Raw genomic sequence first — 57,477 nt, 5'->3', positions numbered from 1 at the left:
ACCCCCACCGCGGAACTCGGCTCGACGCTCGCTCTCCGGGTGCGGGTGGGCCTCGGCGACCTCGGGCCGGACGACGTCGAGGTCCAGGCGGTCTCGGGCCGCGTCGACTCCGAGGACCGCATCGCGGACGCGTCGACGGTGCCGCTGAAGTCGCTCGGCGGCCCGGACGCGGAGGGGCGCTGGCTGTACGAGGGGCCGCTGTCCCTGGACCGCACGGGGCCGTACGGCTATACGGTCCGGATCCTTCCGGCGCACCGGTTGCTGGCGTCCGGCGCGGAGCTGGGGTTGGTGGCGGTGCCTTCGGAGGGGACGGGGGAAGGGGCCGGGGTGCTGCTGCGGTGACACATCGGGGAGGGCCGGGGTGCCGCTCAGCTCTCCCCGCACTCGCGCTCGCACAGCTGCCGCAGCACGGTGCCGCACCGCCGCGCATACGCGTGCTGCAACCCCCGGGTGGCCGCCCCGCCCGCCCGCGCGTACCACTTGGCCCCCCGGCTGAAGGCCCGCACGGTCAGCCAGACGGTGCCGTCCCCCGTGCGCTCCACGAGGAACGCCTCCTCGCCGCACTCGGGGTGGCCGGAAAGCGTCCCGTACGCCCAGCCGATGCGGCGGTGCTCCTGCGCCGTCCAGACCACCCGGCACGGTGCCTTGATCAGGCCGGCGAGGGTGACCGTGACGTCGACCTCGGGGGCCGCGCGGTCGGCCGAGGCGTCGATGCCGACGCCCATCGCGCGGTGCATCTCCCAGGTCATGACCGCTTCGGCGGCTCTGCGGAAGACCTCCTCGCCCTCGCCTATGCGGGTGCGCACGTGCAGGGGGTGGAAGCCGGGCGGGCAGAATCCGGTCTCCCGGGTCGCGCCGACGTGGTCGTACGTGAAGGACATGGGTCCCAAGCGTAAGGCGGCACTCGGAGATGCCTTCGTCCCGGGTGCCGCCCCTGTCAACTACGCCTGCTTCAGCTGACGTTGACCGCCGACCAGGCCGACGCCACCGCGTTGTACTCCGTGCTGCCGGAGCCGTACAGGGCGGACGCCGCGCTCAGGGTCGCCGTGCGGGCGGCCTTGTAGTTGGTCGTCGACGTCATGTACTCGGTCAGGGCCTTGTACCAGATCTGGGCGGCCTTGGCGCGGCCGATCCCGGTGACCGTGGCGCCGTTGGACGTGGGGGAGTTGTAGCTCACCCCGTTGATCGTCTTCGCGCCGCTGCCCTCCGAGAGGAGGTAGAAGAAGTGGTTCGCGGGGCCCGAGGAGTAGTGGACGTCGAGGCCGCCCAGCGAGGACGACCAGTAGTCGGCCGAGTTGCCGTCCTTGCTCGGCTTGTCCATGTAGCGCAGCGGGGTGCCGTCGCCGTTGATGTCGATCTTCTCGCCGATGAGGTAGTCACCGGGGTCGGACGAGTTCGCCGCGTAGAACTCCACCGCCGTGCCGAAGATGTCGGAGGTCGCCTCGTTGAGGCCGCCCGACTCGCCCGAGTAGTTCAGGCCCGCCGTGTTCGACGTGACGCCGTGGGTCATCTCGTGGCCGGCCACGTCGAGCGACGTCAGGGGCTTCACGTTGCCCTCGCCGTCGCCGTACGTCATGCAGAAGCAGCTGTCGGACCAGAAGGCGTTGACGTACGCGTTGCCGTAGTGGACGCGGGAGTACGCCGCCACGCCGTTGTTCTTGATGCCGTTGCGGCCGAAGGTGTTCTTGTAGTAGTCCCAGGTCGTCTGGGCGCCGTAGGCCGCGTCGACGGCCGCGCTCTGGTCGCTGGAGGAGCTCGACGCGGCTCCGGTGCCCCACGTGTCGTCCGCGTCGGTGAACAGCGTGCCCGCGGAGCTGCTGGTGGTGCGGGCCTTGTTGTAGGTCTTGTGGCCGCCGCGCGTCGCGTCGTACAGCTGGTACGTCGAACCCGACAGGGTCGTGCCGAGGGTGACCGTGCCGGAGTACACGCTCTTGCCGGTGCCGGTCTCGATGCCCTGGTACTCGTACAGCTTCTTGCCGGTGGCGGCGTCGGTGATGACGTGCAGCTCGTTCGGGGTGCCGTCCTCCTGGAGGCCGCCGACGACCGTCTCGTAGGCGAGGGTCGGCTTGCCGTTCGCGGCCCAGATCACCTTGCGGGGCGCGTCGTCCGCCTCGGTCTTCTTCGACCCGGCGGCCTTGGCCAGCTTCACGGCCTGGCCCTCGGCCTTGGCCGCGGTGATGGCCGGCTTGAGCGAGGCGACCTTGATGGTGGCCTTCGTCGCCTTGGTGACGCCCTTGTTCGCGCCGGACGCCGACTCGTGGACGACCAGGTCGCCGCCGAGGACGGGCAGGCCCGCGTAGGTGCGCTCGTAGCGGGTGTGGAGCGTGCCGTCGGCGTCCTTGACGACGTCCTTGACGACCAGTCTCTCCTGGGCGCCGAGGCCTATCGCGTCGGCGGTCTCGGGCGCCTCGGCCTGCTGGTCCTTGATGAGTGCGGTGCGTGCCCCGGGAGCCAGCGCGACCGGGACGGCGAGCGGGGCCGCCTTGGTGCCGGCTTCCACGGGAGCGGCGGCCGAAGTGCCGGTGGTCAGACCGGTGGAGAGGAGGGCTCCGGCCGCCACGGCGGTGGCGATGGCCAGAGTGGTGCGCTTGTGACGCGCGTAGAGGGGGGTCACACGAGCTCCTTATGTGGGGGAGGTGCAGGGGGTGCTTGTGCGGCGGGTGCACGAAGAGTGGCACCTGGGGCGCGTACATGTCAGGAGGGTGTGGTGATGTTGGCCAAAACTCGACTGTCCGGTAAATGTTTCTGAAATGTGAACGGGCGCCGCCCCGACGGGAGTTGAACCCACCGGGACGGCGCCCTGCCCTGGGCAGCCCGCGCACGGGCCTACGGGAAGGTGAGCTTCCAGCTGTTGATGTAACCGGTGTCGACGGCCGCGTTGTCCTGGACCCTCAACTGCCAGACCCCGTTGGCGACTTCGGAGGAGGCGTTCACCGTGTAGGTGGTGTTGAGGTTGTCCGAGCTGCCGCCGGCGCCGTAGCCCTTCAGCGTGTACGCCGTGCCATCGGGGGCGACCAGGTCCACCTTGAGGTCACCGACGTAGGTGTGGACGATGTCCACGGCGACCGCGAGGTTGGACGGCGCGTTGCCGGTCCGGCCGGAGACGGTGATCGGGGACGTCACGGCCGCCCCGTTGTCCGGAATCGAGACGTCGGTCCCGCTCTCGAAGGACGTACCGCCACCGCCGCCCCCGTCGGGGCGTGCACCCACGTTGACGCCCGCCCACGCGTGCTGCACCGCCTTGTACTCGGCGCTCGTGGTGCCGTACAGCTCACCGGCCGCGGCGAGGGTGCCGGTGCGGGCGCCCGAGTAGTTCGTCGTGGACGTGAACTTGGTGGTCAGCGCGCGGAACCAGATCTTCTCCGCCTTGTCCCGGCCGATGCCGGTGACCGGAAGACCGTCCGAGGTGGGGGAGTTGTAGGTGACACCGTTGATGGTCTTGGTGCCGCTGCCCTCGCTCAGCAGGTAGAAGAAGTGGTTGGCGGGGCCCGACGAGTAGTGCACGTCGATCGAGCCGATGCCCGAGTACCAGGCGTCCTTCGACGAGCCGTCCTTGCTGGGCTTGTCCATGTAGCGCAGCGGGGTGCCGTCGCCGTTGATGTTGATCTCCTCGCCGATGAGGTAGTCACCGACGTCGGAGGAGTTGTTGGCGTAGAACTCGACCGTCGCGCCGAAGATGTCGGAGGTCGCCTCGTTCAGGCCGCCGGACTCGCCGCTGTAGTTCAGGCCCGCGGTGTTGGAGGTGAGTCCATGGGTCATCTCGTGTGCGGCCACGTCGATCGACGTCAGCGGGTTGGCGTTGCCCGAGCCGTCGCCGTACGTCATGCAGAAGCAGCTGTCGGACCAGAACGCGTTGACGTAGTTGTTGCCGTAGTGGACACGGGAGTACGCGCCGACGCCGTCGCCGCGGATGCCGCTGCGCCCGTGCACGTTCTTGTAGTAGTCCCAGGTCAGCGCGGCGCCGTAGTGCGCGTCGGCGGCCGCGGACTCCAGGTTGGACGGGCTGCCGTTGCCCCAGACGTCGTCGGAGCCGGAGAAGAGGGTGCCGGTGCCGGACGTGCCGCGGTTGAGGTTGTACGTCTTGTGGTTGCCGCGCGCGCCGTCGGTGAGGTTGTACGTCGACCCGGACTGCGTGGTGGTCAGGTTGACCGTGCCGGAGTACACCGTGTTGCCGGTGCCGGTCTCGATCGCCTCCCACTCGTACAGCTTCTCGCCGGTGGTGGCGTCGGTGATGACGTGCAGTTCCTGCGGGGTGCCGTCGTGCTGGAAGCCGCCGACGACCGTCTCGTACGCCACCGTCGGCGTGCCGTTCGCGGCCCAGATCACCTTGCGGGGCGCCCGGTTGACGTCGGGGCTCTTGGCGTCCTCGGCCTTCGCGGCGGCCAGCGCCTGCTTCTCCGCCTTCGCGGCGGATACGGCTGCCTTGGTGGTGGCCGGCTTGATGGCGGTGCGGGTGGCCTTGACGACGGCCTCGGTCGCGCCGGACTTGGCGGTCTCGACGACCAGGTCGCCGCCGAGGACGGGCAGGCCGTCGTAGGTGCGCTCGTAGCGGGTGTGGACCGTGCCGTTGCCGTCCTTCAGGACGTCACGGACGACCAGCTTCTCCTTGGCGCCCAGGCCCAGGTCCTTGGCGGTGTCCGCCTTGGTGGCGTTGGCCTCGCGTATCAGCGCGGCGCGCTGGGCGGGGGAGAGCTTGACGGACTCGGCGCCCGGTATGACCTTGCCCGCAGCCGACGGTGCCTTCTCCGGTGCTGCGGTGGCGGCGCCCGACTGGACGGCCGCGGCGATCAGGGCGGAGACGCCGACGAGGGCGACGGCGGCGGCCCGGCGGTGCGTGGTGTGACGACGCGTCGTGTGGGAGGTGCGTCTGTGGGAGGAACTGTCTCTCAACACTGACTCCTTCTGCGCGGCCGCGGATCACGCGGCCAGGGGAGACCGGCCGGCGGGTGGGCCGTCCGGGCGGAGCGGGGTGGTACGCAGAACGACGTGCGTGTGCGGAAAGCGATGTGCGCGTGCGTAAGACGACGTGCGCGTGCGGGAGTTCAGCCGCGGGTACCGCCGTGTGACGGTGCTGTGGGGTTGCTGTGTCGCGCGGCCGTGGGAAGAGTGCCAGGAGAGTGCGGTTTCTGTCAGGACCGCGTCAGGAAGTTGGCCGGAAATCGTTCGTTGTCCGGATGTTCATGTTCGGTATACGGACCGGACGTGAACATCCGGACGGCGGGTGCGGGGGCCGTCAGCCGCCCAGCACGTCGAAGCGGTCGAGATCCCGCAGCCACGCGTGCGCCGTACCGTCGGACGGTGCCCGCCAGTCGCCGCGCGGGGAGAGCGAACCGCCCGCCGAGACCTTCGGCCCGTTCGGCATCGCCGAGCGCTTGAACTGCGCGAACGCGAAGAAGCGACGGCAGAAGACCTCCAGCCAGCGCCGGATCTCGGCCAGGTCGTACGCCACCCGCTTGGCCTCGGGGAAGCCGGGCGGCCAGGCGCCGGCCTCCGGGTCGTGCCACGCGTGCCAGGCCAGGAAGGCGATCTTCGACGGCCGGAAGCCGTACCGCAGGACGTGGAAGAGCGTGAAGTCGTGCAGCGCGTACGGGCCGATCTTCGACTCGGTGGACTGCATCTCCTCGCCCGGCACCAGCTCCGGGCTGATCTCCGTGTCGAGGATCGCGGCCAGCGTCCCGCCGGTCTCCTCGTCGAACTGCCCGCTGGTGATGACCCAGCGGATCAGATGCTGGATCAGCGTCTTCGGCACCCCGCCGTTGACGTTGTAGTGGCTCATCTGGTCGCCCACGCCATACGTGGACCAGCCGAGCGCCAGCTCCGACAGGTCGCCGGTGCCGAGCACGATGCCGCCGCGCTGGTTCGCGAGGCGGAACAGGTAGTCGGTGCGCAGCCCGGCCTGCACGTTCTCGAAGGTGACGTCGTACACCGGCTCGCCGGACGCGAACGGGTGGCCCATCTCCTCGAGCATCAGCCGTGCGGTCGGCGTGATGTCCAGCTCGGCCGCGGTGACGCCGAGCGAGTTCATCAGCTTGTGGGCGTTGTCCTTGGTGTGGTCGCTGGTGGCGAAGCCGGGCAGGGTGAAGGCCAGGATGTCGCTGCGCGGGCGCCCGGCGCGGTCCATCGCCCGGGCGGCGACGATCAGCGCGTGCGTGGAGTCCAGGCCGCCGGACACCCCGATGACCACCTTCGGGCCACCGATCGAGGCCAGCCGCTGCTGGAGGCCCGCGACCTGGATGTTGTACGCCTCGTAGCAGTCCAGGGCGAGCCGCTCGGCGTCCGCGGGCACGAACGGGAAGCGCTCGACCCGGCGCTTCAGCCCCAGGTCCGCCGACGGCGGGTCGAGCCGGAACCGCACCCGCCTGAAGTCCCCGGTCCGGGTGGCGTGGGCGCGGCGGTTGTCGTCGAACGTGCCCATCCGGTGCCGCTCCTGCCGCAGCAGGTCCAGGTCGACGTCGGCCACGGAGTACTGGTCGTCGAGCGGGAAGCGGTCCGATTCGGCCAGCAGCACGCCGTTCTCGTAGATCATGGTCTGCCCGTCCCAGGACAGGTCCGTGGTCGACTCGCCCAGACCCGCCGCCGAGTAGACGTACGCGGCCAGACAGCGCGAGGACGCCGCCCGGCACAGCAGCCGCCGGTCCTCGGCCCGGCCCACCGTGATCGGGCTGCCCGAGAGGTTGGCGAGCACGGTCGCCCCGGCCAGCGCCGCCTCCGCGCTCGGCGGCACCGGCACCCACATGTCCTCGCAGATCTCCGCGTGCAGGACCAGCCCGGCGACGTCCTCCGCCTCGAAGAGCAGGTCCACGCCGAACGGCACCTCCTCGCCGCCGATCCGGATCGTCCCGCCGCGCTCGTCCTCGCCCGAGGCGATCTGGCGCCGCTCGTAGAACTCCCGGTAGTTCGGCGGGTACGACTTCGGCGCCACGCCCAGGATCCGGCCGCGGTGCACGATCACCGCGCAGTTGTAGATCCGGTGGCGATGACGCAGCGGGGCGCCCACGACCAGCACCGGCAGCAGCTCCGCCGACCCGGCGACCACGGCCTGGAGCGCCTGCTCCACCTCGTCGAGCACCGCGTCCTGGAGCAGCAGGTCCTCGATCGAGTAGCCGGTCAGGCCCAGCTCGGGGAAGACGGCGACGGCGACCCCCTCCCGCGCGCACCGGCGCGCTTGCCGCAGCACCGCCTCGGCGTTGGCCCGCGGGTCGGCGATGACGGTGTGGCCGGTGCACGCGGCGACCCGCGCGAAGCCGTGCTCGTAGATCGACCAGAAGTTCAACGGACTTCCCCAGGAGAGGCGGACAGTGCTGGCACCGAGCATAGATCGCCTGATCAGCCCTACGCCGTTCCGGGCCGGGCGGGCCGCTCCCCGTGCCACGACCGCCACAGCGACGCGTACGCCCCGCCCGCCGCGACCAGGTCGTCGTGCGTGCCGAGCTCGGTGAGGCGCCCGTTCTCCATCACGGCCACGCGGTCCGCGTCGTGCGCGGTGTGCAGGCGGTGCGCGATGGCGATGACCGTGCGGCCTTCGAGTACGGCGGCCAGGGCGCGCTCGGTGTGGCGGGCGGTCGTCGGGTCGAGCAGGGCCGTCGCCTCGTCGAGGATCAGGGTGTGCGGGTCGGCCAGCACCACACGGGCGAGGGCGAGCTGCTGGGCCTGCGAGCCGTCCGTACGGCAGCCTCCGTCGCCCAGCGCCGTGTCGAGGCCGTCGGGCAGCTCCCGCACCCAGGCGTCGGCGCCGACCGCGGTGAGGGCGGCCCACAACTCCTCGTCCGTGGCGGACGGTTCGGCGATACGGAGGTTGTCGCGGACCGTGCCGAGGAAGACGTGGTGCTCCTGGGTGACCAGGACGACCTGGCGGCGCAGCTGCTCCGGGCCGAGGGCGACGACCGGGACGCCGCCGACCGTGACCGAGCCGGCGGTCGGGGCGTCGACGCCGGCCAGGAGTCGGCTGAGGGTCGTCTTCCCGGCGCCCGAGGGGCCGACGACGGCGAGGCGCTCACCCGGCCTCACCGTCAGGTCGACGTCGCTGAGGACCTCGCCGCCGCGGTCGTAGGCGTAGCGCACGCCGGTCACGTCGATCCGGTCGTCCGCGGGGGCGGGCGAGTCGGTCTCCGTCGCCCGCGGGGCTCGGGCCAGGCCCTCCACGCGGGCGAACGAGGCGCCGCTGCTCTGCAGTTGCTCGACCCGCATCAGGATCTCGTCCAGCGGCTCGCTCAGCCGCTGCAGATACAGGGCGGCCGCCACGACCGAGCCCAGGCTCAGCGCGCCGCGCTCCAACAGCACGCCGCCGAGCAGCAGGACCGTCACCACGGGGACGACGTACGACACCTCGACGGCCGGGAAGAAGACGGTGCGCAGGAACAGCGTGTGGAACCGGGTGCGGCGGGAGGTCTCCAGCGCGTCCCGGCTCGCCGCCACACGTCGCCGTTCCAGGCGCAGCGCCTCCACCGTGCGGGCGCCGGTCGCGGTCGCCGCGAGGATCTCCGCGACCTGGGAGGTGGCGGCGCCCTCGGCGAGGTAGCCGTCGCGGGCGCGGCGCAGGTACCAGCGCGTGGCCCACCAGATGCCGCCGAAGCCGAGTACTCCGCAGAGACCGAGCAAGGGATCCAGGCTGATGACCGCGGCCAGCAGGAACAGTGCTTGGACGGAGTTGATCAGCAGCTCGGGGCCGACGTCGCGCAAGGTCGTGCCGACGAGGGCGACGTCTGTGGTGCCGCGGGCGGTGAGGTCGCCGGCGCCGGCTCGTTCCACGACGGATGCGGGGAGGGCGAGGGTGCGGTCCACGAATTCCTCGCGGACCCTGGCGAGGGTGCGTTCGCCGAAGCGGTGGGCTACGTAGCGAGCCCAGCGGGACAGCAACAGCTGGGCTGTTGCCGCTATCAGGATCGCCAGGGCCAGTTTGTCGACGGCCGTTGCGCCGTGGCCGGCGCGGACGTCGTCGATGATGCGGCCCACCAGCCAGGGGCTTGCCAGGCCGGCGATGGCTGCGAGGGAGTTCAGGGCGAGGGTGGCTGTGAAGGCTTTGGGGTCGGCTCGGATCAGGCGGAGGGTGGCTTGGCGGACGTCTCGGGGCTCGGCGATGGGGAGGGTTTGGCGGGCGAGAGCTCGGGAATTGGGGTGGTTTGCCGGGTGCGGGTTCGATGTGGCTTGTCGCGCCCCGCGGCGGAGCCGCTCATCGATACAGTCCCGCGCCCCTTCAGGGCGTTGCTCGTCCGTCACCTGATGGCCTCCTCGGCGTCCTCGTCCCGTGCCACCAAAGCTCGGTATCCCGGCTCCCCGTCCAGCAGCTCGCGGTGTGTGCCCGTCGCCGTCACCTTGCCGTCGACCAAGAAATGGACGACGTCCGCACGGTCCAGGAGCAGCGGGGACGTCGTCGTCACCACCGTCGTACGGCCCTGCCGCTCCGCGTCCAGGCGTTCCGCGACCCTCGCCTCGGTGTGGGCGTCCAGCGCGGACGTCGGCTCGATCGCCAGGAGTACCTCGGGGTCGGCCAGCAGCGCGCGGACCAGGCGGACGCGTTGGCGTTGGCCGCCGGAGAGGTTGCGGCCCTGGGCGTCGATCGGGGTGTCGAGGCCGTCGGGCAGGCCCCGGACGATGTCCTCGGCGACCGCCGTGCGCACCGCCCGCGCGATCGCCGCCTCGTCCGGGCCGTCCGGGTCCGCGTGGCCGGCGATCAGCTCCCGCAGCGTGCCCGCGAACAGGTCGGCCTCGTGGTCGGCGACCAGGATGCGTGCCCGAAGCTGCGGCAACGCGATCTCGCTGAGGGGTACGTCGCCCCAGGTCGCCGCTGACGGCTCGTAGCGGCCGAGGCGGTCCACCACGGCTGTGGCGTCGGCCGGCAGTGCGGCGGCCAGGGCGGTCAGGCGGCCCGGCAGCACCCGTACTCCGGACTGGGGGTCGTGCAGTGCCGCCGGCTCCGCGGGCGCGTCGCGGGTGCCGGTGTCGGGCATCGGCTCCAGGCGCAGGAACCGTACGACCCGCCGTGCCGCCACCATGCCGCGCGCGACCTGGTAGACCATCTCGACGACGAAGGCCATCGGGCGGACCAGGACCGCCACATAGCCGTAGACCGACACCAACTCGCCCACCGTGATGGCTCCTTGGGCGGCCAGCCGGGCCGCCAGCCATGTCACCACCGCCAGGAACAGCGTCGGCAGCCCCATCCCGAGCGCCTGCACCCAGCTGGTCACCGACCCGACCCGGTACCCCTGTGCGCGCAGCCGCTGCGAGTCGCGGTGGAAGGCGTCGGCGACCAGGTCCTTGCCGCCGAGGCCGTTGAGGACGCGCAGGCCGCCCGCGAGGTCGGCGATGCGTGCGGTCAGTACGCCCTGCCGCTCCCGGTACTCGGTCTCGGTGCCCTGCAGCCGGCCGAGCAGGGGGCCGACGAGCACGGCGATCGCCGGCATCCCGAGCAGCACCACGACCGCGATCGGCACCGATACCGACACCAGCAGCACGGCGACGGCGAGATAGGCGACGATCGCGCCGAAACCGGGGCCGATGACGGTCAGGCTGCTGCTGATCGTGTGGACGTCACCCACTCCGATGGTGACGACCTCTCCGGTCCCGATCCGGCGCGGCAGCGCGGCGCCCAGCCGGACCGACTGCCCGACGAGGACCTTGCTGGTGCGGAAGAGGGCGTCCATCCGCACCCGGGTCATCGTGCGGTGCCGCATGATGCTCAGCCAGGCGTTGAACACATGCACCCCGGCCAGCACACCGGTCCAGGCGACCAGCGCCGCGTGGTCACCGGGCGCCAGGCCCTCGTCCACGGCGCGCGAGAGCAGATACGGTGTCGCCGCCAGCAGCACCATCCAGACGGCGGAGATCAGCGCCCCGAGCGCGGACCGCCCCGCCTGCTGGGTGACCAGCCACCACAGATACCGGGCGCCGCCGCGACAGTCGGGCTCGCCCGGATCCTCGTACGCGTCGATCATCGTGCCCCCGTGCCTCGTTCCGTGCTCGTGCCGTTCGGCTACGCCAGACTGTCCCGCCACGCCCGGTGCAGATCCGCGAACCTGCCCGTCCCCGCGACGAGTTCGGCCGGTGAGCCGTCCTCGACGATCTTCCCGTGCTCCATGACCAGCACGCGGTCCGCGATCTCGACCGTGGACAGCCGATGCGCGATGACGACGGCCGTACGCCCGTGCAGGACCGTCGACATCGCGCGCTGCACGGCCCGCTCGCCCGGGATGTCGAGCGAGCTGGTCGCCTCGTCGAGGATCAGCACCGCCGGGTCGGCGAGCAACGCCCGTGCGAACGCGACCAGTTGACGCTGGCCCGCCGAGATACGGCCGCCCCGCTTGCGTACGTCGGTGTCGTAGCCGTCGGGCAGCGAGCTGATGAAGTCGTGCGCGCCGATGGCTTTCGCCGCCTGCTCGATCTCCTCGCGGGTGGCGTCGGGCCGGCCGATGGCGATGTTCTCGGCGACCGTCCCGGAGAACAGGAACGCCTCCTGCGTCACCATCACCACCCCCCGCCGCAGTTCGGGCACGGCCAGCTCGCGCAGGTCGACCCCGTCCAGCAGGACCCGGCCCTCGGAGGGGTCGTAGAACCGGGCGAGCAGCTTGGCCAGCGTCGACTTGCCCGCGCCGGTCGAGCCGACGACCGCGACCGTCTGCCCGGCCGGGATCGTCAGGTCGAAGCGGGGCAGCACCTCGCCGCCGGTGCGATAGCCGAACCGGACGCCGTCGAAGACGACGTCGCGGCCCGGGTGCTCGCTCTCCGGCGCGGGAAGCTGCCTGGGCGCCGACGGCTCGGGCACGGACGGCGTCTGGGCCAGCAGCCCGGCGATCTTCTCCAGGGAGGCGGCGGCGGACTGGTAGGAGTTGAGGAACATGCCGAGGCGGTCGATCGGGTCGTACAGCCGCCGCAGATACAGCACGGCCGCCGCCAGCACACCGAGCGCCAGCGAGCCGCCCGCGACCCGGTAGGCGCCCCACAGCACGATCCCCGCGACGGCCGTGTTGGCGACCAGGCGTGAGCCGATGACGTAACGGGCCATCTCCAGCGTCGCGTCGCCGTTGGTCCGCTCGTGCCGCTTGTTGAGTACGGCGAAGTCGGCGTCGTTGGCGGCCTCGCGGCGGAAGGCGCGCACGGGGCGGATGCCGTTCATGGTCTCGACGAACTTGACGATCACGGCGGCGATCGCGGTGGACCGCAGCCGGTACACCCGCTTGGCGCGCCGCTGGTACAGCCGCACGAGCCCGTACAACGGCACGAACGACGCGACCGCGACCGCGCCGAGGCCCACGTCCAGCCAGAGCAGCATCGCCGAGATGTAGACGAAGGACAGGATGACGGTGACGAGTTCCTGCAGGCCCTCGCTGAGCAGTTCGCGCAGGGACTCCACGTCCGTGGTGGAGCGGGAGATGAGCCGTCCCGAGGTGTAGCGCTCGTGGAAGTCGACGCTCAGGGCCTGGGCATGGCGGAAGATACGGCCGCGCAGGTCGAGCAGCACGTCCTGGTTGACGCGGGCGGAGGCGAGGATGAACGCGTACTGCAGGGCTCCGGAGGCCGCGGCGCACAGCAGGTAGCCCACGGCGACGGCGACGACCGGCCCGTGGTCGGCGCGCCGGAACGCGGGTACGGCCTCGTCGATGGCGTACGCGACGAGCAGCGGGCCCGCCTGGACGGCCGCCTGCTGGAGCAGCAGGAGCAGCGTGGTGAAGGCGACGCGGGCCTTCATCGGGGCGAGCAGGGAGCGCAGGAGGGCGGCGGTGGCACCCGGGGGAGTGGGCAGGACGTCGCGGTCGAAGGGGTCGTCCGGCGTGCGGGGCTCCTCGGCCGACCGGTCGTTGCCCGGTGCGGTGGCGGTGGTCGCCGTCATCGGTCGGCCTCCTCGGTCCCGGCCATGAGGTGGGCGTACTCGGCGTTGCTGCGCAGTAGTTCGTGATGGGTGCCGACGGCGGTGATACGGCCGCCGGAGAGCAGGGCGACGCGGTCCGCGAGGAGCACGGTGGAGGGTCTGTGGGCCACGATCAGGGCGGTCGTCTCCGCGAGCACGACCCGCAGGGCGGCCTCCACGGCGGCCTCGGTGTGCACGTCGAGGGCGGACAGGGGGTCGTCGAGGACGAGGAACCTGGGCCGGCCCACGACCGCCCGCGCGAGCGCGAGGCGCTGGCGCTGGCCGCCGGAGAGGCTGAGGCCCTGTTCGCCCACCTGTGTCTCGGTGCCGTGGGGGAGGGCGTGCGCGAAGTCGGCCTGCGCGACCGCCAGCGCCCGCTCCAACTCCGCAGTTCCGGCCCCGTCGGCCGCCCCCATGAGAACGTTGTCCGCGACGCTGGCCGAGAAGAGGGTGGGCTCCTCGAAGGCGACGGCGACGAGTTCGCGCAGCGATTCCCTGGGCAGGGCGGAGATGTCCTGACCGTCGAGGGTGATGCGGCCGGACGTCAGCTCGTACAGACGGGGGACCAGGGCGGTGAGGGTGGTCTTGCCGCTGCCTGTCGCGCCGACGAGGGCCATGGATTCGCCCGGGCGGATGTGGAGGTCGATACGGTCGAGCACGGGCGGGGAGCCGGCGGGGGCGTCGGGATAGCGGAACCGGACGCTGTGGAAGCGAAGTCCGAGGTCCGTACGGTCCTCCTTCGCGGCCGAGATCTCCTGCCCCTCCGGCGCCACGTCCATCACCTCGAAGTACCGCTCCGTGGCCGTCGCCGCCTCCTGGCTCATCGCCAGCAGGAACCCGATCGACTCCACGGGCCACCGCAGCGCGAGAGCCGTCGACAAAAACGCCACCAACGTGCCGGCCGACAGCACTCCGTCGGCGACCTGCACCGTCCCCACCACCAGCGCCGCCCCGATGGCGACCTCCGGCAGCGTCATGATGACCGCCCAGATGACGGCCAGCAGCCGGGCCTTGCGCAACTCCGTGCCCCGCAGGGTCCGCGACAGCTCACGGAACGCGCGCGCCTGACTGCGATGCCGCCCGAACCCCTTGACGATCCGGATCCCGAGCACGCTCTCCTCGACGACCGTCGTCAGGTCGCCGACCTGGTCCTGCGCGCGCCGCGCCACGGCGGCGTACCGCTTCTCGAAGACGAAGCACATCGCCATCATCGGCACGGCGGGAGCGAGGATCACCAGCCCCAGCGTCCAGTCCTGCAGCAGCATGATGATCACGCCGACGAGGATCGTCACGCTGTTGACCAGCAGGAACGTCAGCGGAAACGCGAGGAACATACGCAGCAGCATCAGATCGGTCGTGCCCCGCGAGAGCAACTGCCCCGACGGCCACCGGTCGTGGAAGGCGACCGGCAGCCGCTGCAGATGCCGGTACAGATCCGCCCGCATCCCCGCCTCGACGCCCGCCAGCGGCCGCGCCACCAGCCACCGCCGCAGCCCGAACAGCACCGCTTCCCCGAGCCCGAGCAGCAGCAGATACAACGCCCCGAGCCACACCCCGGCCGGATCCCGGTCGGCGACGGGCCCGTCCACCATCCACTTCAGGACGAGCGGGATGACGAGCCCCGCACACGAGGCGAGCACGGCCACGAACGCGGCCGTGAACAACCGCACCCGCACCGGCCGGACGTACGGCCACAGGCGCAGCAGCGTACGCGCGGCGGAACGATCCGACCTGTCCTCGGCGGTGGTGGCACGTGTAGTGGACATCAGCAGCGAGCCTACGGATCGCCACTGACACTGCCCACCGAGTTTTGGCCCAACCGCGATCGGCCTTCGGCCCTACGACCTGCGTGTTCGAGGGGTCGTACAACCTTGTCCGACGAGTCGTAGGCCGCCATCACCCGATCGGTTGACGCCCGTTCGAGCGCGACGGCGTACGAGCGGGGGTCTCGGATCAGTCCGGGTACGGCAACAGTGTGCTGTCGACCTTCTCCCACGCGGCCCTCAGCTCGGCCAGCAGCTCCGGCTCGTCCGGTGCCAGGTCGGCCTGCTCGCGCAGGTCGGTGCCGAGGTCGCCCCCGACTCGGCGTGCCGGGCCCCGTGACCAGGAATCCGGCGCGGAGTTCCCGGGACTGCAACGCCCCCTCAGCAAACCGCCCTCACCCACACCGCCCGCGCCTCGGCGCACCGCCCTCAGTCGAGCACCCGCAGCAGCAGCACCGCCCGCGCCGGCACCGTGATCGCCGCCCCCGCCCGGTGCTCCACGCCCGGCGCCTCCCCCTGCTCCTCCCGCGACGTGTCGACGACCACCTCGTACCGCTGCGCCCACGGCGGCCCCGGCAGCACGAAGCTCACCGGCCGGTCCCCGGCGTGCAGCACGGCCAGGAAGCTGTCGTCGAGGATCGGCGCACCCCGTTCGTCGCGGCCCGGGATGTCCCGCCCGGACAGATACATGCCCAGCGTGGCGGCGGGCGCGTACCAGTCCCGTTCCGTCATCTCCGTGCCGCGCAGGGTGAACCAGGCCAGGTCCCGCAGGCCGTCGGCCGAGTGCGCCCGCCCGGAGAAGAAGGCCCGGCGACGGAGCACCGGGTGCCGGTGGCGCAGCTCGATCAGCCGGGAGGTCAGGTCGAACAGCGCCTTCCAGCCGGGGTCCTCCAGCAGCCCCCAGTCCAGCCAGCTGATCTCGTTGTCCTGGCAGTACGCGTTGTTGTTGCCCCGCTGGGTGCGCCCCAGCTCATCACCCGCGACCAGCATCGGCACGCCCGTCGACAGCAGCAGGGTGGTCAGCAGGTTCCGCAGCTGCCGCCGCCGCAGCGCCCGTACGCGCTCGTCGTCCGTCTCGCCCTCGGCCCCGCAGTTCCAGGACCGGTTGTCGTTCGACCCGTCCCGGTTGCCCTCCCCGTTCGCCTCGTTGTGCTTGCGCTCGTATGACACCAGGTCCCGCAGCGTGAAACCGTCGTGCGCGGTCACGAAGTTGACCGATGCGTACGGCCGCCGCCCGCCCCACGCGTACAGGTCGCTCGACCCCGACAGGCGGTACCCCAGATCCCGCACGTCCGGCAGCGCGCCCCGCCAGTAGTCCCGTACGGCGTTGCGATAGCGGTCGTTCCACTCCGTCCACAGCGGCGGGAAGGCGCCCACCTGGTATCCGCCCGACCCCACGTCCCACGGCTCGGCGATCAGCTTCACCCGCCGCAGCACCGGATCCTGCGCGATCACCGCCAGGAACGGCGACAGCATGTCGACGTCGTGCATGGAGCGGGCCAGCGCGGCCGCCAGGTCGAACCGGAAACCGTCCACCCCCATCTCCGTCACCCAGTACCGCAACGAGTCGGTGATGAGCCGCAGCACATGCGGCTGGACGACGTGCAGCGTGTTCCCGCAGCCCGTGTAGTCCGCGTACCGGCGCGCGTCCGACTGGAGCCGGTAGTACCCCCGGTTGTCGATGCCCTTCATCGACAGCGTGGGGCCGTACTCGCCCGCCTCCGCGGTGTGGTTGTAGACGACGTCGAGGATGACCTCGATCCCGGCCGCGTGCAGCGCCCGCACCATCCGCTTGAACTCGCCGACCTGCTGGCCCGTCGTACCGGAGGCGGCGTAGGCGGCGTGCGGGGCGAAGTAGCCGATCGAGTTGTAGCCCCAGTAGTTGCGCAGGCCCTTGCGCAGCAGATGGTCCTCGTGCGCGAACTGGTGCACCGGCAGCAGCTCCACCGCCGTCACGCCCAGCTTGACCAGGTGCTCGACGGCCGCCGGGTGCGCGAGACCGGCGTAGGTGCCCCGCAGCTCCTCAGGAATCCCCGGGTGCAGCTTCGTGAACCCCCGTACATGCACCTCGTAGATCACCGAGTCGGCCCACGGCGTCTTCGGCCGGCGGTCGTCCGCCCAGTCGTCGTCATCGTGGACGACGACACCCTTCGGGACGTACGGCGCCGAGTCCCGGTCGTCGCGCACGGTGTCGGCGACATGCTGCTGGGGCCAGTCCCGGACATGCCCGTACACCTCGGGCGGCAGGCTGAAGTCGCCGTCCACCGCGCGCGCGTACGGGTCGAGGAGCAGCTTCGCCGGGTTCCAGCGGCCGCCGGTCCACGGGTCCCAGCGGCCGTGCACCCGGTAGCCGTAGCGCTGCCCCGGCATGACACCCGGCACGAAGCCGTGCCAGATCTCGTGCGTCAGCTCGGTCAGCTTGGCCCGTGTCTCCTTGCCCTCCCCGTCGAACAGACACAGCTCGACCGCTTCCGCTCCCCCCGCCCACAGCGCGAAGTTGGTGCCCGCCACCCCGTCCGGGCCGACCCGGAAGCGGGCGCCGAGCGGCACGGGCGTGCCCGGCCACACGGGCACGGCAGGGGCCTTCGGCCGCGCGCCGTTCACGACGGCGTCCGGGCGCCCCTCCTCAGCGGCGACCGAACCGGCCACCGCCTCCTGCTCGGCTGCGCTCGACACCTGTCGGCCTCCCACGGCTCAGGGACCACACGAATGGGGAGGAAGAGCCCACGGTGTCCCGTCCGCGGCTCCCCGTCGCGTCGTCCTCCCCACTGTTCTGCCCACCGGGTGGCTCGCACTCACGTTTCCCCAGGGCCGCCCCGATCGTTGGGGTCTTCGTGAGGCACGTACAAGGGCGCGCGCGGCGCGCGGGGGCCGCGCTGGCCGCCGTACTGACATGGGCCGGCCTGCTGGCCGGGGTGGCCGGCTGCACTGCGGACGGCGGCGGCGTCGACCAGATGCTGGGCAAACCGCCGGCGCCCGAGGACGTCATCCGGGTCACGCCCGAGGACCGCAGCAAGGACGTACGCCCCGACGACAGGCTGCTCGTCCGGGTGGCCGGCGGGCGCCTGGAGTCGGTCGAGGTCGTCAAGTCCCAGGACGCCCAGGAGTTGCCGGTGCCCGGGCACATCTCCGAGGACGGCCGGCGCTGGGAGCCCGAGGACCCCGGGCTCGCGCTGGCCGCCAAGTACACGATCGACGCGGTGGCCGTGGACGGCCAGGGGCGTCGCAGCGCACGGCACACGACCTTCACCACGTACGTCCCCGAGGAGCGGTTCATCGGATACGTCACCCCGGAGCACCGCTCCACCGTCGGCACCGGAATGATCGTCTCCCTGGAGTTCAACCGGGAGATCGAGAACCGGGCCGCCGTAGAACGCGCCGTGCAGGTGACCGCCGAACCGGCCGTGGACATCCGCCCGCACTGGTTCGGCAGGGCCCGCCTCGACTTCCGCCCCGAGCACTACTGGAAGCCCGGCACCCGGGTCACCGTCGCGCTGCGCCTGCGCGACGTCGAGGGCGCGCCCGGCGTGTACGGGCTGCAGTACAAGACGTTCTCCTTCACCGTCGGCCGCCACCAGGTCTCCCTGGTCGACGCGGCCCGGCACACCATGGAGGTCCGGCGCGACGGCGAGCTGCTCACCACCGTGCCGATCACGGCCGGCGCACCCAAGAACACCACGTACAACGGCAAGATGGTGGTCACCGAGATGCTCGAGCTGACCCGGATGAACGGCGCCACGGTCGGCTTCAAGAAGGCCAACGGCAAGAGCGAGTACGACATCCCGGACGTCCCGCACGCCATGCGCCTGACCGACTCCGGCACCTTCCTGCACGGCAACTACTGGGCGGACGCCTCGGTCTTCGGGCGGAGCAATGTCAGCCACGGGTGCGTGGGGCTCAGGGACGTCAAGGGCGGCGGCTCCGAGACGCCCGCGGGCTGGTTCTTCGACCGCAGCCTGATCGGTGACGTCGTCGAGGTCGTCCGCAGCAACGACAAAAAGGTCGCTCCCGACAATGGCCTCGGAGGATGGAATATGGGCTGGAAGGAGTGGAAGGCGGGGAGTGCGGTGAAGTAACAGGACAGGGGGGTGAGTTGACCGACCAACCGGCTATCTGCCGATGTTGGAACGGAACGGTGACAAACGCGCGGCGTCGCCGCCCTGGCCTTGTGGTTAATATGCGCCGGTGCGCGTGATCAGTCGCGCGGGGGAGTGGGTTTGGCCAGGCCGGATAGGGCCTGGGACCCGGGGGAGGGAGAAGGACTTGAACGTGCGGCCGATATCGGGGGCGTCGGTTGACGCGCGCGGCAGGCGTGGACGAAAGGGGCCGGCGGCAGTGGCCGGAGTGCTGCTGCTCGCGGTCACCGCGTGCGGCGGGGGCGGGGGATCGGACTCGGGGAGCGGCGACGGCAAGGGCAAGGACTCCGGCACGGCCGAGGCCAAGAAGTCCCAGGCCGTCGTGACCATAGCGCCGGGCGACGGTGCCAAGTCCGTCGACACCAGCGGCGCGCTGAAGGTGACCGCGGCCAAGGGCAAGCTGACGGACGTCGAGGTCAAGGACGCCAAGGGCAACGCGATCGACGGCAAGATATCCGGCGACGGCGCCACCTGGACGCCGTCCACGCACCTCGCCGCCGCCACGGCGTACACGGTGCACGCGGTCGCCAAGGACGCCCAGGGCCTGGAGGCGGCCAAGGAGGCCGACTTCACCACCCTGACCCCGAAGAACACCTTCCTCGGCACCTTCACGCCGGAGGACGGTTCCAAGGTCGGCGTCGGAATGCCGTTCTCGATCCGCTTCACCCGGGGCATCACCAGCCCCGAGGACGTCGAGAAGGCCATCACCATCAAGACCGAGCCGGCCGTCGAGGTCGAGGGCCACTGGTTCGGCAACGACCGCCTCGACTTCCGTCCCGAGAAGTACTGGAAGGAAGGCACCAAGGTCACCGTCGACCTCAACCTCGACGGCGTCGAGGGCCGCCCCGGCGTGTACGGCGAGCAGGACAAGAAGGTCTCCTTCACCATCGGCCGCAACCAGGTCTCGATCGTCGACGTGAAGACCAAGAAGATGAAGGTCACGCAGGACGGCAAGGTCATCAAGACCATCCCCGTCACCACCGGCAAGCCCGGGTACGACACCTGGAACGGCCAGATGGTCATGACCGAGAAGTTCGTCGAGACCCGCATGAACGGCGACACCGTCGGCTACGACGGCGAGTACGACATCGAGGACGTCCCGCACGCCACCCGCCTGACCGACTCCGGCACCTTCATCCACGGCAACTACTGGGGCGGCGGCGTCTTCGGCAACACCAACGCCAGCCACGGCTGCATCGGCCTGCGCGACGTCAAGGGCGCGTGGGACGGGGGCACACCGGCCGCGTGGTTCTTCGACCACTCGATGATCGGCGACGTGGTCGTGGTGAAGAACTCCAACGACGCGACGGTCGCTCCCGACAACGGCCTGAACGGCTGGAACATGTCGTGGGAGAAGTGGAAGGCGTAGGAGAGGCGTAGACCCTACGGCGATTTCGCGGCCCCGGTGTGAGGTACTGCACCGGGGCCGTACCCGTTGGTCCCCGTGCTGTGTCTGCCTGGGGGCGACCCCCAGACCCCCGGCCGGATGTGACTGACCGCACCCCATCAGCAGCCGTTAGTCCCCGTTAACCTGCTGGCATGACCGTGAATCTCGAAGTCGCCGAAGGCGTCGGCACCCTCCGCCTCGACCGCCCGCCCATGAACGCGCTGGACGTCGCCACCCAGGACCGGCTCAAGGAACTCGCCGAGGAGGCGGGCCGTCGTGACGACGTACGGGCCGTGGTGATCTACGGCGGGGAGAAGGTGTTCGCGGCCGGCGCGGACATCAAGGAGATGCAGGCCATGGACCACACCGCGATGGTCCTGCGCGCGCGTGCCCTGCAGGAGTCGTTCACGGCGGTGGCCCGGATCCCGAAGCCGGTCGTGGCGGCCGTGACGGGCTACGCGCTCGGCGGCGGCTGCGAGTTGGCGCTGTGCGCGGACTACCGGATCGCCGGGGACAACGCCAAGCTGGGCCAGCCCGAGATCCTGCTGGGCCTGATCCCGGGCGCGGGCGGCACCCAGCGGCTGGCCCGCCTGATCGGCCCGTCGAAGGCGAAGGACCTGATCTTCACGGGCCGGATGGTGAAGGCCGACGAGGCGCGGGAGCTGGGCCTGGTGGACCGCGTGGTGGCGCCGGACCAGGTCTACGCCGAGGCGCACGCCTGGGCGGCGAGGCTGGCGCAGGGTCCGGCGATCGCGCTGCGCGCGGCGAAGGAGTCGATCGACACGGGCCTGGAGACGGACATCGAGACGGGCCTCGCGGTGGAACGGGGCTGGTTCGCGGGGCTGTTCGCGACGGAGGACCGGGAGCGGGGGATGCGGAGCTTCGTGGAGGAGGGCCCGGGCAAGGCGAAGTTCCTCTGAGGGCCCGGCAGGGTCCGGTCTGAAACTCCGCCGAACCACTTGCAATTGACAGGACGTCTGATTCGGGTCCCTCGATGGGGCGGTTTATGGCAGCCTTAAGGCAACCTTAAGCGTGCCTTGTCGAGGGAGCCTGTCGATTGCCTCCAGCGGACCCTTCGTCGCAGGTCAGCCGGGCTGCCAGGGGCACTGAACTGCCCCTGGCATATGCCAAACGAGCTGTGCGGAATGAGCGCTTCCGGGGGGCGTATTCCGCCGGAACGGCCCCGGAGGGCCCTGTCGGCGGCCATGATGGGGGCATGGCGGGGCTGGAGGGTATCGAACAGCCGCGGGGACACAGCCGTGCTGCCGCGGCGCGCTGGTCGCCGGCGGCCGAGGACGAAGCTGCCTCCAAGGTATTGGAGCTGTTCGGCAATCCCACGGAGGCGGAGGTTCCGCTCCCGTCCCGCCCCGAATCCGCGGCGACGGCGCGGCGGCTGGCCCAGGTGGTGGTCCTGCGCCACTGGGGCCTGACCCCGAAGATGACGGAGGACGTGGTCCTACTCGTCTCCGAACTCGTCGGCAACGCCGTCCGTCACACCGGCGCCCGCGTCTTCGGCCTCCGCATGCGCCACCGCCGAGGCTGGATCCGCATCGAGGTCCGCGACCCTTCCCGCGGCCTGCCCTGCCTGATGCCGGTCCAGGAGATGGACATCAGCGGCCGGGGCCTGTTCCTGGTGGACAGACTCGCCGACCGCTGGGGCGTCGACCTGCTGCCGCGCGGCAAGACCACATGGTTCGAGATGAGGGTGGCGGACCGCTAGCCCGCGCCATCCATCCCGTCCGGCACCTACGACAGGCTCCGCTTCCCGACGCGGTCCGCATCTCTTTCACCTTGTCCGGCATCTACGACCGACCCCACCCCTCCCTGGCCCCCACCACCCGCAGGGGGGCTTCCCTCCTCGACGCCGGCCCGTGCATCTCGGCCCGCCCGGCGTTCAGGGCTTCTCCTCTTGAGGCCGGCCCGTGTCATTCGGCCCGTCCGGCGTTGGGGGACGGGGCCGTGCCGTCCCTAGCCCCCACCCACCCGTAGGGGCTGCTCCTCTTGACGCCGGCCCGTGTATCTCAGCCCGTCCGGCGTTGGGGGACGGGGCCGTGCCGTCCCTAGCCCCCACCCACCCGTAGGGGCTGCTCCTCTTGAGGCCGGCCCGTGTATCTCAGCCCGTCCGGCGTTGGGGGACGGGGCCGTGCCGTCCCTAGCCCCCACCCACCCGTAGGGGCTGCTCCTCTTGACGCCGGCCCGTGCATCTCAGCCCGTCCGGCGTTTGAGGACGAGGCCCCTTCAGGGCCGAAGCGGGGTCTGGGGCGGCAGCCCCAGCGGGGTCGAAGGGGCGGAGCCCCTGGGGATGGGACGGGTAGGGGCGGCGGGGGCGAGAACACCCGGGCAACGACGACCCGCACAGACGGCTTATCGAGTGAATCATGCGTTTTTAGACGCAACCCTCCTTAAATGGTCGAGTGATCACTACCGACCGCCGCCCCAGCCACGCACCCCCGGTCGCCGCCCTCCCGCCGTACTGGAAGAACTGCCGATGAACCTCCTCCCCCGCACCCTCCTCGCCGGCGTAGGCCTACTCGCCCTCGCCGCCTGCGGCACCGAGTCCGCCAAGGACAAGACCCGCCCCGCCCCCGACCCCCGCGGCGGCACCCAGGCCGCCATCCCCGCCCCACCGAAAAGGAAGCCCATCGACGGCCTCCCCGGCATGCCCCCCGTCCTCGACCCGAAGGACGTCTACGCCGCCGACCGCCCCAACAAGCTCTCCCCGGTCGTCAAGGACTTCCCGTCCCGCGTCTACGTCCCCAACACCGAGTCCGACACCGTCTCCGTCATCGACCCGAAGACGTACGAGATCATCGAGACGATCCCCGTGGGCCGCCAGCCCCAACACGTCGTCCCGTCCTGGGACCTGAAGACCCTCTGGGTCAACAACAACCGCGGCCACACCCTCACCCCCATCGACCCGAAGACCGGCAAGGCGGGCAAGGAGGTCGAGGTCCACGACCCCTACAACCTCTACTTCACCCCCAACGGCAAGTACGCCGTCGTCATGGCCTCCCTCGACCGCGAACTCGTCTTCCGCGACCCCCACACCATGAAGCGGATCAAGACCGAGCCGGTCACCTGCTACGGCGTCAACCACGCCGACTTCTCCCTCGACGGCCGCTACTTCATCGTCTCCTGCGAGTTCAGCGGCGAACTGCTGAAGGTCGACACGGAGAAGATGAAGGTCGTGGGCCAGCAGAAACTGCCCTTCGACGGCGCCATGCCACAGGACGTGAAGGTCTCCCCGGACGGCAAGAGGTTCTACATCGCCGACATGATGGCCGACGGCATGTGGGTCCTGGACGGCGACAAGTTCACCGAGCCCACCCTCCTGCCCACCGGCAAGGGCTGCCACGGCCTCTACGTCAGCCGCGACTCGCGCGAGATGTACGTCTCCAACCGCGGCGAGGGCTCCGTCTCCGTCTTCGACTTCACCAAGAACAAGCTCACCAAGAAGTGGCACCTCCCCGACGGCGGCAGCCCCGACATGGGCGGCGTCTCCGCCGACGGCAAGGTGCTGTGGCTGTCGGGCCGCTACGACTCCGAGGTGTACGCCATCGACACCCGCACCGGCGAGCAACTCGCCCGTATCCCCGTCGGCAGCGGCCCGCACGGCCTCGCCGTCTATCCGCAGCCGGGCCGCTACTCCCTCGGCCACACCGGCATCTTCCGCTAGCCGAAGCCCAGTTGACCCGCGGTCAGTGGACACGCCGCCGTACGGGTGACGTTCCACGCCCCGCCGCCACGGGCCCGGGATCGTGCTCCCCATGATCACAACTCGCCTGCGGCGGCGGGCCGCTGCCGCCGTCCTGTCCCTCTCGGCCGTCCTCGCGACCACGGCCGCCACGGCTCCCGAGACCGTCCCCGCCTCGGCTCGCACGGCCGCCGTCAAGGCCGCCGCACCCACCCCGGCCGCCTGCCCCGTCCAGTACGACGACAAGATCAAGGCCGCCGTCGACCGCCGCGTCGACGTCGACCGCATCACCCCCGAACCCGCGTGGCGCACCACCTGCGGCACGCTCTACCGGGCCGACGGCCGCGGCCCGAACATCGTCTTCGAGGAGGGCTTCAAGCCCAAGGACGTCGTGAACGGCCAGTACGACCTGGAGCAGTACGTCCTGGTCAACCAGCCCTCCCCGTACGTCTCCACGACCTACGACCACGACCTGTACAAGAACTGGTGGAAGTCGGGCTGGAACTACTACATCGACGCCCCCGGCGGCATCGACGTCAACAAGACCATCGGCGACACCCACAAATGGGCCGACCAGGTCGAGGTCGCCTTCCCCGGCGGGATCGCCCGGAAGTACATCATCGGCGTCTGCCCGGTGAACAAGACGACCAAGGTCGAGATCATGAGCGGCTGCCAGAGCAACCCGCACTACGAGGCCTGGCACTGACGCCTACCGGGCGTACGGCAGCACCTGCGCGCCCACGGGCCGACAGCCGGCCACCGGGAACGCCCGCACACCGCGGGCGTTCCCGGGCGCGTCCCGCGCCCCGTCCTGCCCCTTGAGTCTCCACCCGCTGGAAGGCCCACACTCGCAGACATGACCGAAGACGGCACCGGACTTCTCACCATCGGCGATCTGGCCCGGGCCACCGGCCTGACCGTGCGCACGATTCGATACTGGTCCGACGAGGGCGCCCTGCCCCCGGTGACCCGCTCCTCGGGCGGCTATCGCCTCTACGACGCCGAGTCCGTCGCCCGTCTGGAGCTGATCCGCACCCTGCGCGAACTGGGCCTGGGCCTGGACGACGTACGCAAGGTCGTCAGCGGTGAGAAGGACGTGGCGTCGGTCGCGGCCACGCATGTCGCCGCACTGGACGCGCAGATCAGGTCGCTGAAGGTGACCCGTGCGGTGCTGTCGACCGTGGCGCGACGCGGCTCGACCGCTGAGGAGATGACGTTGATGAACAAACTGGCGAGGCTGTCGGCCGCCGAACGGCGGCGGATCCTGGAGGAGTTCGTGGACGAGATGTTCCACGGACTGGACACGGCGGACCCGGCGATCCGCGAGCGGATGCGGACCATGACCGTGGACCTGCCGGACGAGCCGACGCCCGAGCAGGTGGACGCCTGGGTGGAGCTGGCCGAGCTGCTGCGGGACCCGGAGTTCCGGGCGCACATGCGCACCGTGGCCGAGTTCAACGCGGCCGGTCGTGGGCCCGAGGCCCCCGCCGGGGCGTCGATGTGGTTCGCGCGGAAGCTGGTGCAGTCGGCGGCCGAGGCGCGGCAGCACGGGATCGCCCCCGAGTCCCCCGAGGCGGAGCGCCTCCTGCGGGACCTGCTCGGCGACGCGCACCCGGCGGACGTACTCGAACGCCTGAAGGCCGGCGCGAACGACAAGGTCGCCCGCTACCGCGAGTTGCTGGCCGTCGTGAAGGGCCAGGGAACCGCCTCGGCGCACCGAGAGGAGTTCGCCTGGGTGGTCGCCGCACTGGAGGCGCGGGCGGGCAGTTAATCTGACCTGCGGCAGTGAGCCGGCACAACACGACAGACGCGAGTAATACGCGAGTAGAGGGGCGGATCGGTGGGGCACATCGACATCGAGGAAGCACGCAAGCAGTTCGAGCGCATCGATGCGGACGGTGACGGCACCATCACCGCCGCCGAGTTCAAGTCCGCCCTGGCCCAGGGAGGCGACTGGAACGTGACCGAGTCGGTCGCCGAGGTGATCATCAAGAGCCGCGACCTGAACGGCGACAAGGTCCTGACGTTCGACGAGTTCTGGTCCTTCCTTAACAAGTGATGAGTGACGATGGGTGCCCGCTCACCGCTGCTGTGGTGAGCGGGCACCTTTCGTCATACACCGACCGCTTGCGTCACACGATCTCCAGGGCCCGATGCGGCCCGTCCGGAAGCTGGACGCGGACAGGGTCCCCGGCCCTCACCGCACCCCCGCTGACGACGACGCTCATGATCCCGGCCTTCAACCGCACATCGCCCTCGGCATCCCGCCCGACGACCTGCTTCATCAGCCCTCTCTGAAACCCGTCGATCTGAGCGCAGGGATTCCGCAACCCGGTCACCTCCACGACGGCCTCGCCGCCGAGCCTCAGGAGCGTCCCCGTCGGCAGCCCGAGCAGGTCGATGCCCCGGGTGGTGACGTTCTCCCCGAGCTCCCCGGCCGCCACCTCGAACCCGGCCTCGCGCACCTCGTCGAACAACTCCGCATGGATGAGGTGTACCTGCCGCAGATTCGGCTGCGAGGGATCCTTCCGCATCCGGAACCGATGCTTCACCGTGGCACCCGCGTGCACATCGCCCTCCACCCCGACGCCCGCGATCAGCGTGATGCTCTCCCGGTTCGGCTTGGCGAACGAATACGTCCCGTTGCTGCTGACCGCGGCGACAGTCCCACTCATCCCGAGAAGCTCCCCTCTTCTGCAGCGACGACTGCTTCGCCGCAGGTCGGAGCCTATGGGGTCAGGCGTTCTCGGCCCACTCCCGCAGTGCGGCCTTGCTGGCGAAATCGGCGACGTTCTTGTCCAGCGGGTTGTCGGTGTACTGGTGGAAGCGCCACTTGGCCTTGATGCGGGGCTTGCCCGCGGTCACGTAATCGGCGATCCAGAGACCGTCACCGGCGTAGGACGTGGTGTCCACGTTGAGCCAGTAGTTCCGGTTACAGTACAAAATGACCGGATTGTTCGGCCGCTTCTCCTTCACCTTCCTGATGAAGAGGTCCTTCTCCGCGTTGCTCGCATGCGTCCCCGCGCTCGTCGTCTCCCAGTCGACGGCGAGGATGTCACCGGCTCTCTCGGGGGCCTTGCTGACGAAGTACTCCGCCTGGGCCGAGAGGTTGCCGGGCCAGAGGAAGTGGTAGAAGCCGACGACCAGGCCGGCGTCGCGGGCGCGCTTGGTCTGGGCGGCGAGTTTGGGGTTGATGTAGGAACGGCCCTCCGTCGCCTTGATGAAGACGAAGGAGAGCCCGTCGGTGTCGTAGCTCGAGGACTGGTACGCGCTTACATCGATGCCGCGGAGCATGGGGGACTCCCTGAAGTACCGGTGGGGGGACAGGGGTTGGACTTGTTGTATGCCCCACCTTGGCACGCGTGAGCCCCTCCTGACGTGGAAATGTCAACTTCGTCGGGTTGGGCGAAGGTGAGGAGTGGTCTGTCGGCCCGGGTCGCGCGGCGGCAGGTGTCGGCGCGGCTCCCCTTGGAGAGGGCGCTCGGCGGTCTTCTGGCGCGCGCCCTGTGGCCGTTCAGATAGGGCGGGCTCAACCCTCCATCCCCGCAAGCCAGTCGAGAAGCGCCGGCCTACGGCTGTCGGGAGCTTCCCGGAAGCCTCCGGCAGGGTGGCCGTACGCCTGTCGCCACGGCTGGGCGGCGGGGCCGGGCCCTCAGCACTCGATGATGTTCACCGCCAGCCCGCCCCGGGCCGTCTCCTTGTACTTGACCGACATGTCCGCCCCCGTGTCCTTCATCGTCTTGATGACCTTGTCCAGGGACACCTTGTGCGAGCCGTCCCCGCGCATCGCCATCCGCGCCGCCGTGACCGCCTTCACCGCGGCCATGCCGTTGCGCTCGATGCAGGGGATCTGGACGAGGCCGCCGACCGGGTCACAGGTGAGGCCGAGGTTGTGTTCCATGCCGATCTCGGCGGCGTTCTCGACCTGTTCGGGGCTGCCGCCGAGGACCTCGGCGAGAGCACCGGCGGCCATCGAGCAGGCCGAGCCCACCTCGCCCTGGCAGCCGACCTCGGCGCCGGAGATGGACGCGTTCTCCTTGAAGAGCATGCCGATGGCGCCGGCGGCCAGCAGGAAGCGGACCGCGCCTTCGTCGTCCGCGCCCGGCACGAAGTTGATGTAGTAGTGGAGTACGGCCGGGATGATTCCCGCGGCTCCGTTGGTCGGCGCGGTCACGACCCGGCCGCCCGCCGCGTTCTCCTCGTTCACGGCCATCGCGTAGAGCGTGATCCACTCCATGGCGAGCGCCTTCGGGTCGCCCTCGGAGCGCAGCTTGCGGGCCGTGTTCGCCGCCCGGCGGCGGACCTTCAGGCCGCCCGGCAGAATGCCCTCCCGCGACATCCCCCGCGACACGCACTCCCGCATCACCCGCCAGATCTCCAGCAGGCCCGCACGGATCTCCTCCTCCGTGCGCCAGGCCCGCTCGTTCTCCAGCATCAGCGACGAGATCGACAGGCCCGTCTCCTGCGTCAGGCGCAGCAACTCGTCGCCCGTGCGGAAGGGGTACTTCAGGACCGTGTCGTCCAGCTTGATGCGGTCCGCGCCGACCGCCTCCTCGTCGACGACGAAGCCGCCGCCCACCGAGTAGTACGTCTTGGACAGCAGCTCCCCGCCGGACGCGTCGTACGCCCAGATCGTCATGCCGTTCGCGTGGTAGGGGAGTGCTTTACGGCGGTGCAGGATCAGGTCGTCGTCGAAGGAGAACGGGATGTCGCGCTCGCCGAGCAGACGCAGCAGGCCCGCTTCCTTGATCGCCTCCACCCGCTCGTCCGCCGTCTCCACGTCCACCGTGCGAGGTGAGGCGTCCTCCAGGCCGAGCAGCACGGCCTTGGGGGTGCCGTGGCCGTGGCCGGTCGCGCCCAGGGAGCCGTACAGCTCGCATCGTACGGACGCGACGGAGTCCAGCAGACCCTCGTTGCGCAGCCTGCGGGCGAACATGCGTGCCGCGCGCATGGGGCCGACCGTGTGGGAGCTGGACGGGCCGATGCCGATCGAGAACAGGTCGAAGACCGAGATGGCCACGGGGGACTCCTCAATACGGGGGGTGGTGCAAGGGGGTGGGGTGTCCCGTTCTCCTACGAGTGTGCGGGACACCCCACAAAAAGGAACTACTTGTTCAGACCGGGGTACAGCGGGTGCTTGTCCGCCAGTGCCCTGACCCGGGCCTTGAGGGACTCGGCGTCGTAGGACGGCTTGAGCGTCTCGGCGATGACGTCCGCGACCTCGGTGAAGTCCTCGGCCGTGAAGCCACGGGTGGCCAGGGCGGGCGTGCCGATGCGCAGGCCCGAGGTCACCATCGGCGGGCGCGGGTCGTTCGGGACGGCGTTGCGGTTGACCGTGATGCCGACCTCGTGGAGGCGGTCCTCGGCCTGCTGGCCGTCCAGCTCGGACTCGCGCAGGTCGACCAGGATCAGGTGCACGTCGGTGCCGCCGGACAGGACGTTCACGCCGGCCGCGCGGGCGTCGTCGGCCGTCAGCCGCTCGGCGAGGATCTGCGCGCCCTCGACCGTACGACGCTGACGCTCCTTGAACTCCTCGCTCGCGGCGACCTTGAAGGAGACCGCCTTGGCCGCGATCACGTGCTCCAGGGGGCCGCCCTGGAAGCCCGGGAAGACGGACGAGTTCAGCTTCTTCGCGAAGTCCTTCTTCGCGAGGATGATGCCGCCACGCGGGCCGCCCAGCGTCTTGTGGGTGGTGGAGGTGACGACGTCCGCGTACTCGACCGGGTTCGGGTGGAGACCGGCGGCGACCAGGCCCGCGAAGTGCGCCATGTCGACCCACAGGTACGCCTCGACCTCGTCCGCGATCCGCCGGAACTCGGCGAAGTCCAGCTGCCGCGGGTACGCCGACCACCCGGCGATGATCACCTTCGGCCGGTGCTCCTTGGCGAGCCGCTCGACCTCGGCCATGTCCACCAGGCCGGAGTCGTCCACGTGGTACGGGACGACCTTGAACTGCTTGCCGGAGAAGTTCAGCCGCATCCCGTGGGTGAGGTGGCCGCCGTGGGCCAGGTCCAGGCCGAGGATGGTGTCGCCGGGCTGGGCCAGGGCGAACAGGGCGGCCTGGTTGGCGGAGGCGCCGGAGTGGGGCTGGACGTTGGCGTACTCGGCGCCGAACAGCTCCTTGACCCGGTCGATGGCGATCTGCTCGGCGACGTCGACATGCTCGCAGCCGCCGTAGTAGCGCCGGCCGGGGTAGCCCTCGGCGTACTTGTTGGTGGCGACCGAGCCCTGTGCCTCCATGACCGCGACCGGCGCGAAGTTCTCGGAGGCGATCATCTCCAGGGTGGACTGCTGGCGCTCCAGCTCGGCGTCGAGCGCGGCGGCGACGGCCGGGTCGAGCTCGTGCAGGGGCGTGTTCAGAAGCGACTTGTCAGACATGGGGGATACGGCTCCTCAGCCGGCGGTGTGGGCGTCGTACTCGTCGGCGGAGAGCAGGTCGGCCGGCTCCTCCGTGACGCGTACCTTGAACAGCCAGCCGCCCTCGAAGGGGGCGGAGTTCACCAGCGCCGGGTCGTTCACCACGTCCTCGTTGATCTCGGTGATCTCGCCGGTGACCGGGGAGTACAGGTCCGACACCGACTTGGTCGACTCCAGCTCACCGCAGGTGTCACCCGCGGTCACCGTCGAGCCGACCTCGGGGAGCTGGGCGTAGACGACATCGCCGAGCGCGTTGGCCGCGAACTCGGTGATGCCGACTGTCGCGACGCCGTCCTCGGCGGTCGACAGCCACTCGTGCTCCTTGCTGTAGCGCAGCTGCTGGGGGTTGCTCATGGCCTGAATTCTCCTGTACGCGCGGGAGTGGTGAGGGATGGGGGACTGCTGGAAACGTGCGTGAGCAGCGGAAATGTGCGCAGGGTCACGCACGGGCCGCTGTCGGTCTGTATTTCTCGGCCGGTCCGGTGCTTCCGGTTCTCGGCCAGTCTGGTGCTTCCGGCGCTACTTCTGCCGCTTGTAGAACGGCAGCGCCACCACCTCGTACGGCTCGTGGCTGCCGCGGATGTCCACGCCGACCCCGGCCGTGCCCGGCGCCGAGTGCGCCGCGTCGACGTACGCCATCGCGATCGGCTTGCCCAGCGTGGGGGAGGGGGCACCCGAGGTGACCTCGCCGATGACCTCGCCGCCGGCGACGACCGGGTACCCGGCGCGCGGGACGCGACGCCCCTCGGCGACCAGGCCGACCAGGACGCGCGGCGGGTTCTCCGAGGCACGGGAGGCTGCCGCGGCCAGCGCCTCACGCCCGACGAAGTCGCCCTCCTTCTCGAACTTCACCACCCGGCCGAGCCCGGCGTCGAAGGGGGTGAGGGAGGTCGACAGCTCATGGCCGTACAGCGGCATGCCCGCCTCCAGGCGCAGCGTGTCCCGGCAGGACAGCCCGCACGGGGCCAGGCCGACGGCCTCGCCCGCCTTGGTCAGCGCCTGCCACAGCTCGACGGCGTGCTCCGGCTTCACGAACAGCTCGAAGCCGTCCTCGCCGGTGTAGCCGGTGCGCGCGATGAGGGCGGGCACGCCGGCGACGGTGCCGGGCAGGCCGGCGTAGTACTTCAGGCCGTCGAGGTCGGCGTCGGTGAGGGACTTCAGGATGCCGGGGGACTGCGGGCCCTGGACGGCGATCAACGCGTAGGCGTCCCGGTCGTCGCGCACCTCGGCGTCGAAGCCGGCCGCCCGCTCGGTCAGCGCGTCCAGCACCACCTGGGCGTTGGAGGCGTTGGCGACGACCATGTACTCGGTCTCGGCGAGCCGGTAGACGATCAGGTCGTCCAGGATGCCGCCGTCGGCCCGGCAGATCATGGTGTAGCGGGCGCGGCCCACACGGACGGAGGCGATGTCGCCGACGAGGGCGTAGTTCAGCAGCTGAGCCGCTTCGGGCCCCGTCACGGTGATCTCGCCCATGTGGGAGAGGTCGAACAGGCCGGCCTTGGTCCTTACGGCGTTGTGCTCGTCGCGCTCGGAGCCGTAGCGCAGGGGCATGTCCCAGCCGGCGAAGTCGGTCATCGTCGCGCCGAGCGAGCGATGCAGGGCATCGAGCGCGGTGTGACGGAGTTCTTCTGTACTGCTCATCGGACGGATGTCTCCCAAGGCATGACGGGCGAGGTCGTTCCTCCCCATCTGTCATCGGAACCTGAGAGGTTCGCCACGACCGCCACAGGGACGATCACGGCTTGCACCTTGGGTGGAGCCACGCGTCTCGAAGAGAGAGGGAGCGGCCCGCTTTTCAGATGTGCCTCGCCCGCGCGGTAACGGGGCCTGAGAGATTCAAGGGAGGGACTTGCTCCTTCGGCGCCCCGGCGATGCACTGCCAGGGACTCTCCCGCGCGGATTCAAACGGCCGGTATGCAGTTGGCGCGAACATCATTGCATGCCGGGACGGTTCTGGGGCAGGCCGCGTCTGTAACCGGCTTGTGGCAGGAAGAGAACAAAAACCGAGAGATCCTCTATTACCTTCTCTTTACGCTCAGTGGGGATGGGTATCCCTGACCCCGGAGGAGGACGATGACGGTGAACCGCACGACGGCGTATGCCACGACCTCGGGCATCGCGCTGCCCAAGCAGCCCGCGGCCCCGGCCGCCGAAGCCCGCGGTACGCGTCTCGCACCCGTGGTCCGCGACCTGCGCGAGCGTTCCGGCCACAGCCCGCACGCCCTGCTCTTCGGCCCCGAGGACCTCGTGGTGATCACCGGCCTGCCCGGCAGCGGCAAGTCGACGCTGATGCGCCGCACCGTGAAGGGCACCCGCATCGACTCCCAGGACACCCGGGACCGCTGGGCCGCCCGTATGCCACGCTTCCTTCCCTACGCCGTCTACCGCCCCCTGGTCCGCCTCGCGCACTACGCCGGACTGCGCCGGGCCCTGCGCTCCGGCGAGGGCGTCGTCGTGCACGACTGCGGTACGCAGGCCTGGGTGCGCGGCTGGCTGGCCCGCGAGGCCCGCCGCCGCGGCGGCACCCTGCACCTGCTGCTGCTCGACGTCCCCCCGGGCACCGCCCTGGAGGGCCAGCGCGAACGCGGGCGGGGCGTCTCCCGCTATGCCTTCCTGCGCCACCGCAGAGCGGCCGCCCGCCTGCTGCGCTCGGTGGAGAAGGGGCACCTGCCCCAGGGCTGCGGCTCGGCGGTGCTGATCGACCGGGAGGCGGCGGACGTCCTGCGCCGGATCGACTTCACGGGCTAGGACAGGTCCTGGGCGTCCGTAGACCTGCAGGGAGTGGTCACCCGCTAGCCTTTTGGGCCACAGCAGCGGTTCACAGCAGGCGGTTGAGCGTAGATGGACTTCCCAGCGGACCTCCCGGCGGATCTCCCCGCGGACTTCCCGGCACCGGCACACCCCCATCCCCACGGCGGGTGGCCCGGCAACGAACTGGAGGAGGTGCTCTCGGCCTCCCTCGGCCTGCCCTCGGCGGGCGGCCGGATCCTCGAGGTGCTGGGCCGCAGCTTCGTCTGGGTGCCCCTGCCGGGCGGCGGCGGCCCGCACAGCGGCCCGCTGGACCTGCCCACGGTGGAGATGGGGGGCCAGGCGTACGTCCCGGTCTTCAGCTCCGAGGAACAGTTCCGCCAGGTCGTCGGCTCCCACATGTCGTACACCGTCGCCCCCGCCGTGGAGTTCGCCCGCGGTCTGCCCCCGCAGGTGGGCATCGCCCTGAACCCGGAAGGCGTGGTCGGCGTCCCGCTGCCCCCGGCGGCGGTGGCCGACCTGTGCCGGGTGGGCCGCACCCCGCTGGACGGCCTCAACTCCGGCGGCCGCGTCAAGCTCTACGAACCCGACTGGCAGGACGACCCCATCGACTTCCTCGCGGCGGCGTCGGCCGAGTTCGCCGAAACCGGCGTGGTCGTGACGGCCCGCCGCTGCCTCGCGGCGATCGAGACGGCCGAGCCGGTGATGTTCATAGGCGTGGAACTCGCCCACTGGGAAGGCGACCTGCGCGCCGCCCCCATGGACGCCCTCGCCCGGGCTCTCGGCCGCGCCCCGGCCCCCTGGCCGGTCAACCTGGTCCTGCTGGACGTGGCCCAGGACCCGGTGATCGAGTGGATGCGCCAGAGAGTCCGTCCCTTCTACCAGCGGGATTTTTGAACCCCCTGGGGGCAGCGCCCCATCAGGGGCGCGGGGCTGCATCGATGTGCGGCTCCGCCGCGTGGGCGCGACCAGCCACAATGAACCCGCAGACGACAGACCGCATCAAGTCCCGAGCTCCCCGGCTCTCCCAGCGGAGCGCCTAAGCTGGGCTCATCACTCGGTCGGCCAAACCGACGGAGTCACGACGTTTCCCGAAGGGGCGGTAAAAGGTGAGCGCGAGCGGCACCACCTCGACCGGTCAGGTCGAGCACATGCTGCGCCAGGTGACGCCCGGGCGCTACGACGCCTACGAGGCCCTCCTGCGCGCGCTCGCGACCCCGTCCGCCGGCCAGGTCTGGATGCTGCTGTGGCACGGCCAGGCCGGCTCACCGGACGCCCAGTACGGAAACATGGAGGTCGACGGCCACGGCTACGCCCCGTGCGTCACCTCCGCCCAGGAGCTGTCGGCCAGCGGCTGGAACCGCAGTTACGAGGTGGTCGACGGAGTCGACGTGGCCCGCACCCTCTACCCGGACCACTACGGCCTGTGGCTGAACCCGCACGCCCCGGGCGGCGGCGTCGGCATCCCCTGGCTCGACCTGCGCCGCATCGCCACCGGCCTGGACCGCCAGCCCGCCGGTCCCCTGCGCCTGTCCGAGCCCGGCATCGACATCCCGCAGTTCTACGCCCTGCTCGCGCAGAACGCCCACCGCACCCCGGCCGTCCGCTCCCTGCGCCGTGCCTGGGTGCAGCCCGCGCTCGGCGCGCCGTATCTCGCCATCGGGCTCGACGTGTACGACACCAGCCCGCCCGCCGTGGACTCGGTGCGCTCGATGATGCTGCAGTCGATCGGCGCGTGTCCGGACGGGCTGCCGGTCTCCACCGTGGCGATGTCCGACGAGTACGACCCGGTCGCCATGTGGATGCGGGCCAGCGCCCGCCCCTTCTACGACCGTGAGGCACACGCCCCCGCGCAGGCGCCGGCCGCCGGGTACGGCTACCCACCGGCACAGGGCCGTTACTGATCATCCGGCGGCTAACCTACTGTTCAGTCCGCAGCCCGGCTGTCGTAGCCGTACGCGGCCGTCGACTTCGGTTTCGCAGGTAGATCTTCGCGCGTAGATGCGATCGGAAGGTCCCGGTCCATCCTCATACGCCCCAACTGGCGCGCGTCCGGCCGCCGTTACCTGGTGTTCGAATAACGGAACCCACCAGACAGCATCACGGTTACGCATCCTTTCCCCGCCAACTCTGGCAACAGATCGCCAAAGCGTTGAAGACTCCCCGCTAGACACGGGCCGGTCGGTCCTGTGTACGAGTGGAAGCAACCGCTACAGCGGCAGCCAGGGGGCCGACGACCGTCGGCCGAGAGGGGTCAAACTCACCGTGACGGCACCGATCGAGACCACCGGATCGCAGGCCGAGGCCCAGCCCGAGGCCGTGCTGAAGGGTGTCGAGTCCAAGCAGATCGAGGGCCGGTCTCTCGGGCAGATCGCCTGGACCCGTTTCAAGAGGGACAAGGTGGCCGTCGCCGGCGGCGTCATCGTCATCCTGCTGATCCTGCTGGCGGTGCTCTCCCGACCCATCCAGGCCCTCTTCGGACTGGACCCGAACGCCCTGAACCAGGACCTCATCGACCCCAACACCTCGCTGCCCAAGGGCGACTTCGGCGGCATGAGCTGGGATCATCCGCTCGGTGTCGAGCCGAAGTTCGGCCGCGACATCGCCACCCGCATCCTCGAGGGCTCCTGGGTCTCACTGGTCGTCGCCTTCGGCGCCACGATCCTGTCCAACACGATCGGCACGATCCTCGGCGTGGTGGCCGGCTACTACGGCGGCCGGGTCGACACGATCATCAGCCGGATGATGGACACCTTCCTGGCGTTCCCTCTCCTGCTGTTCGCCATCTCCATCTCGGCCACCCTGCAGGGCGGTGCCTTCGGGCTGGAGGGCCTGCCGCTGCACATCACTGTGCTGATCTTCGTGATCGGCTTCTTCAACTGGCCCTATCTGGGCCGCATCGTGCGCGGCCAGACGCTGGCCCTGCGCGAGCGGGAGTTCGTCGACGCCTCGCGGGGGATGGGGGCCAAGGGGCCCTACATCCTCTTCCGGGAGCTGCTGCCGAACCTCGTCGGCCCGATCATCGTCTACTCGACGCTGCTCATCCCGACCAACATCCTCTTCGAGGCGTCCTTGAGCTTCCTGGGCGTCGGCATCCAGCCCCCGCAGGCGTCCTGGGGCGGCATGATCAGCCAAGCGGTTCCCTACTACCAGGTCGACCCGCAGTACATGATCGTGCCTGGTCTGGCCATCTTCGTGACCGTCCTGGCGTTCAACCTGCTCGGCGACGGTCTCCGTGACGCACTCGACCCGCGCAGCCGCTGAACCGCGGCCGCGGTACGAGTCCAACAGGTTTCCAACAATGGAGGGGAAGCGGACCATCATGCGAAGGTCAACGCTGGCCGCGGTTGCGGCTATCGGCAGTGCGAGCCTGCTGCTCTCGGCATGCAGCAAAGCCGATGACAACGGTGAAGACGGAAACAAGTCGGCTGGGGCCAACGCAGCGACCAAGGGTGTCGTCAACGCCTCCACCCAGAAGGGGGGCACGGTCACGTACGAGTACTCGGACGTGCCGGACTCCTTCGACCCCGGCAACACGTACTACGCGTACATGTACAACCTCAGCCGGCTCTACGCCCGCCCGCTGATGACCTTCAAGCCCGCCGCGGGCGAGGCCGGCAACGAGCTGGTCCCGGACCTCGCGGCGGCCCCGGGCGAGCCCAGCAACGGCGGCAAGACCTGGACGTACAAGCTGCGTTCGGGTCTGAAGTACGAGGACGGCACGCCGATCACCTCGAAGGACGTCAAGTACGCCGTCGAGCGCTCCAACTTCGCGCGTGACGTGCTCTCCCTCGGCCCGAACTACTTCCAGCAGTTCCTCGAGGGCGGCGACAAGTACAAGGGCCCGTACAAGGACAAGAGCGACAAGGGCCTCGCGTCCATCGAGACGCCGGACGACAGCACGATCGTCTTCAAGCTCAACCGCGCCTTCCAGGAGTTCGACTACCTGGTCGCGACGCCGCAGACGGCTCCGGTGCCCAAGGCCAAGGACACGGGCATCGACTACGTCAAGAAGATCGTGTCCTCGGGCTCCTACAAGTTCCAGAGCTACGACGAGGGCAAGCAGGTCGTCCTCGTCCGCAACGAGAACTGGGACCCGAAGACGGACCCGCTGCGCAAGCAGTACCCGGACAAGATCGTCGTCAAGCTCAAGGTCAACGCCGAGACCATCGACCAGGACGTCCAGGCCGGCACCGCGATCGACCTCGGTGGCACCGGTGTCCAGGCCGCGACCCAGGCGAAGGTCGTCAACGACGCGGCGCTGAAGGCCAACACCGACAACACCTACGGTGGCCGCCTGGTCTACATGGCGATCAACAACCAGGTCGCGCCGTTCGACAAGGTCGAATGCCGCAAGGCCGTCGAGTACGCCATCGACAAGGTCTCCGTGCAGACCGCCCTGGGCGGCCCGATCCGCGGTGACATCGCCACCACCGTCCTGCCGCCGGACATTCCGGGCTACCAGAAGGCGGACGTCTACGCCACCGAGGGCAACAAGGGCGACGTCGCCAAGGCCAAGGAGCAGCTGAAGGCCTGCGGCAAGACCACCATCAACACCAACATCTCGGCGCGCAGCGACCGCCCGCAGGAGATCGACGCGGCCACCGCGATCATCGCCTCGCTGAAGAAGGTCGGCATCAACGCGACCATGAAGCAGTTCCCGTCGGGCAAGTACTTCACCGACTACGCGGGTGTGCCGGCGTTCGACAAGAAGCAGAACATCGGCCTGCACATGATGCAGTGGGGCGCCGACTGGCCCTCCGGCTACGGCTTCCTGCAGCAGATCCTGCACGGTGACGCGATCGGCGCGTCCGGCAACACCAACCTCTCGTACATCAACGACAAGCAGATCAACGAGACGCTGGAAAAGGCCATCGCCACCGAGGACGAGGCCGAGCGCAACAGCCTGTACGCGCAGATCGACAAGCGTGCGATGGACCAGGCCGCGCTCGTCCCGCTGTCCTACTTCAAGGTCCTGCTGTACCGCCCGGCCAACTTCACCAACCTGGTGTCCACGGCGGCCTTCAGCGGTCAGTACGACTACCTCAACATCGGCACGACCAAGAAGTAGCCCCGGAAGGCAGGTGAAGGCATTGGTGCCCGCGGGCTTAGCCGCCCGCGGGCACCAGCGCCGGTCCCGTGATCTCGTACATCCTCCGTCGGACGTTCGCGGCAGTGATCCTGCTGCTGGTCGTCACCGCGGTCACCTTCGCGATCTTCTTCCTGCTGCCACGGCTCGCCGGCCAGACCGCCGACCAGCTGGCGCAGCAGTACCTCGGGAAGAGTCCGTCGCAGGCGGACATCGCCGCGGTCAAGCAGAACCTCGGTCTGGACGACCCCGTGTACGTCCAGTACTGGCACTTCATCAAGGGGATCGTGGCCGGCGCCACTTATGACCTGGGCCCCACCACCACGCACTGCAGCGCGCCCTGCTTCGGCTACTCCTTCAGGACCCACGTCGAGGTCTGGCCGCAGCTCACCTCGCGCATTCCGGTGACCCTCTCGCTGGCCGTCGGTGCCGCCGTGATGTGGCTGGTGTCCGGCGTCCTGATCGGCGTGATCTCCGCGCTCAAGCCCGGCAGCATCTTCGACCGCACCTTCATGGGCATCGCGCTCGCCGGTGTCTCGCTGCCCATGTTCTTCACGGGTCAGCTCGCCCTGTTCCTCTTCACCTTCCAGTGGCCGATCTTCGGCCGCACCTATGTGCCGTTCACCGAGAATCCGGCCCAATGGGCCAACACCCTCTTCCCGGCCTGGTGTTCGCTCGCCCTCCTGTACTCCGCGATCTACGCCCGGCTCACCCGCTCGGGCATGCTGGAGACGATGAGCGAGGACTTCATCCGCACGGCCCGCGCCAAGGGCCTGCGCGAGCGCAATGTCGTGGCCCGGCACGGGCTGCGGGCCGCGCTGACCCCGATCATCACGGTCTTCGGCATGGACCTGGGCCTGCTGCTCGGCGGCGCCGTGATCACCGAGAAGGTCTTCTCGCTGCCCGGCATCGGCCAGTACGCGGTGCAGGGCATCACCGACAACGACCTCCCCCCGATCCTCGGCGTCACCCTGCTCGCCGCCTTCTTCGTCGTGATCGCAAATCTCCTGGTGGACCTGCTCTACGCCGCCGCCGACCCGCGCGTGAGGCTCTCGTGACCGAACTCTCCAAGACCGGAGCCGCCGTGGGCGAGCCCTCGCCCTCGAACGCACCCGACGCCTTCCTCGCGGTCCGTGACCTCAAGGTGCACTTCCCGACCGACGACGGCCTGGTCAAGTCCGTCGACGGGCTCAGCTTCCAGGTGGAGAAGGGCAAGACCCTCTGCATCGTCGGCGAGTCCGGTTCCGGAAAGTCCGTCACCTCGCTGGCGATCATGGGCCTGCACCGGCTCGGGGCGCGCGGCAAGAACGTGCGGATGTCCGGCGAGATCTGGCTCGGCGGCAAGGAGCTGGTCGCCGCCGACCCGGACGAGGTGCGCCGGCTGCGCGGCCGCGAGATGGCGATGATCTTCCAGGACCCGCTGTCCGCGATGCACCCGTACTACACGATCGGCACCCAGATCGTGGAGGCCTACCGGGTCCACCACGACGTCAACAAGAAGACCGCGCGCAAGCGGGCGATCGAGATGCTCGACCGGGTCGGGATCCCCGAGCCGGACAAGCGCGTCGACAACTACCCGCACGAGTTCTCCGGCGGTATGCGCCAGCGAGCCATGATCGCCATGGCGCTGGTCAACAACCCGGAACTGCTCATCGCGGACGAGCCGACCACCGCCCTCGACGTCACCGTCCAGGCGCAGATCCTCGACCTCATCCGGGACCTGCAGAAGGAGTTCGGCTCCGCGGTCGTCCTCATCACCCACGACCTCGGCGTGGTCGCCGAGATCGCCGACGACGTCCTGGTGATGTACGGCGGCCGGTGCGTGGAGCGCGGCTCGGTCGACGACGTCTTCGAGCGGCCGCAACACCCGTACACCTGGGGCCTGCTCGGCTCGATGCCGCGCATCGACCGGGAGACCTCCGAGCGGCTCATCCCCGTCAAGGGCCAGCCGCCGAGCCTCATCAACGTCCCCTCGGGCTGCGCCTTCCACCCCCGCTGCCCGTACGCGGACGTCCCCAAGGGCGATGTCACCCGTACCGTGCGCCCGGAGCTCCAGCAGGTCGGCGGCGGGCACTTCTCCGCCTGCCATCTCTCGCAGGAGGACCGTACGCGGATCTGGACCGAAGAGATTGCGCCGAAGCTGTGAGTGAGACGAAGAAGACGGACGCGGCGAAAACCGACGAGGCGAAATCCGGTGCCGCTTCCGGCGAGCGCGAGGTGCTCCTCAAGGTCGAGGGCCTGCAGAAGCACTTCCCGATCCGCAAGGGCGTGCTCCAGCGCCAGGTCGGCGCGGTCAAGGCCGTCGACGGCATCGACTTCGAGGTGCGCAAGGGCGAGACCCTCGGCGTGGTCGGCGAGTCCGGCTGCGGCAAGTCGACCATGGGCCGGGTCATCACCCGCCTCCAGGACCCGACCGGCGGCTCGATCCACTTCGAGGGCAAGGACATCACGCGGCTGAACACAGCCGGGATGCGCCCGCTGCGCCGGGACATCCAGATGATCTTCCAGGACCCGTACGGCTCCCTGAACCCCCGGCACACCATCGGCTCCATCGTCTCGGCGCCGTTCCGCCTCCAGGGCGTCGAGCCCGAGGGCGGGGTGAAGAAGGAGGTCCAGCGCCTCCTTGAGCTGGTGGGCCTGAGCCCCGAGCACTACAACCGCTACCCGCACGAGTTCTCCGGCGGCCAGCGCCAGCGCATCGGCATCGCGCGGGCGCTCGCGCTCAAGCCCAAGCTGGTGGTGGCCGACGAGCCGGTCTCCGCGCTGGACGTGTCGATCCAGGCGCAGGTCGTGAACCTGATGGACGACCTCCAGGAGGAGCTCGGCCTCACGTACGTGATCATCGCGCACGACCTCTCCGTCGTACGGCACGTCTCGGACCGTATCGCGGTGATGTACCTCGGCAAGATCGTCGAACTCGCCGACCGCACCTCGCTGTACGAGGCGCCGATGCACCCGTACACCAAGGCCCTGATGTCGGCCGTGCCGGTGCCGGACCCCAAGCGCCGGGGCGCCAAGAGCGAACGCATCCTGCTGCGCGGTGACGTGCCCTCGCCGATCTCCCCGCCCAGCGGCTGCCGCTTCCACACGCGGTGCTGGAAGGCGACGGAGATCTGCCGGACGACGGAACCGCCGCTGGCGGAGCTCAGGCCCGGCCAGCGGGTGGCGTGCCACCACCCGGAGAACTTCGAGGACCAGCAGCCGCAGGACACGGTGCTGCTGTCCGTGGCCAAGGAGGCCGCGACGCTGGTGCCGGACGAGGTGTCCGCGGAGCCGAAGACCGGGGCGTCCACCGAGCCGTCCACCGAGTCCTCCACGGACGAAAGCAAGTAACCGCACTCAGGCCCCCGCCTTGCTTTGCAAGGCGGGGGCTTTCGGTTGCGCAAGAATGTGCGAGTGCTCCAGCAATTGTTCAGCCCGTCCGTCCAGCACACGCTCGACCTGATCGGCATCTTCGTCTTCGCCATCTCCGGCGCCCTGCTGGCCGTCCGCAAGAACTTCGACGTCTTCGGTATCGCCGTCCTCGCCGAGGTCACCGCCCTGGGCGGCGGGCTGTTCCGGGACCTGATCATCGGCGCGGTACCCCCGGCCGCCTTCACGGACCTGGGGTACTTCCTCACCCCGCTGCTCGCCGCGCTGCTCGTCTTCTTCCTCCACCCGCACGTGGAGCGCATCCAGACCGGCGTGAACGTCTTCGACGCGGCGGGCCTCGGCCTGTTCTGCGTCGCCGGGACGACGAAGGCGTACGACTACGGCCTCAACCTCACCGCGTCCGCATGTCTGGGCATGGCGACCGCCGTGGGCGGCGGTGTGCTGCGGGACGTCCTGGCCAACGAGGTGCCGTCACTGCTGCGCTGGGACCGCGACCTGTACGCGGTCCCGGCGATCGTCGGCTCCACGATGGTCGTCCTGTGCCTCCACTACGACGCCCTGAACCCGTTCACCAGCGCCCTCGCGGCCGTCACGGCCTTCGTGCTGCGGCTGCTGGCGATGCGGTTCCACTGGCGAGCTCCGCGTGCCTGGAACCGGCGGTCGACGGTGCGAGAGGAGTAGTCCCGCCCGAGCCCGGCGCCGTACGGCCCGGGGGCTGTGTGCCCATCACCTCGGTCAGCCAGCGGAACGCCGGGACCACCTGCGGCTTCCACAGCGCCATGGTGTGGCCGCCCGCGGAGGTCGGGATGAACACCACGTCCACGGTCGTGGGCGCCTTCGCCACCCGCTGGATGGCCAGGGCCGCCTCGTACCCGTCCTTCGGCTGACCGGACAGATAGAGCGCGACGCGCGGCGGTACACGGGACCCCTTCAGAAGCATGTACGGGTTGTTCGCGGCCCGCAGGGCCGGGGACTTGCCGGCCAGCGACTGGGGTACGGCGGCGGGGTCGTTGTAGCCGGACATGCTGACCGCGGCCCGGTAGCGGTCGGGGTGGGCGACCGCCAGCTTCGCCGCGCAGTGCGCGCCCGCCGAGTACCCGGCGACCGCCCAGCCGTCCGGCGCGGCCTGGGCCCGGAAGTTGTCCATGACCATCTTCGGTACGTCGATGCTGAGCCAGCTGTCGGCGTTCACCTTGCCCGGGATGTTCGCGCAGCCGGTGTCCTTGCCCGGCAGCAGCGTGGTGCGCGGCGAGACGATGATGAACGGCTCGATCTGCCCGCTGCGCATCAGCGGTGCCAGCTGCTCGGGCGCGTCCATCGTGCCGTACCACGCCTTCGACGAGCCCGGATAGCCCGGCAGCACCTCGACGACCGGGAACTTGTGGTTGCGGTAGGCGGGGTCGCGGTACTGCGGCGGCAGCCAGACGTTGACCTCGGCGTGCACTCCGGAGACCCGGCCCTTGAGCTGGGTGACCAGCACTCCGCCCTCCGCGCGCATGCCGGGCCCCTTGCCCGGCTTGAAGACCTGCCGGACCTTGGGCAGCTGCTCCAGCGCGATCCCGCCGGTGCCGCTCGCCCCGAGGTCGGCGGCCTCGTGCACATGGTCGCTGGTGCCGAGCAGGTCGCCCCAGTTGTCGTACAGCTGGTTGGAGTTGTTGACCATCGTGAAGACCAGGGCGACCGCCGTGCCCTGCGCGAACAGCAGCATCAGCACCCGGGCGGCGGCCCGCAGGATCTTGGGTCCGCGCACCCGTGACCAGAGGACCAGCGGCAGCGCGACGGCGACGACGCACAGCGCGATGAGCGTGTAGAGGAACGGGGTCCCGGTGAGACTCATGTCCTCATAGAGGGGGAGATCGGTCTCCGGGTTTCGGACGAGCGGGGACACTTACCGAAAAGTTGCTCACACCTAGCCGACGGTTGAAGCAGCAAAGCTACCGCTTAGTAGTTAGCTGTTGTACGGTTCAGCCATGCCAGAAGCAGCCTCCGCCCCGACGGCCCCGCAGGCCACGATCGGCGACAGCGAGTTCGACCGCGACACCGCGCTCACCGCGCGCGCACCCGGCGTCTACGACATCGACCTCTCGGCCGGCTGGACCATCATCAGCGCCGTCAACGGCGGCTATCTGCTGGCCGTCCTCGGCCGCGCCCTCGCGGACGCCCTGCCGCACAGCGACCCGTTCACCATCTCCGCGCACTACCTGACCGCGTCCCAGCCGGGTCCGGCGGTCGTCCGCACGGACGTGGTGCGCACCGGGCGGACGCTGTCGACCGGTCAGGCCTCGCTCTTCCAGCGCGACGACGAGGGCAACGAGATCGAGCGCATCCGCGTCCTCGCCTCGTACGGTGACCTCGACTCCCTCCCCGACGACGTCCGTACGACGGCCAAGCCGCCGGCGTTCCCGCCGATGGAGCACTGCTTCGGCCCCGAAGACGGACCCGCTCCCGTCTCGGGCAGCTCGGCCATCGCCGACCGCCTGATGCTCAAGCTCGACCCGTCCACCCTGGGCTGGGCCCTCGGTCAGCCGTCGGGCAAGGGCGAGATGCGGGCGTGGTTCGGCCTCGCCGACGGCCGCGACGCCGATCCGCTCTCGCTGCTGCTGGCGGTGGACGCGCTGCCCCCGACGGCCTTCGAGATCGGCATCTCCGGCTGGGTCCCGACGGTCGAACTCACCGTGCACATACGGTGCCGCCCGGCCCCGGGCCCGCTGAGGGTCTCGATCACGACCCGCAACCTGGCGGGCGGCTTCCTGGAGGAGGACGCCGAGGTCTGGGACAGCGCCGACCGGTTGGTGGCGCAGTCGAGGCAGCTGGCGCGGGTGAGGCTCGGCTGAAGCGCCCCGACCCGCGGTCGCGCACGGGCCGTTGAGGCTGGTCGTCAGGTGGGCAGAACCCGCTTCTGTCACGGCCTTGTACCAGCGAGTAGGTTGTCGATCTGAGGAAACGCGCAGGTCGGTGAGGTGTCTTTAAGGGTGCTTTGCCTCGCGCACAGGCCCCCTACAGCAGAGCCCCAAGGGCCCCTTAAGCGGCGTTGGTTGAGTTCACGCACAGGACTTCCTCATCTTCCTTGGAGCTGTTTCTCATGAAGCGTGCGCGTCTCCTCCCCGCCGTGGCCCTGCTGGCGCTCTCGCCCCTGGCTCTGGCGGCCTGTGGCTCCGGCGACTCGTCGTCGACCTCGAACAGCGGCAACTCCGGGCAGCAGTCATCGTCGTCGTGCCGGCAGCCATCGGGCGCGCCCAGCGAGGCGCCGTCGGGCATGCCGAGCGGTGCTCCCTCGGGGGCGCCTTCGGCGGGGGCGTCCGGGGCTCCCTCGGGCGCGCCGAGCGGTGCTCCCAGCGGCGCCCCCGGCGGGGGGCGGGGCGGCGGTCAGGGCGGCCCTGGCGGCGGCCAGGGTGGCTGTGGCGGTCCGGGTGGCCAGGGCGGCGGCGCGGCTCCGAGCGGCGCCCCGAGCGGCGCGCCGAGCGCGGCGGCCTCGGCGGCCAAGAGCTGACGCGGACGCCGTGAGGCGGGCGGCACTTCGGCCATGGGGCAGGGGTGACACTTCGGCCATGGGGCAGGGGTGACACTTCCGTCATGCGACAGGGGTGACACTTCCGCCATGCGACAGGGGCGGCACTTCCCGTACACCGGGGGTGCCGCCCCTGTCCTGTGTCGTGCTGCCGGTTCTCAGTCCAGCCAGTGTTCCCGGCCGATGCTGATCAGCCGCATCTGGCGGGTCGCGACCTGGGCGACGCGCCGCCGCTCCTCCTCCGGTGCCTCCAGGGCGTCCAGGAACAGCGAGGCCGTCATCAGCATCTGGTCGACGTAGAGGTCGGCGAGCATGAGGAGGTCGTCGTCGTTCCAGCCTGCGGAGAGCGGGTCCTTGGTGAGCGCGGCCTTCACTTCCTCGGCGAAACGGGCCAGTTGGTCCTGGATCGCCTCCCGCACCGACTGCACTCCGCCGTGCCGCTCACGGGCGATGAAACGGACGTGGGCCGGGTGCGTGGCGACGTGCTGGGCGATCAACCCGACGGCGCGCTCTATGCGTTGGTCGCTGTCGCCGGACGACGAGACGATCGTGCGGATCATCGGGTGCAGGCTGCCCAGCGCCTCCTCGACGAGGGCGACGCCCAGATCCGCGGTGGAGCGGAAGTGCCGGTAGAAGGCCGTCGGAGCGACGCCGACGGCGCGGGTCACCTCGCGCAGACCGAGACTGCTCAGGCTCTGCTCCTCCAGCAGTCCCAACGCCGCGTCCAGCAGCGCCTGTCGGGTCTTCTGTTTCTGGGCCTGCCGAAGGCCGACGGTGTGACTCATGCCATGCAGTTAACAACTGTTCTCTGGAATTGAAAAGCCGGGCGACGCGCTAGACTTGGGAGTCAGTGAACAACTGTTACTACAACTGTTCACCGAAACGTAACGAGAGAGATCGACGAGAGAGATCTCGAAGGGGGACCCGAATCCCATGCTGTTCCTCGTCGCCGCACTTCTGCTGCTGGGCGTGCTGCTGGGCACCGTGGCCCACGCGCCGCTCGCCTTCACCGCCGTGGCCGCCGCCGTGATCGCCGCGTGGCTGGGCATCTTCGCCGCCCGCGAGCGCCGCGCCCGCCGCAACTGACTCCACTCCACTCCATTCCACCCACCGCACCGACTTCTCGGGAGCTGATACCCATGCAACTCACCGCACCGGCCACCGCCCGCCCCGGCACCCGCAATCGCACGCGCGACGCCGACGGCATGGCCGTGGCGTCCTTCATCCTTGGCCTCCTCGGCCTGCTGGTCTTCAACATCTTCCTCGGCCCGACCGCCATCGTCCTGGCGGCAGTGGCCCTGTGGCGCGGCACGCAGCGCCGCGGCCGCGCGTTCCTGGGCATGGGCCTCGGGGTCGCCGACCTGCTGGTCCTGCTGGCATTCGTGCAGATGGACAACACGCTGTCGTGGAGCTTCTAGCTGCAGCCACCGGGTCTGCGACCTGGCGGCGAGCGGCAGGGGGCGAGCGGCGGCCGCGAGCCGCAGCCGAGAGCTGACCTCGTCGGCCCGCCGAACCGCTGACCTCGTCGGCCCGCCGATCCGCGGACGCAAGCCGCAGCCGTGAGCGGAGCCGCCGACTGCCGACCCGCGTCCGTCGACCCGCGTCCGTCGACCCCGACCGCCGACCCCGACCGCCGACCCCGACCGCCGACCTGAGGCCGCGAGCCGCCGTCGCGAGCGGACTCCCCGACGGCCGACCGCTGACCCGTCGCCCCGCTGACCCGTCGCCCCGTTGGCCCGCCGGTCCGTCGATCTGTGGCCGCGAGCCGCAGCCGTGAGCCGACCCGCCGACCGTCGACCCGCCAACCGCCAACCGCCAACCCGCGCCGCGAACCGCAGTCGCGAGCGGACCCGCCGACCGCCGACCGCCGTGGGCAGTCGTTCCGCAGGGGCGGAACGGGTGGGCACGGCCTGCAGCGCCGGGTGCATCGCCACCGAGGTGCAGGAGGACGCAGGCAGGGCGCAAGTCCTGAGCCGCGCCGGGTGCATCGCCACCGAGGCTCAGGAGGACGCAGCCAGGGCGCAAATCCTGAGCCGCGCCGAGCGCATCGCCACCGAGCCTCAAGAGGACGCAGGCAGGGCGCGTAACCTGAGCCGCACCCCCGGGGCACCTTGACGCGGGGCCCTTTACCAGCGCCCCTTAGAATCGTGGCCACCATGGCTTACCTCGACCACGCCGCGACGACCCCCATGCTCCCGGAGGCGGCAGAGGCGCTGACCGCCCAGCTGAGCGTCACCGGCAACGCCTCCTCCCTCCACGCATCCGGCCGCCGCGCGAGGCGCACCGTCGAGGAGGCCCGCGAAACCCTCGCGGAAGCGCTCGGCGCCCGCCCCAGCGAGGTCGTCTTCACCGCCGGCGGCACCGAGGCCGACAACCTCGCGATCAAGGGCCTGTACTGGTCCCGCCGCGACACCGCCCCGGCAGGAACCCGCACCCGCGTCCTCGCCAGCCCCGTCGAACACCACGCCGTCCTCGACGCCGTCCACTGGCTCGCCGAGCACGAGGGCGCCACGGTCGAGTACCTCCCGGTCGACTCCTACGGCCGAGTCCACCCGGACGCCCTGCGCGAGGCCATCGCCCGCAACCCCCACGACGTCGCCCTGGCCACCGTGATGTGGGCCAACAACGAGATCGGCACGGTCATGCCGATCCGCGAACTGGCCGACGTGGCAAGGGAGTTCGACGTCCCGCTGCACGCCGACGCCGTCCAGGCCTTCGGCCAGGTCCCCGTCGACTTCGCCGCCTCGGGCCTCGCCGCGATGACGGTCTCCGGCCACAAGATCGGCGGCCCGTACGGCATCGGCGCCCTGCTCCTGGGCCGCGACCAGACCCCCGTACCCGTCCTGCACGGCGGCGGCCAGGAGCGCCACGTCCGCTCCGGCACCCTCGACGTCCCTGCGATCGCCTCCTTCGCGGTCGCCGGCCGTCTCGCCGCCGAGCAGCGCGCATGGTTCGCGAGCGAGATCGGCGCCCTGCGCGACGCCCTGGTCGAGGCGGTGCGTACGGCCGTCCCGGACGCGATCCTCGGCGGCGACCCGGCACCCGGCGGCCGCCTCCCGGCCAACGCGCACTTCACCTTCCCGGGCTGCGAGGGCGACTCCCTGCTCCTGCTCCTGGACGCCCAGGGCATCGAGTGCTCCACCGGCTCCGCCTGCACCGCGGGCGTCGCCCAGCCCAGCCACGTCCTCCTGGCCACCGGCACCGACCCCGACCTGGCCCGCGGCACCCTCCGCTTCTCCCTCGGCCACACCTCGACGGAGGCCGACGTCGAGGCGGTCGCCAAGGCGATCGGCCCGGCGGTGGAACGGGCGCGGGCGGCAGGACTGACGTAAGGGGCGCAGGGGCCGCACGGGTTCCGCCGGGGCCGCAGGATTACGTCGGGCCGCACGGGCACGCCGGCTGCACTGGCACGCCAGCCGCACGGGCACGCCGGGGCGCACGGGCACGCCGCGCGCTCTTGTCGGCGGCCGGACACAGGCGGACACTCCGCCCGTGAACCTCGCCACCCAGGTCTTCGCCCTGATCGCAGTGCTGACGCACATCGCCGTCGGCATCCTGGAACGCTTCTTCTACAACCGCCCGGCGGTCCGTGTCTTCCTGACGACCTCCACCGCCGACGCCCCCGAAGTCACCCTGTGGCGCTCGGGCGTGGCGGTGTACAACATCCTCCTCGGACTCGGCCTCGTCGCCGGAGTCGTGGCCCTGCACGCGGACGACGGCACCGCGGTGGGCCGGACCCTCGTCGTCTACCTCTGCGCGTTCCTGATCGCCTCCGCGCTCGTCTTCGCCGTCTCCTTCCCCCGGCTGTGGCGGGGCGCGCTCGGTCAGGGACTGCCGCCCGCCGTGGCCCTGGCCGCAGCCCTGCTCTGACCGCTCACGCCTCCGCCGCGGGAGTCTCCCGCACGAGCTTCATGTACCGGTCCCAGTCCCAGTGCTCCCCGGGATCCGTGTGATCGGTCCCCGGCACCTCCACGTGCCCGATGATGTGCTCGCGGTCGACGGGGATGTCGTAGCGCGCGCATATCCGGGCCGTGAGCCGCGCAGAGGCCTCGTACATCTCGTCCGTGAGGTCCTGCGGCCGGTCCACGAAGCCCTCGTGCTCGATGCCGATGCTGCGCTCGTTGTAGTCGCGGTTGCCCGCGTGGTACGCCACGTCCAGCTCGCGGATCATCTGCGTGACATGGCCGTCCTTGCGGACGATGTAGTGCGCCGCCGCACCGTGCTCCGGGTCCTGGAACACCCTCACCGCGCTGTCGAAGCTGCCCTGGGTGACATGGATAATCACCATGTCTATGCCGTAGTCGTCGGGACGGTCCGCCCGTCTCCAGTTCGCGTCCGACGCCGCCACCCACCGCGCGCCGGCATAGTCGACCTCGCCCTCCTTGCGCGGCTTCTCCACGCCCGGAACCCGCCACCACAGCCGTGCCAACTCGTCGCGGGCCAGCACGGCCGAGCCCACCGCGGCCGCCGTCCCGCCGATGAGCAACGCACGACGCCCGACCTTCCGGTCGCCGTCCTTCGAAGCCTTCCGCTGTCCCATGTGATCGTCAACGGATACTCGCGGGCCCTGGTTCCCGCGCCCCCGTACCCTGGAAGGGTTATGACTCACACCGCGCAGCCCTCCCGCCCCCTCCGCGTCCTCGCCGCCATGTCCGGCGGGGTCGACTCCGCCGTCGCCGCCGCCCGCGCGGCCGAAGCGGGCCACGACGTGACCGGCGTCCATCTCGCGCTCTCCGCGAACCCCCAATCCTTCCGCACGGGCGCGCGGGGCTGTTGCACCATCGAGGACTCCCGTGACGCCCGCCGCGCCGCGGACGTCATCGGCATCCCCTTCTACGTGTGGGACCTCGCCGACCGCTTCCGCGAGGACGTGGTCGAGGACTTCATCGCCGAGTACGAGGCCGGCCGCACCCCGAACCCGTGCCTGCGCTGCAACGAGAAGATCAAGTTCGCGGCGCTGCTGGACAAGGCGCTGGCCCTCGGCTTCGACGCGGTCTGCACCGGCCACTACGCCACCGTCGTGCTGAACGAGGACGGCACGCGCGAGCTGCACCGCGCCTCCGACATGGCCAAGGACCAGTCGTACGTCCTCGGTGTCCTGGACGAGAAGCAGTTGGCGCACGCCATGTTCCCGCTCGGCGACACGCTGACGACGAAGGACGAGATCCGCGCGGAGGCCGAGCGCCGCGGCCTGGCGGTCGCCAAGAAGCCCGACTCGCACGACATCTGCTTCATCGCCGACGGCGACACCCAGGGCTTCCTCGCGAACCGCCTCGGCAAGGCGGAGGGCGACATCGTCGACGAGTCGGGAGCCAAGCTCGGCACCCACGAGGGCGCGTACGGCTTCACCATCGGCCAGCGCAAGGGCCTGCGCATCGGCACCCCGGCCGCCGACGGCAAGCCGCGCTACGTCCTGGACATCTCGCCGGTGAACAACACGGTGACGGTCGGCCCCGCCTCCGCCCTGGACGTCAGCGCCCTCACCGCCATCAAGCCCCGCTGGTGCGGCACCGCCCCGACCGGACCCGGCACCTACACCGCCCAGCTGCGCGCCCACGGCGGCGAGACCGAGGTGACCGCCGAACTGGTCGACGGCTCCCTGGAGGTCACGTTCACCGAGCCGGTCCGGGGCGTGGCACCCGGCCAGGCCATCGTCCTGTACGACGGCACGCGCGTGGTGGGCTCGGCGACGATCGCGTCCACGGTGCGGGCGACGGCGGGCGTGGCCTGAGCACGGGCGGGGGCCACGCGCGCGTGCGGACCGGTAGGGCTCACCCCCCGAAGAACTCCGCCAGCACCGGCCCCAGGACATCCGGCTCGACCATGTGGGTCTGCCCCTCCAGGCTCCGATACGTCCCCTCGGGCGCCGTCTCCGCGACCGCCCGCGACGCCTCGCGCATCCAGGCAGGGCTCGCGCCGCCCGCGACGGACAGCACCGGCACCGTGATCGAAGCGAGTCGCGCCCGGGGCAGCAGACCGTCGCCCATCACGGCGTTGTCGTAGGCGAGGCTCGGCGCGATCGTCTCCATGCCGGCCCACATGGGGGACTGGCGGGCACCCTGGATCATCTGCTCGGCCATCCCGGTCAGCCGCAGGAACAGCTCGACGGCATCCCCGCGCCGGCCCTGCGCGAGCGCCTCGGTCAGCTGCGCGGTGTACTCCGAGTGCTGTGCGGCACCGCCCTCCAGGAAGTCGGCGAACGGCACCTCGTAGACGGCGACCTGACGCACCGGAAGTCCGCTCGCCGCCGCCTCCAGCACCAGCGCACCACCCGACGAGATGCCGCACAACGCCGCCTCGCCGCCCACCGCCTCGATCAGCGCGGCGAGGTCCTCGACCTCGCGTTCCACGGCGTACGGGGCCTTGTCACCGCTCTCACCGCGCCCCCGCCGGTCGTACGCCACGACCCGGAAGCGTTCCGACAGGGGCACGGCCAACGGCGCCACGGTGCCCCCGGTGGACATGGCCCCGCTGACGAGGATCACCGCAGGTCCCTCGCCGCTGGTCTCGTAGGCGATGGAGGTACCGTCGGCCGAAATGGTCTTCTTGTCCATGCCTGTGCAGATTGCCGTACGGCACGGATCTAATCGCTCACGACACTTCGACTTCGTAGAAGCAGAGGTGGTCCTTGATCTCGGCCACGTCCGGTTTCGGGTCCGGGTACGCCCAGACGAGGTCGGCCGCGTCCGGCAGTGACCAATAGGAGGCCGTTCCCTTGAACGGGCAGTAGGTGTGCGTGTCGGAGGGTGTCAGGAGGTCCAGCCGTACGTCCTCGGCCGGGATGTAGTAGCGCACCGGACAGCCCGTCTCCCGCAGGAGAAGCGGCCGGTCGGTATCCGCCAGGACCTGGTCGCCGTGGGCGACCCGTACCCGCTGCGTGCCCTGCTCGATCGTGATCGTGTGTCCGTCAGCCATATCCGAAAAGCGCTCGCGGGTGCCGGGTTCTTCCCGCGTACGGTGGCTCCATGCGAATCTGCGTCTTCCTCTCCGCCGCCGACCTCGACGACCGTTACACGCGTCCCGCGCGCGAGTTCGCGAAACTCCTGGGCAAGGGCGGGCACACGCTCGTGTGGGGCGGCTCCGACGTGGGCCTGATGAAGGTCGTGGCCGACGGGGTGCAGGAGGCGGGCGGCCGGCTCGTCGGCGTCTCCGTGGAGTTCCTGGCCGCGAAGGTCCGCCCGGGCGTCGACGAGATGGTGATCGCGAAAGACCTCGCCGAACGCAAGAAGCTGCTCCTGGAGAAGGCCGACGCGGTGGTGATCATGGTCGGTGGCACGGGGACCCTGGACGAGGCCACGGAGATCCTGGAACTGAAGAAGCACGGCCACACGGACATGCCGGTGGTCCTGCTCAACACCGCGGGCTTCTACGACGGCCTGAAGGAACAGTTCCGCCGCATGGAGGACGAGGGCTTCCTGCCCCGTCCGCTGACCGACCTGGTGTTCTTCGCCGAGGAGCCGGTGGGGGCGCTGGCCTATCTGGAGGAGAGCCGGGGCGTGGAGTGAACTCCGACTGATGCGAGCATGGCGAACATGGCTACACATGTGATCACCGGAGCGGGCTCCGGCATCGGCGCGGCCGTCGCCCGCCGCCTGCACGCGCGCGGGGACGAACTCGTCCTCCACGCGCGCGACGCGGGCCGCGCGAAGGAGCTGGCGGCGGAGTTTCCCGGCGCGAAGACACTGGTCGGCGACCTGGCGGACCCGGACAAGCTGTCCTGGGCCTTCTCGCACCAGACGCTGCCGGACCGGGTGGACTCCCTGCTGCACATCGCCGGCGTCGTGGACCTCGGCCCGGTGGGTGACCTGACCCCGAAGTCCTGGCGTCACCAGCTGAACGTCAATCTGATCTCCCCGGCCGAACTGACCCGCCACTTCCTCCCCCAACTCCGCGCCGCCCGCGGCCACGTCGTCTTCGTCAACTCGGGCGCCGGCCTCAACGCCCACGCCGACTGGTCCGCGTACGCCGCGTCGAAGCACGGCCTGAAGGCCCTGGCCGACTCGCTCCGCCACGAGGAACACGCCAACGGCGTCCGCGTCACCACCGTCTACCCCGGCCGCACGGCGAGCCCCATGCAGGCCAAGGTCCACCAGCAGGAGGGCAAGGAGTACGACGCGTCGAAGTGGATCGACCCCGAGTCGGTGGCGACGACGATCCTGATGGCCCTGGATCTGCCCAGGGACGCGGAGGTCAACGACCTGACGGTGCGCCCGGGACGGTGATTTCGCCCCCGCCGCCCCTGCCCGTCCCGTCCCCGGGGGCTGCCGCCCCCGGACGGGCTGGGTAAGTCAGCCCCTCCGGCGTTTGAGGAGCGGGGGTCCAGGGGGCGGAGCCCTCTGGGAGCGGGGTCGAAGAGGCGGAGCCCCTGGAGGATGGGACGGGTAGGGGCGGCGGGGGCGAAAACCATACGTAGGCTTCACCGCGTGAACGAAAACCCCACCTTCGCTCCCGCCACCGGCGTCGGCTCCATGCCCGGCGGTGACGCCCGCGAGGCCGCCAAGACCGTCACCGGGTCCTTCGAGGACTTCCCGTACCTCGCCGAACTGCCCGCCCGCGGCCCCGGCGCGGACATGATCGGGCGGACCGCGGGGATGCTGGTCGAGCTGTACGCGCGCGTGGAGCCCAGCGGCTGGCGGATCGGCGACCGGCCGGGGCGCGACACCAGGCGGGCCCGGTCGTGGCTGGGCGAGGACCTCGACGCGCTGGAGGAGTTCACCCAGGGGTACGAGGGGCAGCTGAAGGTCCAGGCCGTGGGGCCCTGGACCCTGGCCGCCGCGCTGGAGCTGAGGAACGGCGAGGCCGCCCTCTCCGACCCCGGCGCCTGCCGCGACCTCGCCGCGTCGCTCGCCGAGGGCCTGCGGCTGCACCTGGAGGAGGTCCGGCGGCGCGTCCCCGGGGCCCAACTCGTCCTCCAGCTCGACGAGCCCTCCCTCATCGCCGTACTGCGCGGCCAGGTCAAGAGCGCCAGCGGCTACCGCACCCACCGGGCCGTGGACCGGCAACTCGTCGAGTCGGCCCTCCGGGACGTCGTCGGGGTTCACGGCGACGGCCCCGTCGTGGTCCACTCGTGCGCACCGGATGTCCCGTTCGCCCTGCTGCGCCGGGCGGGCGCGACGGCGATCTCCTTCGACTTCGCGCTCCTCACCGAACGTGACGACGACGCGATCGGCGAGGCGGTGGAAGGGGGTACCCGGCTCTTCGCCGGTGTCGTCCCGGGCACGGACGGCCCATTGTCAGACCCTGCCGGTAGCGTCATGGGTGTCAGGACGTTGTGGCGCAGGCTGGGGCTGTCACCGGGGCTTCTCGCGGAGGCGGTCACCATCACGCCGTCGTGCGGACTCGCGGGGGCGTCCCCGGAGTACGCGCGCCAGGCGCTCGCCCACTGCGTCCGGGCGGCGAGATCCCTCGCGGACAACCCAGAGTAACGGGAGGACAACACGGTGGCCGGCGACAAGCAAGCGGAGACGACGGTGCCCGCCGAGGCACGGGAGCAGCACGCGAAGCTCGCTGAGCAGATCGAGGAGCACCGCTTCCGGTACTACGTGAAGGACGCTCCCGTCATCAGCGACGCGGAGTTCGACAAGCTCCTGCGTTCGCTCGAAGCGCTGGAGGACGAGTATCCGGAGCTGCGCACTCCGGACTCGCCGACCCAGAAGGTCGCGGGCGCGTACGAGACGGAGTTCACGGCGGTCCAGCACCGCGAGCGCATGCTGTCGCTGGACAACGCCTTCGACGATCTCGAGCTCGCCGCCTGGGCCGAGCGCGTCCACAAGGACGTCGGCACTTCGAAGTACCACTTCCTGTGCGAGCTCAAGGTCGACGGTCTCGCCGTCAACCTCACCTACGAGCACGGCCGCCTCACTCGCGCGGCGACCCGGGGGGACGGCCGTACCGGCGAGGACATCACCCCCAACGTCCGTACGATCGCAGACATTCCGGACCGCCTGAAGGGTGACCGCATCCCCGATCTCGTGGAGATCCGCGGCGAGGTCTACTTCCCGATGGAGAAGTTCGAGGAGCTCAACGCCCGCCTGGTCGGGGCCGGCGACAAGCCCTTCGCCAACCCGCGCAACGCGGCCGCGGGTTCGCTCCGCCAGAAGGATCCGCGCGTCACCGCGACCCGCCCGCTGCACATGGTGGTCCACGGCATCGGCGCCCTGGAGGGCTTCGACGGCATGACCCGCCTGTCGCAGGCGTACGACCTGCTGAAGACCTGGGGCCTGCCCACCGCCCGGCACAACAAGGTGGTCGACGACCTGGACGGCGTGCGGGAGTTCATCGCGTACTTCGGCGAGAACCGCCACTCCGTGGAGCACGAGATCGACGGAGTCGTGGTCAAGCTCGACGAGATCCCCCTCCAGGGCCGGCTCGGCTCCACCTCGCGCGCGCCGCGCTGGGCGATCGCCTACAAGTACGCGCCGGAAGAGGTCAACACCAAGCTCGTCAACATCCGTGTGGGTGTGGGTCGTACGGGCCGGGTGACGCCGTACGCCCAGGTCGAACCGGTCACGGTCGCGGGCTCGGAGGTCGAGTTCGCCACCCTGCACAACCAGGACGTCGTGAAGCTGAAGGGCGTCCTCATCGGCGACACCGTCGTGCTGCGCAAGGCCGGTGACGTCATCCCCGAGATCCTCGGGCCCGTCGTCGACCTGCGCGACGGCAGCGAGCGGGAATTCGTGATGCCGGCCGAGTGCCCCGAATGCGGTACGGCGCTTCGGCCCATGAAGGAGGGCGACGTCGACCTGCGCTGCCCGAACGCCCGCACCTGCCCGGCCCAGTTGCGCGAGCGCCTGTTCTACCTCGCGGGCCGCAAGGCGCTGGACATCGAGCACTTCGGCTATGTCGCGGCCGCCGCGCTCACCAAGCCGCTGGAGCCGGCCGAGCCGCCGCTGGTGGACGAGGGCGACCTGTTCGACCTGACCGTCGAGCAGCTGCTGCCCATCAGGGCGTACGTCCTCGACCAGGACAGTGGTCTGCCCAAGCGGGACCCGAAGACCGGCGAGGAGAAGATCGCCACGGTCTTCGCCAACCAGCAGGGCGAGCCGAAGAAGAACGCGGTCGCGATGCTGGAGAACATCGCCGCCGCCAAGGAGCGCCCGCTCGCCCGGATCATCACCGGCCTGTCGATCCGTCACGTCGGCCCGGTCGCCGCCGAGGCGCTGGCCCGCGAGTTCCGCTCGATCGACCGCATCGAACAGGCCAGTGAGGAGGAGTTGGCGAACACCGACGGTGTCGGCCCCATCATCGCCGCCTCCCTCAAGGAGTGGTTCGCCGAGGAATGGCACCAGGAAATCCTCCGCAAGTGGAAAGCCGCGGGCGTCCGCATGGAGGAAGAGGGCTCCGGCGAGGACGAGGGACCGCGCCCGCTGGAAGGGCTTACCGTCGTCGTCACTGGCACGCTGGAGCACTTCACCCGCGACGGTGCCAAGGAGGCACTGCAAAGTCGCGGAGCGAAGGTGACCGGTTCGGTTTCGAAGAAGACGTCTTTCGTTGTCGTAGGTGACAGCCCTGGGTCCAAGTACGACAAGGCCATGCAGCTCAAGGTGCCTGTTCTGAACGAAGACGGCTTCAATGTCCTGTTGGAACAGGGGCCCGAAGCGGCGGCCGAAGTTGCCCTTCCCGTAGCGGAGTAGCGGTTGAAGGCCACCGGATCGGCGCATACCAGATGCATACGGGTGGCTGGGGCGCATTCGGGCAACCGTTGACGACCGGTGCCCGTGGAAGCCTTCTGCGGCCTACTGTTGAGGGGTGCGCCTGCCGTGCCCAGCTGCGGTTGGGGCATCCCCTTGCTCTGAGAGGGCTTTGAAAGGGCGAGGGGAAGGGTTTTCCAACGCGGTGCCGTTGAAGGTAGTTGTCGGGCATCGGGCCGCGTGGCGTGGGCACCGCCGGCTGTGAGAGGGACGGGAATGGAACCGACCGAGAGCGCCGCCCCGAACTCACGGCTGCGCCGGATGGCCGGCGTGTGGCGGGAGTGGGCGACGCGGACCGCGGAGCGTTCGCGCTCGGAAAGAGGCGCGGGGAGCGCCGCCGGGCAGCGCACCGCGACGGAGGGTCGCCCCACCGTGCAGCTCGGTGCCGAGCACGCCGCCGATCTGCAGGGCGCCGAACACGAACGGCACCTGTCCTGGCCCGCGCTGCCCGCGGCGGTCGTCGCGGCGGCCGGATTCGTCCTCGGCGCCGGGTTCTACCGGGCGTTCACCGGCCACCACGCCCTCTTTCCGTCCGGCACCGTCGGCTGGTCGCTGGCCGTGCTCACCGGCATCATCGTCGGCCACCTGGTCGCGCTCGGCCGCGCCCGCTGGTGGGGCGGCACCGGCTCCGGCGCCGCCCTCACCCTCGCCGTGCTGATGCTGTACGGCTGGGTGCCCGCCGGCATGGTCAGCCTCACCGTCGTCGTCCTGGTCGGCACGGCCCGCCGGGGCCGCTGGCGGCAGGGCGTGCTGCACGGCGCGGTGGACATCCTCGGCATCGCCGCCGGAGCCCTCGTGCTGGCCGCCTTCGGCCGCGTGCCGACCGTCG

The 57,477-nt window shown here is 70.4% G+C and carries 51 protein-coding genes and 1 riboswitch (2 of these 52 running past the window's edge); of the genes, 29 read left to right on the top strand and 22 right to left on the bottom strand.

What is annotated here, in order from left to right:
• On the top strand, nucleotides 1-342 hold the 3' portion of the coding sequence (locus ACIREI_RS42180) for a glycosyltransferase family 1 protein (protein ID WP_403345143.1). 2,277 nt of this gene lie to the left of the window's left edge; only the last 342 of its 2,619 coding nucleotides appear in the window; its start codon lies off the left edge, out of view; its stop codon occupies nucleotides 340-342.
• A gap of 26 nt (nucleotides 343-368) precedes the next feature.
• Here the strand turns inward: ACIREI_RS42180 and ACIREI_RS42175 are convergent, their stop codons facing one another.
• The 10 genes from ACIREI_RS42175 to glgX form a co-directional block, all read right to left on the bottom strand.
• The gene (locus ACIREI_RS42175; protein WP_403345141.1) at nucleotides 369-881 is read right to left on the bottom strand and encodes a DUF1990 family protein; all 513 of its coding nucleotides are present in this window, start codon (nucleotides 879-881) and stop codon (nucleotides 369-371) included.
• Nucleotides 882-952: 71 nt separating this feature from the next.
• Nucleotides 953-2,614 (bottom strand): M4 family metallopeptidase, encoded by a 1,662-nt coding sequence (locus ACIREI_RS42170; RefSeq protein WP_403345139.1) that lies wholly within the window; start codon nucleotides 2,612-2,614, stop codon nucleotides 953-955.
• A gap of 212 nt (nucleotides 2,615-2,826) precedes the next feature.
• Entirely contained in the window at nucleotides 2,827-4,890 is a 2,064-nt protein-coding gene (locus tag ACIREI_RS42165; RefSeq protein WP_403345137.1) for a M4 family metallopeptidase, read from the bottom strand.
• Nucleotides 4,891-5,233: 343 nt separating this feature from the next.
• Nucleotides 5,234-7,273, bottom strand: a complete 2,040-nt coding sequence (locus tag ACIREI_RS42160; RefSeq protein ID WP_403345135.1) for an NAD(+) synthase — start codon at nucleotides 7,271-7,273, stop codon at nucleotides 5,234-5,236.
• 59 nt (nucleotides 7,274-7,332) lie between these two features.
• Nucleotides 7,333-9,078: an ABC transporter ATP-binding protein gene (locus ACIREI_RS42155; RefSeq protein ID WP_403345153.1), complete on the bottom strand. Its 1,746-nt coding sequence runs from the start codon at nucleotides 9,076-9,078 to the stop codon at nucleotides 7,333-7,335.
• Nucleotides 9,079-9,212: 134 nt separating this feature from the next.
• Nucleotides 9,213-10,934, bottom strand: a complete 1,722-nt coding sequence (locus tag ACIREI_RS42150) for an ABC transporter ATP-binding protein (protein ID WP_403345133.1) — start codon at nucleotides 10,932-10,934, stop codon at nucleotides 9,213-9,215.
• 38 nt (nucleotides 10,935-10,972) lie between these two features.
• Nucleotides 10,973-12,826: an ABC transporter ATP-binding protein gene (locus ACIREI_RS42145; protein WP_403345131.1), complete on the bottom strand. Its 1,854-nt coding sequence runs from the start codon at nucleotides 12,824-12,826 to the stop codon at nucleotides 10,973-10,975.
• Entirely contained in the window at nucleotides 12,823-14,610 is a 1,788-nt protein-coding gene (locus tag ACIREI_RS42140; RefSeq protein WP_403345129.1) for an ABC transporter ATP-binding protein, read from the bottom strand. The genes ACIREI_RS42145 and ACIREI_RS42140 overlap by 4 nt, the downstream gene beginning before the upstream one ends.
• Before the next feature lie 187 nt (nucleotides 14,611-14,797).
• Nucleotides 14,798-15,031: a hypothetical protein gene (locus ACIREI_RS42135; RefSeq protein ID WP_403345155.1), complete on the bottom strand. Its 234-nt coding sequence runs from the start codon at nucleotides 15,029-15,031 to the stop codon at nucleotides 14,798-14,800.
• A gap of 5 nt (nucleotides 15,032-15,036) precedes the next feature.
• A complete protein-coding gene (gene glgX, locus ACIREI_RS42130) occupies nucleotides 15,037-17,283 on the bottom strand; it encodes a glycogen debranching protein GlgX (protein ID WP_403345127.1) in 2,247 nt (748 codons plus the stop codon).
• Between the two features lie 158 nt (nucleotides 17,284-17,441).
• Here glgX and ACIREI_RS42125 point away from each other — a divergent pair, with 158 nt between their 5' ends.
• The 8 genes from ACIREI_RS42125 (at nucleotide 17,442) to ACIREI_RS42090 (ending at nucleotide 25,883) form a co-directional block, all read left to right on the top strand.
• Nucleotides 17,442-18,683 (top strand): Ig-like domain-containing protein, encoded by a 1,242-nt coding sequence (locus ACIREI_RS42125; RefSeq protein WP_403345125.1) that lies wholly within the window; start codon nucleotides 17,442-17,444, stop codon nucleotides 18,681-18,683.
• A gap of 187 nt (nucleotides 18,684-18,870) precedes the next feature.
• A complete protein-coding gene (locus tag ACIREI_RS42120; RefSeq protein ID WP_403345123.1) occupies nucleotides 18,871-20,112 on the top strand; it encodes an Ig-like domain-containing protein in 1,242 nt (413 codons plus the stop codon).
• Nucleotides 20,113-20,282: 170 nt separating this feature from the next.
• Nucleotides 20,283-21,050, top strand: a complete 768-nt coding sequence (locus ACIREI_RS42115; RefSeq protein ID WP_403345121.1) for an enoyl-CoA hydratase/isomerase family protein — start codon at nucleotides 20,283-20,285, stop codon at nucleotides 21,048-21,050.
• A gap of 296 nt (nucleotides 21,051-21,346) precedes the next feature.
• Nucleotides 21,347-21,850 carry an ATP-binding protein gene (locus ACIREI_RS42110; protein ID WP_403345119.1) on the top strand — a complete coding sequence of 168 codons (504 nt, stop codon included), beginning with the start codon at nucleotides 21,347-21,349 and terminating at the stop codon, nucleotides 21,848-21,850.
• A 768-nt stretch (nucleotides 21,851-22,618) separates the two neighbouring features.
• Nucleotides 22,619-23,806 carry a YncE family protein gene (locus ACIREI_RS42105; protein WP_403345117.1) on the top strand — a complete coding sequence of 396 codons (1,188 nt, stop codon included), beginning with the start codon at nucleotides 22,619-22,621 and terminating at the stop codon, nucleotides 23,804-23,806.
• 91 nt (nucleotides 23,807-23,897) lie between these two features.
• Nucleotides 23,898-24,530, top strand: coding sequence for an ADP-ribosyltransferase (locus ACIREI_RS42100; RefSeq protein WP_403345115.1), 633 nt, complete (start codon nucleotides 23,898-23,900; stop codon nucleotides 24,528-24,530).
• A 150-nt stretch (nucleotides 24,531-24,680) separates the two neighbouring features.
• Entirely contained in the window at nucleotides 24,681-25,595 is a 915-nt protein-coding gene (locus tag ACIREI_RS42095; RefSeq protein ID WP_403345113.1) for a MerR family transcriptional regulator, read from the top strand.
• 69 nt (nucleotides 25,596-25,664) lie between these two features.
• Nucleotides 25,665-25,883: an EF-hand domain-containing protein gene (locus tag ACIREI_RS42090; protein ID WP_403345111.1), complete on the top strand. Its 219-nt coding sequence runs from the start codon at nucleotides 25,665-25,667 to the stop codon at nucleotides 25,881-25,883.
• Nucleotides 25,884-25,956: 73 nt separating this feature from the next.
• Here ACIREI_RS42090 and ACIREI_RS42085 read toward each other — a convergent pair whose 3' ends face one another.
• From ACIREI_RS42085 to gcvT, 6 genes are all read right to left on the bottom strand, one after another.
• Nucleotides 25,957-26,499, bottom strand: a complete 543-nt coding sequence (locus ACIREI_RS42085) for an MOSC domain-containing protein (RefSeq protein ID WP_403345109.1) — start codon at nucleotides 26,497-26,499, stop codon at nucleotides 25,957-25,959.
• 61 nt (nucleotides 26,500-26,560) lie between these two features.
• A complete protein-coding gene (locus tag ACIREI_RS42080) occupies nucleotides 26,561-27,118 on the bottom strand; it encodes a glycoside hydrolase family 25 protein (protein ID WP_403345107.1) in 558 nt (185 codons plus the stop codon).
• A 358-nt stretch (nucleotides 27,119-27,476) separates the two neighbouring features.
• Nucleotides 27,477-28,844 carry an L-serine ammonia-lyase gene (locus tag ACIREI_RS42075; RefSeq protein WP_403345105.1) on the bottom strand — a complete coding sequence of 456 codons (1,368 nt, stop codon included), beginning with the start codon at nucleotides 28,842-28,844 and terminating at the stop codon, nucleotides 27,477-27,479.
• Nucleotides 28,845-28,930: 86 nt separating this feature from the next.
• Entirely contained in the window at nucleotides 28,931-30,202 is a 1,272-nt protein-coding gene (gene glyA / locus ACIREI_RS42070; protein ID WP_403345103.1) for a serine hydroxymethyltransferase, read from the bottom strand.
• 15 nt (nucleotides 30,203-30,217) lie between these two features.
• Nucleotides 30,218-30,595, bottom strand: coding sequence for a glycine cleavage system protein GcvH (gene gcvH, locus ACIREI_RS42065; protein ID WP_019759220.1), 378 nt, complete (start codon nucleotides 30,593-30,595; stop codon nucleotides 30,218-30,220).
• A 165-nt stretch (nucleotides 30,596-30,760) separates the two neighbouring features.
• Complete coding sequence (gene gcvT / locus ACIREI_RS42060; protein WP_403345101.1) at nucleotides 30,761-31,882, bottom strand: glycine cleavage system aminomethyltransferase GcvT; 1,122 nt, start codon at nucleotides 31,880-31,882, stop codon at nucleotides 30,761-30,763.
• Between the two features lie 164 nt (nucleotides 31,883-32,046).
• A riboswitch (glycine riboswitch) is annotated at nucleotides 32,047-32,145 on the bottom strand.
• Between the two features lie 169 nt (nucleotides 32,146-32,314).
• On the opposite strand from gcvT, the gene ACIREI_RS42055 reads away from it, so the two are divergent.
• From ACIREI_RS42055 to ACIREI_RS42015, 9 genes are all read left to right on the top strand, one after another.
• Nucleotides 32,315-32,989: an AAA family ATPase gene (locus ACIREI_RS42055; RefSeq protein ID WP_403345099.1), complete on the top strand. Its 675-nt coding sequence runs from the start codon at nucleotides 32,315-32,317 to the stop codon at nucleotides 32,987-32,989.
• Between the two features lie 93 nt (nucleotides 32,990-33,082).
• On the top strand, nucleotides 33,083-33,886 hold the full coding sequence (locus tag ACIREI_RS42050; RefSeq protein WP_403345097.1) for an enhanced serine sensitivity protein SseB: 804 nt from the start codon (nucleotides 33,083-33,085) through the stop codon (nucleotides 33,884-33,886).
• A gap of 212 nt (nucleotides 33,887-34,098) precedes the next feature.
• Complete coding sequence (locus ACIREI_RS42045) at nucleotides 34,099-34,893, top strand: enhanced serine sensitivity protein SseB C-terminal domain-containing protein (protein ID WP_403345095.1); 795 nt, start codon at nucleotides 34,099-34,101, stop codon at nucleotides 34,891-34,893.
• Between the two features lie 361 nt (nucleotides 34,894-35,254).
• On the top strand, nucleotides 35,255-36,253 hold the full coding sequence (locus ACIREI_RS42040; protein ID WP_403345093.1) for an ABC transporter permease: 999 nt from the start codon (nucleotides 35,255-35,257) through the stop codon (nucleotides 36,251-36,253).
• A gap of 37 nt (nucleotides 36,254-36,290) precedes the next feature.
• Nucleotides 36,291-38,060 (top strand): ABC transporter substrate-binding protein, encoded by a 1,770-nt coding sequence (locus ACIREI_RS42035; protein ID WP_403345091.1) that lies wholly within the window; start codon nucleotides 36,291-36,293, stop codon nucleotides 38,058-38,060.
• Between the two features lie 68 nt (nucleotides 38,061-38,128).
• Complete coding sequence (locus ACIREI_RS42030) at nucleotides 38,129-39,136, top strand: ABC transporter permease (RefSeq protein ID WP_403345089.1); 1,008 nt, start codon at nucleotides 38,129-38,131, stop codon at nucleotides 39,134-39,136.
• The gene (locus ACIREI_RS42025; RefSeq protein WP_403345087.1) at nucleotides 39,133-40,224 is read left to right on the top strand and encodes an ABC transporter ATP-binding protein; all 1,092 of its coding nucleotides are present in this window, start codon (nucleotides 39,133-39,135) and stop codon (nucleotides 40,222-40,224) included. Before ACIREI_RS42030 ends, ACIREI_RS42025 begins: the two co-directional genes overlap by 4 nt.
• Complete coding sequence (locus ACIREI_RS42020) at nucleotides 40,221-41,411, top strand: ABC transporter ATP-binding protein (protein ID WP_403345085.1); 1,191 nt, start codon at nucleotides 40,221-40,223, stop codon at nucleotides 41,409-41,411. Before ACIREI_RS42025 ends, ACIREI_RS42020 begins: the two co-directional genes overlap by 4 nt.
• A gap of 63 nt (nucleotides 41,412-41,474) precedes the next feature.
• Nucleotides 41,475-42,131 carry a trimeric intracellular cation channel family protein gene (locus ACIREI_RS42015; RefSeq protein WP_403345083.1) on the top strand — a complete coding sequence of 219 codons (657 nt, stop codon included), beginning with the start codon at nucleotides 41,475-41,477 and terminating at the stop codon, nucleotides 42,129-42,131.
• Here the strand turns inward: ACIREI_RS42015 and ACIREI_RS42010 are convergent.
• Entirely contained in the window at nucleotides 42,040-43,287 is a 1,248-nt protein-coding gene (locus ACIREI_RS42010; protein ID WP_403345081.1) for an alpha/beta hydrolase, read from the bottom strand. The two genes, ACIREI_RS42015 and ACIREI_RS42010, sit on opposite strands and share 92 nt — an antisense overlap.
• A 133-nt stretch (nucleotides 43,288-43,420) precedes the next feature.
• Here ACIREI_RS42010 and ACIREI_RS42005 point away from each other — a divergent pair, with 133 nt between their 5' ends.
• Nucleotides 43,421-44,284 (top strand): thioesterase family protein, encoded by an 864-nt coding sequence (locus ACIREI_RS42005; protein ID WP_403345080.1) that lies wholly within the window; start codon nucleotides 43,421-43,423, stop codon nucleotides 44,282-44,284.
• 187 nt (nucleotides 44,285-44,471) lie between these two features.
• Here ACIREI_RS42005 and ACIREI_RS42000 read toward each other — a convergent pair whose 3' ends face one another.
• Both ACIREI_RS42000 and ACIREI_RS41995 read right to left on the bottom strand, forming a co-directional pair.
• Nucleotides 44,472-44,708 carry a hypothetical protein gene (locus ACIREI_RS42000; protein WP_403345078.1) on the bottom strand — a complete coding sequence of 79 codons (237 nt, stop codon included), beginning with the start codon at nucleotides 44,706-44,708 and terminating at the stop codon, nucleotides 44,472-44,474.
• Nucleotides 44,709-45,116: 408 nt separating this feature from the next.
• Nucleotides 45,117-45,743: a TetR family transcriptional regulator gene (locus ACIREI_RS41995; RefSeq protein ID WP_403345076.1), complete on the bottom strand. Its 627-nt coding sequence runs from the start codon at nucleotides 45,741-45,743 to the stop codon at nucleotides 45,117-45,119.
• Between the two features lie 148 nt (nucleotides 45,744-45,891).
• On the opposite strand from ACIREI_RS41995, the gene ACIREI_RS41990 reads away from it, so the two are divergent.
• From ACIREI_RS41990 to ACIREI_RS41975, 4 genes are all read left to right on the top strand, one after another.
• Nucleotides 45,892-46,044, top strand: a complete 153-nt coding sequence (locus ACIREI_RS41990; protein WP_167364381.1) for a hypothetical protein — start codon at nucleotides 45,892-45,894, stop codon at nucleotides 46,042-46,044.
• A gap of 53 nt (nucleotides 46,045-46,097) precedes the next feature.
• Nucleotides 46,098-46,376, top strand: a complete 279-nt coding sequence (locus tag ACIREI_RS41985; protein WP_403345073.1) for a DUF4190 domain-containing protein — start codon at nucleotides 46,098-46,100, stop codon at nucleotides 46,374-46,376.
• Nucleotides 46,377-47,114: 738 nt separating this feature from the next.
• Nucleotides 47,115-48,290, top strand: a complete 1,176-nt coding sequence (locus tag ACIREI_RS41980) for a cysteine desulfurase family protein (protein WP_403345072.1) — start codon at nucleotides 47,115-47,117, stop codon at nucleotides 48,288-48,290.
• 160 nt (nucleotides 48,291-48,450) lie between these two features.
• A complete protein-coding gene (locus ACIREI_RS41975) occupies nucleotides 48,451-48,828 on the top strand; it encodes a DUF1304 domain-containing protein (RefSeq protein WP_403345070.1) in 378 nt (125 codons plus the stop codon).
• 4 nt (nucleotides 48,829-48,832) lie between these two features.
• Here the strand turns inward: ACIREI_RS41975 and ACIREI_RS41970 are convergent, their stop codons facing one another.
• Nucleotides 48,833-49,498, bottom strand: a complete 666-nt coding sequence (locus ACIREI_RS41970) for an N-acetylmuramoyl-L-alanine amidase (RefSeq protein WP_403345068.1) — start codon at nucleotides 49,496-49,498, stop codon at nucleotides 48,833-48,835.
• A gap of 60 nt (nucleotides 49,499-49,558) precedes the next feature.
• On the opposite strand from ACIREI_RS41970, the gene mnmA reads away from it, so the two are divergent.
• On the top strand, nucleotides 49,559-50,689 hold the full coding sequence (gene mnmA, locus ACIREI_RS41965; RefSeq protein ID WP_403345066.1) for a tRNA 2-thiouridine(34) synthase MnmA: 1,131 nt from the start codon (nucleotides 49,559-49,561) through the stop codon (nucleotides 50,687-50,689).
• Nucleotides 50,690-50,729: 40 nt separating this feature from the next.
• Here the strand turns inward: mnmA and ACIREI_RS41960 are convergent, their stop codons facing one another.
• Together ACIREI_RS41960 and ACIREI_RS41955 are read right to left on the bottom strand one after the other, a co-directional pair.
• Complete coding sequence (locus tag ACIREI_RS41960) at nucleotides 50,730-51,512, bottom strand: alpha/beta fold hydrolase (protein ID WP_403345064.1); 783 nt, start codon at nucleotides 51,510-51,512, stop codon at nucleotides 50,730-50,732.
• A 37-nt stretch (nucleotides 51,513-51,549) separates the two neighbouring features.
• Nucleotides 51,550-51,873 (bottom strand): DUF427 domain-containing protein, encoded by a 324-nt coding sequence (locus tag ACIREI_RS41955; RefSeq protein ID WP_403345062.1) that lies wholly within the window; start codon nucleotides 51,871-51,873, stop codon nucleotides 51,550-51,552.
• A 50-nt stretch (nucleotides 51,874-51,923) separates the two neighbouring features.
• On the opposite strand from ACIREI_RS41955, the gene ACIREI_RS41950 reads away from it, so the two are divergent.
• From ACIREI_RS41950 to ACIREI_RS41930, 5 genes are all read left to right on the top strand, one after another.
• Entirely contained in the window at nucleotides 51,924-52,463 is a 540-nt protein-coding gene (locus ACIREI_RS41950) for a TIGR00730 family Rossman fold protein (protein WP_403345060.1), read from the top strand.
• Nucleotides 52,464-52,490: 27 nt separating this feature from the next.
• Nucleotides 52,491-53,180 carry an SDR family oxidoreductase gene (locus ACIREI_RS41945; protein ID WP_403345058.1) on the top strand — a complete coding sequence of 230 codons (690 nt, stop codon included), beginning with the start codon at nucleotides 52,491-52,493 and terminating at the stop codon, nucleotides 53,178-53,180.
• A 201-nt stretch (nucleotides 53,181-53,381) separates the two neighbouring features.
• Nucleotides 53,382-54,383: a methionine synthase gene (locus tag ACIREI_RS41940; RefSeq protein WP_403345056.1), complete on the top strand. Its 1,002-nt coding sequence runs from the start codon at nucleotides 53,382-53,384 to the stop codon at nucleotides 54,381-54,383.
• Between the two features lie 15 nt (nucleotides 54,384-54,398).
• Nucleotides 54,399-56,591, top strand: coding sequence for an NAD-dependent DNA ligase LigA (gene ligA, locus ACIREI_RS41935; protein ID WP_403345054.1), 2,193 nt, complete (start codon nucleotides 54,399-54,401; stop codon nucleotides 56,589-56,591).
• A gap of 273 nt (nucleotides 56,592-56,864) precedes the next feature.
• Nucleotides 56,865-57,477: the 5' end (the start) of a putative bifunctional diguanylate cyclase/phosphodiesterase gene (locus tag ACIREI_RS41930; RefSeq protein ID WP_403345052.1), read on the top strand. It continues 1,622 nt past the right edge of the window; 613 of the gene's 2,235 nt are visible here — the first part of the coding sequence; it begins with the start codon at nucleotides 56,865-56,867; its stop codon lies beyond the right edge, outside the window.

The sequence above is a fragment of the Streptomyces sp. NPDC093591 genome (assembly GCF_044764885.1).
In the GTDB taxonomy this organism is placed as follows: domain Bacteria; phylum Actinomycetota; class Actinomycetes; order Streptomycetales; family Streptomycetaceae; genus Streptomyces.
Note: the sequence above shows the minus strand (reverse complement) of the source record. Positions and strands in the feature narration are given on the sequence as shown.

Excerpts from the sequence above, each read along its gene's own strand:
- ACIREI_RS42105 (WP_403345117.1), top strand. The coding sequence starts at position 22,619 with ATGAACCTCCTCCCCCGCACCCTCCTCGCCGGCGTAGGCCTACTCGCC.
- ACIREI_RS42140 (WP_403345129.1), bottom strand. The coding sequence starts at position 14,610 with ATGTCCACTACACGTGCCACCACCGCCGAGGACAGGTCGGATCGTTCC.
- gcvT (WP_403345101.1), bottom strand. The coding sequence starts at position 31,882 with ATGAGCAGTACAGAAGAACTCCGTCACACCGCGCTCGATGCCCTGCAT.
- glyA (WP_403345103.1), bottom strand. The coding sequence starts at position 30,202 with ATGTCTGACAAGTCGCTTCTGAACACGCCCCTGCACGAGCTCGACCCG.
- mnmA (WP_403345066.1), top strand. The coding sequence starts at position 49,559 with ATGACTCACACCGCGCAGCCCTCCCGCCCCCTCCGCGTCCTCGCCGCC.
- ACIREI_RS42055 (WP_403345099.1), top strand. The coding sequence starts at position 32,315 with ATGACGGTGAACCGCACGACGGCGTATGCCACGACCTCGGGCATCGCG.
- ACIREI_RS42080 (WP_403345107.1), bottom strand. The coding sequence starts at position 27,118 with ATGCTCCGCGGCATCGATGTAAGCGCGTACCAGTCCTCGAGCTACGAC.
- ACIREI_RS42035 (WP_403345091.1), top strand. The coding sequence starts at position 36,291 with ATGGAGGGGAAGCGGACCATCATGCGAAGGTCAACGCTGGCCGCGGTT.
- ACIREI_RS42150 (WP_403345133.1), bottom strand. The coding sequence starts at position 10,934 with ATGATCGACGCGTACGAGGATCCGGGCGAGCCCGACTGTCGCGGCGGC.
- ACIREI_RS41980 (WP_403345072.1), top strand. The coding sequence starts at position 47,115 with ATGGCTTACCTCGACCACGCCGCGACGACCCCCATGCTCCCGGAGGCG.
- ACIREI_RS42100 (WP_403345115.1), top strand. The coding sequence starts at position 23,898 with ATGATCACAACTCGCCTGCGGCGGCGGGCCGCTGCCGCCGTCCTGTCC.
- ACIREI_RS42010 (WP_403345081.1), bottom strand. The coding sequence starts at position 43,287 with ATGAGTCTCACCGGGACCCCGTTCCTCTACACGCTCATCGCGCTGTGC.
- ACIREI_RS42000 (WP_403345078.1), bottom strand. The coding sequence starts at position 44,708 with ATGCCCGACGGCGCCTCGCTGGGCGCGCCCGATGGCTGCCGGCACGAC.
- ACIREI_RS42175 (WP_403345141.1), bottom strand. The coding sequence starts at position 881 with ATGTCCTTCACGTACGACCACGTCGGCGCGACCCGGGAGACCGGATTC.
- gcvH (WP_019759220.1), bottom strand. The coding sequence starts at position 30,595 with ATGAGCAACCCCCAGCAGCTGCGCTACAGCAAGGAGCACGAGTGGCTG.
- ACIREI_RS42085 (WP_403345109.1), bottom strand. The coding sequence starts at position 26,499 with ATGAGTGGGACTGTCGCCGCGGTCAGCAGCAACGGGACGTATTCGTTC.
- ACIREI_RS41955 (WP_403345062.1), bottom strand. The coding sequence starts at position 51,873 with ATGGCTGACGGACACACGATCACGATCGAGCAGGGCACGCAGCGGGTA.
- ACIREI_RS42110 (WP_403345119.1), top strand. The coding sequence starts at position 21,347 with ATGGCGGGGCTGGAGGGTATCGAACAGCCGCGGGGACACAGCCGTGCT.
- ACIREI_RS41945 (WP_403345058.1), top strand. The coding sequence starts at position 52,491 with ATGGCTACACATGTGATCACCGGAGCGGGCTCCGGCATCGGCGCGGCC.
- ACIREI_RS41990 (WP_167364381.1), top strand. The coding sequence starts at position 45,892 with ATGCTGTTCCTCGTCGCCGCACTTCTGCTGCTGGGCGTGCTGCTGGGC.
- ACIREI_RS41950 (WP_403345060.1), top strand. The coding sequence starts at position 51,924 with ATGCGAATCTGCGTCTTCCTCTCCGCCGCCGACCTCGACGACCGTTAC.
- ACIREI_RS41985 (WP_403345073.1), top strand. The coding sequence starts at position 46,098 with ATGCAACTCACCGCACCGGCCACCGCCCGCCCCGGCACCCGCAATCGC.
- ACIREI_RS42145 (WP_403345131.1), bottom strand. The coding sequence starts at position 12,826 with ATGACGGCGACCACCGCCACCGCACCGGGCAACGACCGGTCGGCCGAG.
- ACIREI_RS41995 (WP_403345076.1), bottom strand. The coding sequence starts at position 45,743 with ATGAGTCACACCGTCGGCCTTCGGCAGGCCCAGAAACAGAAGACCCGA.
- ACIREI_RS41960 (WP_403345064.1), bottom strand. The coding sequence starts at position 51,512 with ATGGACAAGAAGACCATTTCGGCCGACGGTACCTCCATCGCCTACGAG.
- ACIREI_RS42115 (WP_403345121.1), top strand. The coding sequence starts at position 20,283 with ATGACCGTGAATCTCGAAGTCGCCGAAGGCGTCGGCACCCTCCGCCTC.
- ACIREI_RS42005 (WP_403345080.1), top strand. The coding sequence starts at position 43,421 with ATGCCAGAAGCAGCCTCCGCCCCGACGGCCCCGCAGGCCACGATCGGC.
- ACIREI_RS42095 (WP_403345113.1), top strand. The coding sequence starts at position 24,681 with ATGACCGAAGACGGCACCGGACTTCTCACCATCGGCGATCTGGCCCGG.
- ACIREI_RS42050 (WP_403345097.1), top strand. The coding sequence starts at position 33,083 with ATGGACTTCCCAGCGGACCTCCCGGCGGATCTCCCCGCGGACTTCCCG.
- ACIREI_RS41970 (WP_403345068.1), bottom strand. The coding sequence starts at position 49,498 with ATGGGACAGCGGAAGGCTTCGAAGGACGGCGACCGGAAGGTCGGGCGT.